This is a genomic window from Ensifer sesbaniae, from assembly GCF_013283665.1.
GTDB lineage: Bacteria > Pseudomonadota > Alphaproteobacteria > Rhizobiales > Rhizobiaceae > Ensifer > Ensifer sesbaniae.
The window spans coordinates 2,921,137-2,975,945 of sequence record NZ_JABEKU010000001.1 but is presented as its reverse complement, the minus strand read 5'-3'; the positions used below and the strand labels follow the sequence as shown (position 1 = coordinate 2,975,945).

Here is a 54,809-nt window from a genome sequence, read left to right as displayed (position 1 = left end):
TCGACTTGGCAGTTTCGGCCAGCTTGCGCATGCGCGGATCCGGCACTGCCACTTCGCCGGTGTTCGGCTCGATGGTGCAGAAGGGATAGTTGGCAGCTTGCGCGGCCGCCGTCTTGGTGAGCGCGTTGAAGAGGGTGGACTTGCCGACGTTCGGCAGTCCGACAATACCGCATTTGAAGCCCATGGGGTCTCGTCCGTATCTTAAGAATTCCGTTGGCGTGGCTATGCGGGAAGGGCGCCTCCTGGTCAAGGGCGCACGCCCCGTTCACGGTAAATAAGGGGATTGCGCCGTTGAACGCGCGACCTTTGGGCCGCATATGCGTCTTAGAATTCCACCGGCCCTGTCGAGGCAGCGAAAAAATTCCGGGGAGCCCGCATTGATCGACCAGAAGTTCATGTTCCCGCGCGTGCCGGTGGCCGTCGTCGATATCGGCGACACGCTGGAGGCCCTGTTGATCCGCTCCATGCTGGAGAGCCTTGGCGCCGTCGTCACGCTGCATCTGCCGGGAACGCCTGAAGATTTCCTGACCCTTATCGCTGGCGGTGAACTCGTCCACCAGCATCTGATCATCTGCGGCCACGGTGACGAAAACGGTTTCGTCTTCGGCGACTACATCGCGGATATCGATACCTCGATGCTGGTCGAGGGCAGCCTGCCGCCCTCGGTGGTCGCCGAGCATGCCAGGCTCGATGGCAAGATCGTTCTCAGCACCTGCTGCGAAACCGGCGGCAAGGCTTTCGCCGATGCCATGGTCGAGAAGGGAGGGGCAGCGCTCTATGTCGCTCCCGATGGCTCGCCCGAAGGGGCCGATGCGCCGCTCTTCGTCCATTGCTTCTATCATGCGCTTCTTGCGCGCAAGCAGACGCCAGAGGCGGCGCTGGAGCGAGCCCGCTCCTACGACGAGGCAGCGACGATGTTCGTCGGCCACCGGCCCGGCCACTGACAGGCCGTGACTGAAGCCCGGCTTTTGCTTGATCGGCGCGCCTGCCCATAGGATAGTGCGCGTCGTGCGGCGCGCGATCTTAGAGAGGCCGCCGTAACACAGAGATCTGCTGCACGGATCTGTCCTTGAATCCATTTCGATTTAAGGAACCATGCGGTAGCGGTCGTGCCGTTCTTTCTGTCATCAACGGGGTGGTTCCGATGAGTGACAACGAAGTTGCCAGAAAAGTCAAAGTGAAGGTGAAGCCGAAGCTCGAACGGCCGAAGCTTTACAAGGTCATGCTGCTCAATGACGATTACACGCCGCGCGAGTTCGTCGTCGGCGTGCTCAAGGCCGTGTTCCATATGAGCGAGGAGGCCGGTTATCGCGTGATGATGACGGCGCACAAGATGGGCACTTCGGTGGTCGTCGTCTGTGTGCGCGACATTGCGGAAACCAAGGCCAAGGCGGCGACCGACCTTGCCAAGGAAGCGGGTTTTCCTTTGCTCTTCACCACAGAGCCCGAGGAATAGCGGCCGGTGCTGCGGATGCCCGACTGCTGCCGGCTTGCCTTATGCCTTCTTGTGCAGACGAAGCGGCTTGGTCGCTTCTCGCTCGATCGTGCCCTTGGCTTCGAGGTCGAGTTGAGCCGCCTTCAGCCACCAGCCGGCCTTTGCACCCCCGGGGAAAAGGTCCTGCGGCAACAGCGGCAAGAGCCGATCCTTCGCTTCCGCGACGGTCAGCCCCGGCGCGGCCGGTGGCAGCACCGTGAGCAGGGCTTCCCGCATTGCCTCGTATTTTACCCGGTCGACGCGGTATTTGTGGCCGGGCGAGGCGATGTTTTCGATCTCGATCTTCTCAGTCCCGGATGCCATTGGCCTCGCCTTTCACATAGTCGATCGCCGGCGCCTTGAAGCCCATTGCTGCCCAGGCCTTCAGCAGCCGCCACATGAACCGGCCCGAATGGGTCTTGTAGCTCGGCAACGTGTCGGCGAATTCGATGCCCGCCTTGCGATCTTTCGTCATGGTTCGCATTTCCAGCGGCGGCTGGTCACCCGGGGCGAAACGCTGGTTGTAGACGCTCAGCCAGTGGCCGCCTTTGAATTCGAGGAACATGGCGGCGTTGCAGCAGCTCGCAATGACCCTGCGCGTCGGAGCCGCGGGCGTCAACCGATGCTCGCGCAAAAGCTCGCTGCCCCTGAGACAGCGGATCCTGTCCTTCCGGTAGAGCGCGAAGCGCGTCGAGCCATCGGCTTCCAGCACCGGCGACGCTTCGGGCAGGGCCTCGAAGCGCTCGCCGGCGGTGCGGCAACTGGTGCAGTAGCAGGCGGCGCCGACGATCGGCTCGCCGACGGCTTCAAAGGCAACCAGCCCGCAGCGGCAGGCGGCAATGCGATTTCTTGCTTGCGGCTTGACCATGGTTCTCCTCCGGTCCCATTTCGCTAACTAGACTGGACCGTCCAGTTTGATTTGTCAATCCGACTGGCCTATCCTGCGTGGCAAGTGATTTGGCGATGTAAGGCAGGGGGAAGGGCAGGTTTGAGCAACGGTGCAAAGACGCGCATGGAGCGCACCCGCAGGGCGATCGTGGCGGCGGCGAGCGATCTCTTCCTGAAGCGCGGCTTTCTCGGCACCAACATGGATGAGATCGCGGCGACCGCTGACGTGTCGAAGCAGACGGTCTATTCCCATTTCCAGAGCAAGGAGGCGCTGTTCCTGGAAGTCGTGCGCAGCATGACCGGTGGCGCAGGCGACGCGTTTCAGGAACAGGTCGCCGACCCTGACGGCGATGAGCCGATCGAGGAGTTCCTGCTCGACTATGCCACCCAGTTGCTGACGATCGTGATGACGCCGCGGCTGATGCAGGTGCGGCGCCTAGTGATCGCCGAGGTCGAGCGCTTTCCACAGCTCGGCGAAGCACTGCACGAGCGCGGGCCGATGCGTTCGATCAGGCGGCTTGCGGCCGCCTTCAAGCGCTATGGCGAAAAGGGCGACATCCGGGTGAAGGACGCTGAGGCCGCCGGCGGGTTCTTCAACTGGCTCGTCATGGGTGGACCGGTGAACGACGCCATGCTGCTCGGCGATGGCGCCATTCCAGCGCCCGAGGCTTTGAAAGCGCATGCGGAGGAGGCGGTGCGGATCTTCCTCGCAGCCCACAGGGCAGCCTAGATGAGGATGTCGGCCCCGCCGTGGTCGAACCGAACCAAGCCGTCTCGGTGGGGGCCGCGGAGGCGGATCCGCGCGGGATCATGCTTCCGGTGCAAGCGGGAAGAGGCGAGCTCAGTCGCCCTTCGAGCCGAACATCTTCTTCAGCATGTCGGCCATCGGGCCGGTCGCCGGCAGCTTCTTCGGCTGGGCTGAATTGCGGGCCTGATGGATGTGCGATTGCGCGCCCTGCTTCTTCGGGGTTTCGGGCTCGTCTGCCTCCGGCTTGCCGCCGGTCGCGAGCGCGATCTTGTTCAGAAGCTGGGAATCCTCGCCGCGCACCAGCATGTCGGCATTGTCGGCTATGGCGTCGAGCAGCGGCACCAGCCAGGCTTGGTCGGCCTTGGCGAAATCGCCGAGCACATGGGCGTGCACCAGGTCCTTGACTCCGGGATGGCCGATGCCGAGGCGCAGGCGACGATAGTCCTTGCCGCAATGAGCGTCGATCGACTTGATGCCGTTGTGGCCGCCATGGCCGCCGCCCACCTTGAGCCGCGCCTTGGCGGCGGGCAGGTCGAGCTCGTCATAGATGACGGTGATGTCCTTCGGCTGCAACTTGTAGAAGCGCATGGCCTCGCCGACCGCCTCGCCGGAGAGGTTCATGAAGGTCTGCGGTTTCATCAAGAGCACGCGCTCGCCGGCGATCTCGCCTTCGGCGATCTCGGCCTTGAACTTCTTCGACCAGGAGGAAAAGCCGTGCCGGCGGTGGATGACGTCGACCGCCATGAAGCCGATATTGTGCCGGTTGGCGGAGTATTTCGAACCTGGATTGCCAAGCCCTGCGATGATCAGCATCTCGTCACGCGTCGATGATTTCGGGGTGGGGCCATCCAAAATCATCGTGCCAGGGGGAAGTCAACGCTTATTTCTCGGCATGCAGGCTGGCATTCGGCGTCAGGCCGTAGTGCTTGAAGATCTCGTCCTGGGTGCCGTTGCCGACCAACCGATCGAGTTCGCGCTGCATCGCGGCGACGGTTACGCGCGATACGTCGCGGTTGCAGGCGATGCCATAGAGCTTGCCCTCGAGCACGAGCGCCGCTTCGACCGGTTTGCCCTCGGCGCGCATGATCTCGAAGGTCTTTTCCGACGTCATCAGCAGGTCGACGCGTCCGGCGATCAGCTTCTTCAGGCTGGAATCGAGGTTGGCGGCATAGTCGATCTTCGGAAAGCCGTGATCCCTGAGATAGGTTGCGGAGAAGTCTTCGCGCTGCGTGCCGACGATGTATTGACGCGCCGCTTCCAGCGAACTCGGCGCTATATCGGAGCCGGTATGGCGAACCATCACCATGTGATCGACGAGCAGCGGCTCGACCCATTGGAACCTCCTGTCGCGTTCGGCGTCGTGGCCGGTGGTGAAAACGCAATAGGCGGGATCGGTTTCGGCCAGCATGAAGGCTCGCGCCCAGGGCAGGACCTGGATCGTGTAAGGCTGTTTCAGCCGCTCCATGATCAGCTTGACCTGGTCGACGGCGGCGCCGCTCGGACCGTTCTCGGTCGAAAAATTGTAAGGCGGGTACTCCTCGGTGACGAACCTGATCGTCTGCGCCTGCGCGGTCGTGAAGAGACCGAGAAAAAATAATGGGATCAGCGCCTTCACGTGCCTTCCTCCTTTTGCCGCCTGTTGCGATGTCCGCGGAATATGTCCGCGTCCCGAACCTCCATCGGGATCGTGGCCGCTGGCGGCGAACATCATGCCCGCTTGCCTGCGGCCGTCGCCGCCTTTGCTTCCGAGTCGCTTTCCAGCATGTTCAACATGCTTTCGATCGGCATCGGCCGGCTGAAGAGATAGCCCTGGCCGCAATCGACACCCAGCTTGCGCAGGAGCTGCCATTGCTCCTTCGTCTCGATGCCCTCGGCGACGACGGTGCAACCCATCTGGTGCGAGATGGTGCGGATGCCCTTGATCAGCATGCGGCTCTTGCGCCGGATGTCGGCGGTGCCTGAGCTCAGAGAACGGGTGAAGGACTGGTCGACCTTGACGATATCGACCGGGAAACGGTTGAGGTAGCTCAGCGACGAATAGCCGGTGCCGAAATCGTCGAGCGCGATGCGGCAGCCGAATTCGTTGAGCTGCTTCAGCACCGCATGCACTTCCGGATTGTCGAGCATGAGCACGGCTTCGGTGATCTCGACGACGATCCGGCTCGGCGAAATATGGTGCTTCAGCAGCAGGGCGGCGAGCTTGTGCGGCAGCGTCAGCTCGAATTGCAACGGCGAGAAGTTGACGGCCAGATAGGTATCCTGCGTGCCGTCCAGCTCGGAGATCGCTGCCAAATTGCGGATTGCTTTCTCGAGGATGCGATCGCCGATGCGCGCGATCGTGCCGGTTTCCTCGGCGATGCCGATGATCTTGCCCGGCGGCATCAGGCCCTTTTCCGGGTGGTTGAGGCGCATCAGTGCCTCGAAGCCGGCGATCTGCCCGTCGGCAAGGCTGACGATCGGCTGCAGCCAGGCCTCGAAGTGGTCGTCCTTCAGCCCGGCTTCGATGCACTGTTCGATCTCATGGCGTTCGCGGGAGGCGTCGAGCATGCTGGAATCGAACAGCTTCAGGCCGTTCTTGCCATCGTGCTTGCGCGCATACATCGCCATGTCCGCCTTGAGCAGCAGGTCGGAAGCGTTTTCCGCATGGGCCGGGTAGACCGAGATGCCGACGCTGGCGCTGACGAGGAGTTCGTTGCCGGCAATCGGCATCGGCTCGCGGAGCGTCGAAACGATGCGCTCGCCGATCTCGCTCGCGAGCGTTGCGGCGTCCCTGTCGGAAATCAGGATGGCGAATTCGTCGCCGCCGAGACGGGCCATGATGTCGCCGGGGCGCAGCGCGTCATGGATGAGCTCGACCGTGTGCCGCAGCACGTCGTCGCCGGCTGCGTGACCGAAATTGTCGTTGATCCACTTGAAGCGGTCGAGATCGATGAACAGGCAGCCGAGTTGCATGGCGCAATCGTCGGCCTGGCGGATCGCGTCGTCGAGTGCTGCCTCGAACCCCTGGCGGTTGAGCAGGCCGGTGAGGTGATCGGTGATCGCCTGGGTGTGGTTGCGGCTTTCCGCCTGCTTCAGCGCGGTGACATCGGTCATGACCGAGAGCGACAGGCTGCCTTCTCCGGTCGCCTTCGTTTCCTGGATCAGTACCGTCATCAGCTCGTCGTTCGCCTTGCGGAACGGGACAGTGACCTCGCGGATCTCATGATCGCCGACCGCGATCGTCTTGGCGTGAGTGCGATAGGTCTCGTGCCAGTGCTGGTCGATGAAGTCGACGAAGTCGCGGCCGATGACGTCGTCGCGATCGTAACCGGTCGCCAGCAGCCAATAGTCGCTGACGGCGAGCAGGCGCCCGTCGACGTCGAGCGAAAACAGCATGGCCGGCGTCAGGTTGTAGATGTCGGTCACGCGTTCGTGTGCGTTTTTCAGTTCCGTCTCCTCGCGCTCGAGCCGGTCCTGCATCTCGTTGAAGTTGGCGGCAAGCGCGCCCATTTCGTCATCGGAGGTCCAGTCGACGCGGTGGCGTGATCCGAGCCGGCGCGTCGCCTCGATCGCTGCGGTCAGGCGCATCAGCGGGCGCATCACCGTGAAGCGATTGCCGACGAGTGCGGCGGCGAAGACGATCGCGACGGCGAAGAGCAGGATGGCGAGGATCGCCAGTTCATCCTTGCTGAACTGCGACAGAAGGCCGGGCGTCGGTACTCTCACTTCGATGCGGCCGACCTCCTTCATTCCATCCATGGACTGATAGGAAATGGGCAGGCCGAGGATCCGGTCCTTGGTGCCGGGCACGGCGCCGCCAAGCGGCATCTGGGCGAGGATCGAGCCGGTTTGGTCGCGCACGGTGACGGAGAGGATATCGGTGCCGTTTATCAGCGAGCGAGCAATGTGCTTGATGCCGTCGCTGTCGAAATCCCAGATCGGCTTGCCCAGCGCCTCGGCGCTTGCGGCCATCAATAGTTCTATGTTGTGAATCCGCTCGCGTGCAATGCGGTCGCCGGAAATGCTCAGGAAGAGAACGAGCAGCGGGGCAATGAAAACGAGCATTGCGCCACAGACAATCGCAATAAATCGGTTCTCCACGGAGTGCATCATCGGATGCACGCCTCAGAAGGTGCTGCCACGCATCTCATATTCGGATTCTCTTCAGTCTGAGCCCCAGTTTCCCCGCCAGAAGGACATCATCAAAACCTTAAATGTTGCTGAAATCGTTTCGTGATAAATGATGGGATGCGATGGCGGCGCCGTGTGGCGAGCGGCCTGTGAACCAAAGCAAAAAGCCCGCCCCAAACGAATGGGACGGGCTCTCGATGAAGTGCGGCGGGACTGGCCTTTCGCCAGTCACCCGGAAGCCGATCAGGCTTCTGCTTCGCCTTCGGCTTCTTCCTTCACGCCACCAGCCGGAGCAACAAGCGTTGCAACGGTGAAGTCGCGGTCGGCGATAACCGGGGTCGCGCCCTTCGGCAGCTTGATGTTGGAGATGTGAATGGCGTCGCCGACCTTGAGGCCGGAGAGATCGACGGTCAGGAATTCCGGAATGTCGTCAGCCGAAACGTTGAGCTCGACTTCGTGGCGAACGATGTTCAGAACGCCGCCAGCCTTCAGGCCCGGGGACTTTTCTTCGTTCACGAAGTGAACCGGAACTTCGACGGTAACCTGGCTGTCCTTGGAGACGCGCAGGAAGTCGACATGCATGGTGAAGTCGCGGACCGGATCCAGCTGGTAGTCCTTCGGCAGGACGCGGATCTTTTCACCGTTGACGTCGATCGTTGCGACGGTGGTCATGAAACCGCCGGCGTGGATCTTCATCGTCACTTCCTTGGTGGAGAGTGCGATGGAAAGGGGGGCCTGCTTGTCACCGTAGATGACAGCCGGAATAAGACCGTTGCGGCGAAGTTCACGGGAGGACCCCTTACCAACCCGTTCGCGCGTCTCGGCCTTGAGCTCGTAAGTTGCGTGGCTCATGGGTAGACCTTTCTATGTCTAAATCTGGAGAGCTCATCCGGCATGCCGGATGAACCGAAGCCGCATGGGCTTCATCCGCGTTGCCTCCAAGGGTGTCTACGCGGACGCGCGGTGCATAGACGAGATCGCCCGCAAATGCAAGCTTTGCCGCGGGGTCAAGCCTTTTTGCGGGTGAGGCGCGCCAGCGCCAGCATCAGCCCGCCGGCGATCAGCCCCCAGAAGGCGCCGGAAATGCCGCCGAAACTGACGCCGGAGGCGGTGACCAGGAAGGTGATGGCCGCCGCCTCGCGGGTCTTCGCCTCGGTGAAGGCGGCCATGGCGGAACTGGCGAAGGCCCCGACGAGGGCGAGGCCGGCGACCGCCTCGATCAGGATGGAGGGCGCCAGGCTGACGAAGGTGGTGACGACGCCGGCAAGCAGGCCGAAGAGAATGTAGAAGGCGCCGGCATTGATCGCCGACCAGTAGCGCCTGCCGCGATCGGGATGGGAATCGCTGCCGGCGCACATGGCAGCCGTGATCGCCGCAAGATTGACCGCATGACCGCCAAAGGGTGCGCTCAGCACGGAGAAGACACCGGTCGTCGCAAACAGCGGTCCGGGAGCCGGGTGATAGTCGTTGACCTTCAGCACCGCGATGCCGGGGATGTTCTGCGAGGCCATTGTGACGATGAAGAGCGGCAGGGCAATGCTGACCATGGCCGCGATGTTGAACTGTGGGGTCACGAATTCGACCGTCGGCACCAGCGCCGAAGACAGGGAGGATAGGGCTCCTTCTGGGATCTCGACGCCAAAGGCGATGACGAGCACGAAGGCGACGAGTGCGGCCGGAACGGCGTAGAGCTTGTTGACGCTGCCGACGACTGCCCAGGCAATCAGGATCGGCAAGCCGAGAAGCGGATTGAAGTCAATCGCCTTGACCGGCGCGAAGCAGAGGCTGAGCAGCACGCCGGCAAGCATGGCGTTGGCGAGCGGGGCAGGGATGGTGGAAACCAGGCGGCCGAGCGGCTTCCAGAGGCCAGCGATGATGACGAGCAATCCGCAGACGAGAAAAGCGCCGACGGCAGCATTGAAGCCGCCCTCGACGACACCGGCGCTCGCGAGCAGGGCGGCACCCGGCGTCGACCAGGCGATGCTGACCGGCAGCCGCGTGACGGCGCTGATGACGATCGCGCAGACGCCCATGGAGATCGACAGCGCCATCAGCCCGGAGGCGGCCTGTGCTTCGCTGGCGCCGACGCCGGTCAGCCCATGCAGCACGACGGCGAAGGAACTGGCGAAGCCGACGAAGGCGATCAGCAGGCCCATGAAAAGGCTCTGGAGCGAGAAGTCACGAAACATGGCGGCAACCGGCTGTTGTGGGTTCTAGTCGTAGCGATTTGATCCTTTCGCCTACCACATTCGGGCCGGCTGTCGATATCGGCGGCGTGATACACCGATCAATCTCGCTGACGGGTGCTCCAGTCCTCGAACCTTCGTCTGGCTGGACCTTTGCGGAGATCGTTGGCTATAGTGTTGCGCAGGCAGGTGCGCCGTTTGGGAGATCGGCGGCATCCGTCTTCGCCGGTCGACGCTTTCAGGGAGGAAGGCGATGCCTGTCGTCAGGGATCATTCGGAACTTGTCTATCGGGTCGCGCACCAGCCTTCGGCCGCGGCGAGTTCGCCGGTGGCCGCCTCCTGGCGCCGCTGCATGACCCTGCACAAGCTTGCACCGGAGGAAGCGCGTACGCCGCTTCGGCTGTTGGACAGCGAGTTTCTCTCGGTCCGCGAACGTTCGGGTGAATTGCTGGCCGAGGCCGGCATCGAGCTCGACCGGTTGTTTGCGACCGTCGGCAAGGCCGGCTGCTGCCTGCTCCTCACCGACAACGATGGCGTGGCGCTCGAACGACGCGGTGCGGTCGGCGACGACGCGGATTTTCGCGGCGTCGGGCTCTGGTCGGGAACCGTGTGGAGCGAGGCGAGCGTCGGCACCAACGGCATCGGCACGGCGATCGCCGACGAGCGCGCCGTCGTCATCCAGCGCGACCAGCATTTCCTCAGCCGCAATATCGGCTTGAGCTGCGCCACCGCGCCGATCCGCGACCACCGCGGCCGGCTGGCCGCGGCCATCGACATTTCCACCTGCCGCGACGATGCCTCCGAGATCACCATGTCGATCCTGTCGCAGGCGGTTCGCGATGCCGCCGCGCGCATCGAGGCTGGACTCTTCCGTCGTGCCTTTGCCGGTGCGCGCATCGTGCTGGTGCCGGTCGATCGCGCCGGGCCAGCGCTTCTCGCCGTCGGCCGCGATGACCTCGTGCTCGGCGCCACCCGTGCGGCGCGGCAATGGCTCGATCTCGACGACAAACGCATTGCCGCCGGGGTTCCAGCCTCCGACCTGCTGAGGGAGGACACATCGGGCGATGCCGCCGAACTTCCCGACGCGGAGCGCGCCGCCCTTCGCCGCGTGCTTTCGCGTGCCAACGGCAACGTTTCCATGGCGGCCGAGCTGCTCGGCATCAGCCGCGCCACGCTTTACCGCAAGATGAAGCGGCTATCGGTGAATTGATCTTCCTACGCTATCTGGAGGCTGCCCTTCATCCTAACCTTCTCCCCGCAGGCGGGGAGAAGGGACGAGCCCTATAGCGGTCGTTGTGCTCATGGTGGCCCGGGTGCTTGGGGAATGGGGAGCGCGCAAATTGTACCTTCTCCCCGTGATCACGGGGAGAAGGTACCGGCAGGGGGATGAGGGGCAGCTTCTGACCGTCGCCGTTTCCCTGCTTGCTGCATTGCAGCACGCTCGATGGAGCCAAGCTGTCTCAATTCTGAAACAGATCGTCTCGCCAGTGATTTCGCCGGCCTATCGAAGACGCGCGTTCGGTCTCACCTTCCTCTTACAGCTCTGTTGCTGGTTTCAGGGAGGAATGACCATGTTGCATCAGAAGATCGTCGAAAGCCCGTTCAAGCAGAAATACGGCAACTTCATCGGCGGCGAATGGCGCGAGCCGGTGGCCGGCCGCTACTTCGACAACACGACGCCGGTGACGGGCGGCGTGCTTTGCCAGGTGGCGCGCTCGGATGCCGCCGACATCGAGCTGGCGCTCGACGCCGCCCACGCGGTTCGCGAGAAATGGGGCCGGACCTCGGCTGCCGAGCGTTCCAACATCCTGATGAAGATCGCCGGCCGCATGGAGGACAATCTCGAACTCCTGGCGCGCGCCGAAACCTTCGACAACGGCAAGCCGATCCGCGAGACCATGGCAGCCGACATTCCGCTCGCCATCGACCACTTCCGCTATTTCGCCGCCTGCATCCGCGCCCAGGAAGGTTCGATCGGCGAGATCGACCACGATACGGTCGCCTATCACTTCCATGAGCCGCTCGGCGTCGTCGGCCAGATCATCCCCTGGAACTTCCCAATCCTGATGGCCGCGTGGAAGTTGGCACCGGCGCTCGCCGCCGGCAACTGCGTCGTGTTGAAGCCGGCCGAGCAGACGCCGGCCTCGATCCTCGTCTGGGCGGAGCTGATCGGCGATCTTCTGCCGGCGGGCGTGCTCAACATCGTCAACGGCTTCGGCCTCGAAGCCGGCAAGCCGCTCGCCACCAGCCCGCGCATCGCCAAGATCGCCTTTACCGGCGAGACGACGACCGGCCGGCTGATCATGCAATATGCCAGCCAGAACCTCATTCCGGTGACGCTGGAACTCGGCGGCAAGTCGCCGAACATCTTCTTCGCCGACGTGCTCGCCGAGGATGACGACTATTTCGACAAGGCGCTCGAAGGCTTTGCCATGTTCGCGCTGAACCAGGGCGAAGTCTGCACCTGCCCGAGCCGCGCGCTGGTGCAGGAGAGCATCTACGATCGCTTCATGGAACGGGCGGTGAAGCGCGTCGAGGCGATCCGCCAGGGCAACCCACTCGACAGCGCCACGATGATCGGCGCGCAGGCGTCGAGCGAACAGCTCGAAAAGATCCTCTCCTATATCGATATCGGCAAGCAGGAAGGTGCCGAAGTGCTGACCGGTGGCGGCCGCAACGTGCTCGAAGGCGAGCTGTCAGAAGGCTTCTACGTCAAGCCGACCGTCTTCCGCGGGCACAACAAGATGCGCATCTTCCAGGAGGAAATCTTCGGGCCGGTTGTCTCGGTCACCACCTTCAAGACCGAAGCCGAAGCGCTGGAGATCGCCAACGACACGCTCTACGGCCTCGGTGCCGGCGTCTGGAGCCGCGATGCCAACCGTTGCTACCGCTTCGGTCGCGAGATCCAGGCCGGTCGCGTCTGGACCAATTGCTACCACGCCTATCCGGCCCATGCGGCCTTCGGCGGCTACAAGCAGTCCGGCATCGGCCGCGAGACGCACAAGATGATGCTCGATCACTACCAGCAGACCAAGAACATGCTGGTAAGCTACAGCCCGAAGGCGCTCGGCTTCTTCTGATCGCAACCCGCCTTTCCCGCCGCCGGGGAAGGCAACGCGAGCGGGACGGAGGGTCGTCTCCACCCTTCCTCCAGCTCGAGCGGCGGCTGAGGTGTGCTCTCCACCCGCGCCTCAGCCGACCAATGCAGGATGCGTTCGATCAGGGAGGCTCGCCATGTCCATCGAAATGACGGGAACGACGGAGATCAACGAACCGCGCGTGCTTGCGACGGATGCGGCCCTCGATCTCATCGCCGAGATCCGGCGCGACCACCCCGATATCCTGTTTCACCAGTCCGGCGGTTGCTGCGACGGCTCGTCACCCATGTGTTATCCGGCCGATGATTACATCGTCGGCGACAATGACGTGAAGCTCGGCGAAATCGGCGGCGTACCCGTCTATATCAGCGCCAGCCAGTTCGAGGTCTGGAAGCACACGCAACTGATCATCGACGTGGTGCCGGGCAGGGGCGGCATGTTCTCGCTCGACAACGGACGGGAGAAGCGGTTCCTGACGCGGTCGCGGTTGTTCGGCGGTGGAGAAGCCTGCGCCGTCGTCTTTCGTGGGCGCTGAGATGATCTATCTCCGCTCCCGCGCGATCCTTGCCGCCAGATCGAGAAACGCCCGCAACTTGGGCTGGGTCTGGGCCTTCGCCGGGAAATAGATGAAGAGGCCGGGCGACGTCGGCAGATGGGCCTCGAGCACCCGTTCGAGGCGCCCGCTTGCGACGGCGTCGTGCACGGAAAGGTCCGGCAGGTAAGCGAGCCCGATGCCGGCTTCCGCCATCTCCACGAGCATCTGGGAGTCATTGACGGTCAGCCCGCCGGGTACGTCGACGGAGAAGTCGCGTCCTTCCCGCTCGAACTCCCAGCGGTAGATCGTGCCGGACGCCGGATAGCGATAGCGGATCGCCTCGTGGCGCGTCAGCTCTTCGGGCGTCTGCGGCCGGCCGCGCTTGATGAAGTACGACGGCGAGCCGACCACGGCCCAGGTGATGTCGGGCGTCAGCCGGACGGCAATCATATCTTTCTCGACCGCCTCGCCGATGCGGATACCGGCATCGAAGCCGCGCTCGGTGATGTCGACTGCAGCATCGTCGATCGCGATTTCCAAGGAGATATCGGGATGGGCCTGCCGGAAGCGCGGCAGCAGCGGTGTCAGCACCAATGGGATCGCCATGCGCGGCACGGTCAGCCGCAGGTTGCCCATGGGTCGGTCGCGAAAGTCGCCGAGCAGCTCATAGGCATCGGCAATCTCTAAAGCCGCAGGACGCACGCGCTTCAGAAATGCGCTGCCGGCCTCGGTCAAGGCGACGCGCCGCGTGGTGCGGACGAAGAGCTGCAGGCCGAGACGGGTTTCCAGCGCCCTGATCGTCTGACTGACGGCATTGGGCGTGACGCCGAGCATCGCCGCTGCCGCCGTGAAGCTGTTGTGCTCCGCGACCGCCAGAAACTCCCGCAATCCGTTGAAGGGGTCGTCCGCCATTAGCCGATTATGAAGATTTTCTTCCAGAGCTTTAAAGATAAAGCCTGTTTTTCGCAAAAATCAACTTTGACATGTTCTCTGCAACCTAAACCGGTCTCTGGAGAGGATGGAGAACGACATGCAATATACGACGCTTGGAAATACCGGTCTCGTGGTCTCGCGCCTTGCCTTCGGCGCCATGACCTTTACCGCCGGCGACCGCAGCCTCGGTGCCGTCTATAAGACCGATGCGGAAGCGGCCGATGCCCTGGTCGGGCAGGCGCTGGACGCGGGCATCAATTTCTTCGACACGGCCGACGCCTATGCCTCCGGGCAATCGGAGCGGATCCTCGGCGAGGCGCTCAAGTCCCGTCGCGACGAGGTGGTGATCGCCACGAAGGTCGGCTTCCGCAGCGGGGCGCCGCTCACCCAGGCGGGCCTCTCGCGCCGCCATATCCTCTGGTCGGTGGACCAGAGCCTCAAGCGCCTCGGCACCGACTGGGTCGATACCTACATCGTCCACAAGGAGGATCCGCACACGCCGCTCGAGGAGACGCTTTCCGCGCTCGACGCGGTCGTGCGTTCCGGCAAGGTGCGCTACATCGGTTTTTCCAACTGGTCGGCCTGGAAGGTGGCGGCGGCAATGGAGATTCAGAAGGCCAACGGGCTGGCGCCCTTCACCCATGGCCAGATGCATTATTCGCTGCTCGGCCGCGACGTGGAGCGCGACGTCATCCCGATGATGCAGCGTTACAGGCTGGGACTGACGGTCTGGAGCCCGCTCGCATCGGGCTTCCTCTCTGGCAAATACACCCGCGAGAATCTGGGCGATCCGGACAACCGCTATTCCGGTTTCGACATCCTGCCCTTCGACAAGGAACAGGGATTCAAGCTGGTGGAGCGCATGCGCGGGATTGCCGATCACCATGGGGCCAGCGTAGCGCAGGTGGCGATCGCCTGGCTGCTGGCGAAGAAGGCGGTGACGAGCGTGCTGCTCGGCGCCTCCAAGCCGCATCAGCTCGAGGACAATCTCGGCGCGGCGGATCTCGTCCTGACGCAGGCGGAAATCTCGGCGCTCGATGCCGAGACCGTGGCGTCGCCGGTTTATCCCAACTGGTTCATCGACAATCTCGTCGACCAGCCGGTGGCGCAGGCTCTCGGGAAATAGCGGCGTCTCCGCAACGAAAAACGCCGGCGCTCTGGCGCGCCGGCGTTCATGAATTGCCGAGTTGGAAACGCCTCAGTCGAAGAGGCTCGATACCGACTCTTCCTGGCTGGTGCGGCTGATGGCTTCGCCGAGCAGGCCCGCCGTCGTGATCACGCGGATATTGTGAGCGGACTGGACGGCCGTGGTCGGCTGGATCGAGTCGGTGATGACGAGTTCCTTCAGCATCGACGAACTGACGCGGGCAACCGCGCCGCCGGAGAGGACGCCGTGGGTGATGTAGGCGGTGACGCTGGTCGCGCCGTTCTTCAGCAGCGCTTCGGCCGCGTTGCAGAGCGTGCCGCCGGAATCGACGATGTCGTCGATCAGCAGGCAGTCCTTGCCCCTCACGTCGCCGATGACGTTCATGACTTCCGATTCACCCGGACGGTCGCGGCGCTTGTCGACGATTGCCAGCAGACAGTCGAGACGCTTGGCGAGCGCGCGGGCGCGAACGACGCCGCCGACGTCGGGCGAAACGACCATGACGTTCTTGAGGTCGTAGTTTTCCTTGACGTCACGCGCCAGGATCGGGATCGCATAGAGGTTATCGGTCGGGATATCGAAGAAGCCCTGGATCTGCCCGGCATGAAGATCGAGCGTCAGCACGCGGTCGGCGCCGGCTTCGGTGATCAGGTTGGCGACGAGCTTGGCGGAGATCGGCGTGCGCGGACCGGGTTTGCGGTCCTGGCGGGCATAGCCGAAATAGGGAAGCACTGCGGTGATGCGGCGGGCGGAGGAGCGGCGCACCGCGTCGATCATGATGAGCAGTTCCATCAGGTGATCGTTGGTGGGGAAGGAGGTCGACTGGATGATGAACACATCCTCGCCGCGCACGTTTTCGCCGATCTCGACGAAGATTTCCTGATCGGCGAAACGGCGTACTGTCGCCTTGCCGAGGGGCAGGTTGAGATAGTTGCAGATCGCTTCGGCCAGGAGCCGGTTCGAATTGCCTGCGAAAACCTTCATTGACGGACCGCCTTGAGCTGGCGCGGTCACCGCCCGGCACTTTTCCGGGAGCGGTGTGTTCCGCGCAGATTCCGAGAGCCATTCCAATCGCGGACATTCTTTGCGGATGGCCGCCGTTCAGAGCTGATCGGCCGCTTTTTAGCGAGACTGAACTTGAATGCAAGGGGAATGCTGCGCCGCGAAGGCCAATATTCTAAAAACTTTGTGTCAACCGGCCTGGGATTGCCGCCATTCGAGGTAGGCGTTGATGGTTTTTGTCGCGATCCCCTGCATGGTTGTCGCCGGTACTCCGCTCCACAGGTCGGCGCCGCCGCCGGGAACCGATTCCTGTCCCTGGATGCGGTGCAGGCGGTTGCCGCTGCCGTCGAGCACGTCCCAGACATAGACGACGGTGGTCTTGTCGCCGTCCTTCAGGGTCGAGAAGTAGCCCTTGAGGATATGTTCGCTGCTGGCGTCGGTCGAACTCTTGATCGTCAGGCCATGTGCGCGTGCCTCGGCGCCGAGCTGTTTGGAAAGCGGCGTGATAGCCTGAACCGGCGCGCCGATGATCGGCAGGAAACGGATCGATCCGCTGGCCGCCGCGCTTGCCTTCGGCAGCGAAGCGACGCTCGGCTGGTTCTGAATGGTCTCTGCCGCGGCTGCCGTCTGCTGCACCGGCGTCGGCTGCGCTTGAGCCAAGCTCTGCACCGGCGCGGAACCGGCAGCGAGCCTGTTTGCCTGGCCTTCGAGTGTGCCGGCCGGATCGGTATAGGTCGCGTCGCCGGTGGCGTAGGCCGTCGGCGTGCTTGATGGGGCCGGCTCCGTGGTGAAGGCCGTGGCCTGGCTGACGGGCGCCCGCTGCACCGGCGCGACGGCGGTCTGGTTCGACATGGAGTCGAGGTCGGATTGCGTCACCGGCGGCGAGCGGAAGGTCCCGCCACCGACGTCGACCTGCGGCGTCAGCATGTCGGTGCTGTTGCAGCCGGCCAAGGCGGTGAGAAGGCCGAGGCTGAAAAGGGGCGTCGAGAGCTTTCGCATGGTCAACCGTCCGTTTCTTCGCGGCAGTTTCCTGAAATGGTCTCCTGTCGTCTGCCAGTTCAAAGCAATTCTAGGCGGATTTCCCTAAGCAGAAATGAAGTCCAGGCCGTATCGCGACAAGGCGCGTGGCGTATCCGTGGTGGTGAGGTAGGTCTGGCCGAGGGTCATGGCGGTGCCGCTGTCGGAATCCATGATGATCATGTGCACGAACAGCGACATGTTCGGCTCGATCTCCTGCGGGTTGCCGACATGGAACATCTGGTGCTCCATCCAGGAGGGCGAGAAGCGGGCGCCGAGCGAATAGCCGCAGGCATTCAGCCGGTGGCGGGCAAGGCCGCGCTCGTCCATGATCTTGGCATGCATGTCGAAGACGGTGCCGAACGTGTTACCGGGACGAAGCACCATCTCGATCGCCTGGATGGTTTCGCGGCAGGCGCTGTAGAGTTCGCGGTGACGGTTGGTCGGCTCGCCGATGACGACGGTGCGCATCATCGCGGCATGATAGTGGGCGCTGACGCCGGCCCATTCGAGCGTGAGCTGGTCCTGGCTGTCGAGCACGCGACGCCCGGACTTGTAGCGGCAGAGCAGCGCGTCGGCGCCGGAGCCGATGATGAACTCGTTGGCCGGATAGTCACCGCCGCCCGCGAGGATCTTGCCCTGCATCGCCGCGAGGATGTCCGCCTCGTTGCCGCCGGCACGGATCAGCGGCAGCGCGGCATCGAGCGCATCATCGGCGAGGCTTGCCGCCTTCTCGACATAGGCGATCTCGGCGTCGCTCTTGATGAGGCGCAGACGGCTGACGAGGAGCGAGGCGTCGATCAGTTCGCCGAAGGTCTGGAGCTGGCGGTCGAGCAGGCGGGCGACGCGGCCGGTCATGCCGTGCGTGTCATATTCGACGCCGATGCGGCAGCCGAGCAGGTCGAGCTCACTCAAAAGGTTCTTGAGGTCCAGGGTCGGATCGGCATTTGCCCGGTCCACCCAGATCTCGATGCGCTCGATGTTGGAGGTGTGGCGTGCCTGGCGCAGGTCGGCCGAACGCGTCAGCAGGACCATCGAGCCGTCCTTCTTCACGACCAGCGTCTGGAAGAAGCAGTAGCCGAAGGTATCGTAGCCCGTCAGCCAGTACATGCTCTCCTGGGCGAAGAGCAGCATCGCATCGAGCTTCTCCTCGCGCATCTTCTCCGTCAGCCGCTCGAGACGGCTTGCATATTCTTCCTGGGCAAAATGAAGCGCCATGTCAGGTCCCCCGTATGCAAATGGCGGAAATCTGTCGGCCGTAGTCCGGCTCCTGCCTGTGGGTCGTCCGACGGTAGGAGAAAAAACGCTCCTCGTCGGCATAGGTGCAAATATCGAGATTTTCGGCGGTAACGCCCGCTTCGGTCAACCGGCGGATCGTGAGGCCTGGCAGATCGAACATTGCGTGGCCGTCGCGGTCGGACGGCCTGAAATAGGATGCGTAGCTCTCGTTCGACGAGACGAAGCGCTCGACGAATTCGGCGCCGACCTCGTAGTTGCGGCGGCTGATCGACGGGCCGAGGCAGGCGACGATGCGATCGCGCCGGGCGCCGAGCGTCACCATCGCGTCGATCGTGCTTTCGAGCACGCCGCCGAGCGCACCTTTCCAGCCGGCATGGGCCGCGCCGATGACATTGGCTTCAGCATCGGCAAAAAGAATGGGGCCGCAATCGGCGGTCAGAACGCCGAGCACGATGCCCGGTGTCGCCGTCACCAGCGCGTCGGCGTCGGGCCGCGCGCCGTCATAGCTTCCGTCAATGATGACGGCGTCTGGAGAATGGACCTGGTGCACGGTCGCCAGCCGCTCCAGCGGCGCGCCGAACCAGCGGGCGACGCGGCTGCGGTTCTCGTTGACGTGAGCTCTTTCGTCCTTCGAGCCGAGACCGACATTCAGGCCGCGATAAAGCCCTTCGGAAACGCCGCCCTGGCGGGTGAAATAACCGTGGGCGATTGCCGGCCCGACCTTCTCGCTAAACAGCGAGCTTTGCACGGGAGAAAGCGCGGCGTCATGCTGCATCGGTATATGTGCCTTTGCTTTATGAATAAATTCAATGGGTTTGGGGGCGCGCTCCGGCCCGGCGACTGGCGGCTGATTTGCCGGCGCGATGTTGACCCGCGATGGCTGGGCTGTCAATTCCCGAACGACGGGGGATGCCGACGGCCTACGATCTTGAAGTGCGGTTGGGGCCCAGCCACGGCGCGATACGCGTTGACGAGAGCGCCTTCCCAATGCCCGCGCCGGCGCGAGGCAAAGCGGACAACCAGGAAGTTTGGATATGGCTCCTGCCTGCAGGTTTTCGAGCGATGGCGCCTGCAATCTTTGCGTGGGACCCGTTATGGGAGTATTGTCTAATATAACGGAATAGCTGAGCTTCCGGGAGGAGAAGATGAAACGAAGAACCCAGATCGAGGGTCGAACGTCGCGTCGCAAGTTCCTGGGTGGAGCCGCAATGGCCGGGGTTGCAATGGTCGCCGCGCCGAAGGTTGTCAGGGCGCAGGGGCCGATCAGCATGCGTTGGCAAAGCACCTGGCCCTCCAAGGACATCTTTCACGAATTTGCGCTCGATTTCGCCAAGAAGGTCAATGATATGACCGGTGGCGACTTGAAGATAGAGGTGCTGCCCGCCGGCGCCGTGGTGCCGGCCTTCGGGCTGCTCGACGCCGTATCGCAAGGAACGCTCGACGGCGGCCACGGTGTCGTGGTCTACCATTACGGCAAGCAGGCGGCGTTGGCGCTATGGGGTTCCGGGCCGGGCTTCGCGATGGATGCCAACATGCTGCTCGCCTGGCACAAATACGGTGGCGGCAAAGAACTGCTGGCAAAGCTCTATGAATCGATTGGTGCCAACGTCGTCTCGTTGCTCTACGGGCCGATGCCGACGCAGCCGCTCGGCTGGTTCAAGAAGCCGGTCGCAAAGCCTGAGGATCTCCAGGGCCTGAAGTTCCGTACCGTGGGCATCTCGATCGACGTCTTTACCGGGCTCGGCGCGGCGGTCAATGCGCTGCCGGGCGGCGAAATCGTTGCGGCACTCGACCGCGGCCTGATCGACGCGGCCGAGTTCAACAACGCCTCGTCTGACCGGGTGCTCGGTTTCCCGGATGTATCCAAGATCTGCATGTTGCAGAGCTACCACCAGAATGCCGAGCAGTTCGAAGTTCTGTTCAACAAGCAGAGATACGATGGTTTGCCTGAGCAGATGAAGGCGGTTATCACCAACGCCGTCGAGGCGGCGTCCGCGGACATGTCCTGGAAGGCGATCGATCGCTATTCCAGGGACTATTTGGAGATGCAGACGGTCGACAAGGTCAAGTTCTACAAGACCCCGGAGGCTATTCTCAAGAAGCAGATGGAGGTCTACGACGAGGTGGTGAAGAAGAAGGCAGCGGAAAACCCGCTGTTCAAGGAGATCCTCGAATCTCAGATCGCCTTTGCTGAGCGGGCCACGCGCTGGGAACAGGACACCGTCGTTGGCCGGCGGCTGGCATTCGATCACTACTTCGGACAGGAGGGCGTGGCGAAAGATCTCTGAGGCACGGTCGCTTCGCGTCAATCAGTCGGGATTTCCGGCGGATGACGCCAGATCCCAATTCGCATTTCGGAGACAGTCGAAGGATCACGTTATTCGATAAATCAACGCGTTACAGCGAAGTCTGTGCGTTCTGAGGCGCGCCGTTGTAACGTCCCTCTTGCAGCGGGGGCATGCGTGAACGTTCAGCATTTTCTGCTCAGGGTCGATGCGATCAGCGTGTGGATCGGCAAAGCTGCAGCCTGGCTGATTATCGGGCTGATGACGCTGGTCTGCGTCGAGGTCGTCAAACGCTACGTCCTGAACATGCCGACGGCCTGGATATTCGACGCCAGCAACATGTTCTACGGCACTCTGTTCATGCTCGCCGGAGCATACGCCCTGGCGCAGAATGCCCATGTGCGCGGCGACTTCCTCTACAGTTCCATGCGGCCGCGCACGCAGGCCGCCCTTGATCTGGTCCTCTACATCCTCTTCTTCCTGCCCGGCGTCACCGCGCTCGTTTACGCCGGCTACGATTACGCAGCGCTTTCCTGGCGGATCGGCGAGCATTCCACCGTGACGGCCGAGGGGCCGCCGATCTATTATTTCAAGACCGTCATTCCGGTTGCAGGCGGTCTCGTCCTGCTTCAGGGACTGGCCGAGATCATGCGCTGCATCGTTTGCCTGCGGACCGGCGAATGGCCGAGCCGGCTTAGGGATGTGGAGGAGCTCGACGTCGTTGCCGAGCAACTCGAGCACAGCGAGCACGTGGACACGGAAACGCGCGAGGCGGCGATCGAACGTGCGCAGGAGATCGATAGGGCGGCGCGGCAACGGGGCTTGGGGGGAGGGAGCGAAACGTGAGCGATCCACTCCTCGGACTGACGATGCTGATGCTCATCGTGGTGGTCATCATGATGGGGTTTCCCACGGCGTTTACGCTCATGGGGCTCGGCATGCTCTTCGGCTTCTACGCCTTCTACAATCCGGCCGAGCACTGGATCGACAATCGCGTCTTCGACCTGATGGTGCAGCGCACCTATGGGGCGATGACCAATGACGTTCTGATCTCGATCCCGTTGTTCGTGCTCATGGGCTATGTGATGGAGCGCGGGGCACTGGTCGACAAGATGTTTTACAGCATCCAGCTCGCGTTCAAGCGGGTGCCGGCGTCGCTCGCGGTCGCTACTCTCATCGTCTGCACCTTCTGGGGTATCGCCAGCGGTCTTGTCGGTGCAGTCGTCGTGCTGATGGGGGTGATTGCGTTCAATCCGATGTTGCGCGCCGGCTACGACGTAAAGCTCGCCTCCGGCGTGATCACCGCAGGCGGCACACTCGGCATTCTCATCCCGCCCTCGGTGATGATCATCGTTTATGCGGCAGTTGCCGGACAATCCGTGGTGAAACTCTATGCCGCTGCCATGTTCCCCGGCTTTTTCCTCGCGCTGCTCTACCTCGCCTATATTCTCGGCTGGGCGCTCATCAGCCCGAAGATCGCTCCGCCGCTGCCCGCGGAACAGAACAAGGTGCCGGTCAGGGCATGGATGCGCGGCCTGCAGGCGGCGTATTCGCACAACATGCTGGCGGGGCTTTCCCGCGCTTTGGTCTCGCCGACAAGGGCGCTCGCGCTCGAAACCGAGGAGGGATCCCTCAGCTACTGGGCGCTCGTCAAGAATTTCGGCGCTGCCCTGGTACCGCTCACACTGACGGCTCTCTCCATGGCGCTCGTGTGGTGGTATGTCGTCATCCATCCGCAGGCATCGGCGGAAGAGGCGGCGCCGGAGGGTCTGGAACAGCTCGGCGCGCCGGCGGCGGATGCCGGGCCGGCCTTGATCAACGGGCCGACGACTGCCTTCTACGTGTCCTTCTGGCTGATTGCCGCAAGCGCTGCGGTCGTGCTCATCCGCTACTACCGCAACATGGACGCGGAACGGCTGCAGGTGGTGAAGCTCTTGATCTCTTCCGTCATGCCGCTCGGCATCCTCACCATCGTCGTGCTCGGCGTCATCCTGTTCGGGATCACCACGGCGACCGAATCTGCGGCCGTCGGTGCTGCGGGGGCTTTCCTGCTCGCCTTCCAGGCCCGCACGCTCAACTGGAAGCGCACCAAGGAGGCGGTGTTCCTGACGGCGAAGACCACGGCCATGGTGTGCTGGCTCTTCGTGGGCTCGGCCTTGTTTTCCGCCGTCTTCGCCATACTTGGCGGCCAGGCGCTGATCGAGCAATGGGTGCTGTCGCTCGATCTGACGCCGGTGCAGTTCATGGTGCTTTCGCAGGCGATCATCTTCCTGCTCGGCTGGCCACTCGAATGGACCGAGATCATCATCATCTTCGTGCCGATTTTTCTGCCGCTGCTCAAGCACTTCGACATCGATCCGGTGCTCTGGGGCGTTCTCGTCTTCGTCAACCTGCAGGCGGCATTCCTGTCGCCCCCGGTCGCAATGTCCGCCTTCTACCTGAAGGGGGTCTCGCCACCGCATGTGACGATCAACCAGATCTTCGCCGGCATGATGCCCTACATGCTGATCGTCGTGCTCTGCATGGTCATCATGTATCTCTGGCCCGGGATAACCCTCTGGCTGCCCAACTATCTCTACGGCAGCTGACGAGTCGACCGTTCATCGGACTGCTGCGTCAGGCCTTCGGTTTGCGGAAGGGTGACAGGGGCACCGGCGGGCTGCTGACGGCGAGAACCTTGAAGAGTTCGCCCATCTTGCCGGCACCGGCGCCGGCGAGCCTTTCCACGTCCTGGCGGATGCTCTCTTGCGTCGCAGCGTCCTTGTCGCGGCCAAGTGCCGCGGCACGATCGAGAAGACCGAGCCCCACGAGGAAATCGCCCTGGTGCGCAAGGCCGTTGATCTGCACGTCGTCGGTCTTGGCGCGGCGGGCCAGCTGCTCGAAATCGACATGGCTGGTGAGATCGGCCCGCCCCGGATTGGCGAGTGGCGGATCATACTCGTGATTGCGAACGGCCTGCAGCGTATCGCCATAGCCGGTGGCGAGATGGCCGTAATCGATGATCACGGCGGTGCCGCCGCTGATCTTCAGCCGCTCGCAAAGGGCGGACATGACGGCGTCGCGGGCAGGGGCGATCTCGAAGATCGTGCCTTCGGCGACCCCTTGTGCCGGCGTCGGCAGGAGGCTCGGATCGATGCCAGCGACGCCGGCGGCAAAGGTCAGTTCGTCGTTGGCGTCGAGGCCGACCATGCGCTCGCGGAACCCTTGTGCGGTGCGCACGAATTGCCGGATCGGGATGGCATCGAACAGCTCGTTGGCGGCGAGCAGCAGGAAGCCTTCGGGCAAAGTCTCGAAGCTTGCGTGCCATTCGACCTTGTTGCGGTGGGCGGCAAGGGTTTCGGACTGGATCTTGCGCAGGCGCTCGCTGGTTTCGACGAGATGCACGCCGGCCGATGCATAGAGCTCCGGTGCGATGCGACGCACGACGCGCAGCATGTCGGCCATCATCGTGCCGCGGCCGGGGCCGATCTCGGCGATGACGGCACCTTCGGGCTTGCCGTGCTGCTGCCAGGCGTGGACGAGGAAGATGCCGATCATCTCGCCGAAGAGCTGGCTGATTTCCGGCGCCGTGGTGAAATCGCCCTCCCTGCCGAAAGGCTCGTGCACCCGGTAATAGCCGTGCTCCGGATCCGCCAGGCAAAGCGAGAAATAATCGGTGACGCTGATCGGCCCGTGAGCCTTGATCAGCGCCTTGATCTTGTCCGCGAGTGGTGTCGTCATGCGTTCGCCCAGTTGACGGGTGCGGCAGGAAAGCCGCACGCACCGTTCCTCCTCTTTCCGCGCTTAGGCTGCGGCCGCGCGGCGCGCCCGGGCGATCGCCCAGATGCCGGCGAGTGCCATCGGCAGCGACAGCACCATGCCCATCGTCAGCCAGCCGCCGACAAGATAGCCGATCTGGGCGTCCGGTTCGCGGAAGAATTCGACGAAAATGCGGCTCGAGGCGTAGCCAAGCACGAAGATGCCGGTGACAAGGCCCGGCGATTTCAACGCCTGGCGGCGGTAGACGAACCAGGCGAGCACGCAGAGCAGCATGAGGCCTTCGAGCGCCGCTTCGTAAAGCTGGCTCGGGTGGCGGGCAAAGGGCCCGCCGGTCGGAAAGACGATTGCCCAGGGCATCGACGACAGCCGGCCCCAGAGCTCGCCGTTGATGAAGTTGGCAATGCGACCGAAGAACAGGCCGATCGGGACGACGGCAGCGACGATATCGAACAGGCTCCAGAGACCGATGCCGTTGCGCCGCGCGAAGATGATCATGGCGAGCGTGGTGCCGAGGAAACCGCCATGGAACGACATGCCGCCGTTCCAGATTTCGATGGCGCGGATCGGATTGCCGAGCACGGAGCCGAGATCGTAGAAGAGGATGTAGCCGATGCGGCCGCCGAGAACGATGCCGCCGGCGGCCCAGAGCAGGAAGTCGTCGAGTTGCTGCAGCGTGATGGCGGGGGTCTCGTTGCGCCAGAGCGCAGTATTCATCGCGAGGCGGCGCGCATAGAACCAGCCGATCAGGATGCCCGCGACATAGGCGAGCCCGTACCAATGGACGGCGAGAGGCCCGATCTGGAAGATGACGGGGTCGATTTCGGGGAAGGGCAGGATGGCGAGGCGGGCCGCTAAAGTTTCCAAGATATGCTCTCGTATCTATTTTCTCGGGCAGGGGCCGATTGTTTGGCGGAACATGGCGAGCGATTTCCGCCGGGTCAAGGCGCCTGTGCGCGCGCCTTGGACACGGCGGCGTGATGGCATGTGATTTTCCTTGCATCCGCTCGCCGCTGACCCTACCTGAAATGCATGACCGCATCGCAATGCGAGGCGATGGCTGAAATGGAGATCGCGACGATGAGCACAGGCGCCAACCGCATTCTGGATGACTTTGCCAAGATAATGACCGATGCCGCAGGTGCCGCCCAGGGCGTGCGCCGCGAAGTCGAGACCGCCTTCCGCGCACAGGCCGAACGGGCGCTGAACTCGCTCGACGTGGTCAAGCGCGAGGAGTTCGAGATGGTCAAGGAAATGGCGATCAAGGCGCGCGAGGAAAACGATGCGCTGCTCGCCCGCATCGAGGCTTTGGAAGCGCGTCTCGCCGAGACCGGCAAGTAACGCGATTCCGCCGAAATAACGGTATTTCAGCGTTTTTACTTCGCCCGCGAACTGGTTTCGCGGGCGTTTTGCTGTCGTTTGTCCTGGATCGTCTGAAACGCCGTTGAGGCTGGTTAATAAAACCTGAAAAGTTTTCCACCTGTGGACACTGCCAAAAAACCCTTATGGCAGAGTCGGTTAAGCTCTCGCGCTTCATCCAAATGACAACGTGGACGCGATTCATCCCGGCTATTTTTCGGCCCGGGGGCTGGCAGCCAGACTCCGCCATTATACACTGATTTTAAATGATGATTCGAAACGAACCACGCAAGCTCCGGGCAGGGTAAGTCAGCCAGGATGGATGTGAGTTCAGCAATCATAGTGTGTTTGTAATCGGTGTCGGGTTTGCAGCGTTGCGTCTTGTGAGCGTGATGATGCACGTCTGCGCCACACCTATACAGGGTGATGCATGAGCCTTTTGGAAATGGAAGTCGAGCGCCAATCCAACCCGGTCGATATGATCGAGTTCGTGGCTGCAAACAACGACTGGTCGTTCGAGCGATCCGGCGAAGACGAAATCGCCATGACGGTCGAAGGCAAGTGGGCGGACTACCACGTTTCCTTCTCCTGGATGGAGGAATTCGAGGCTCTGCATCTCGCCTGCGCCTTCGACATCAAGGTTCCGGAAAGCCGGGTCAACGAAGTCATCCGCCTGCTCTCCCATATCAACGGACAGGTGCTGATGGGCCACTTCGACCTGTGGCGTCAGGAGGAAGTGGTGATCTTCCGCCAGTCGCTGCTGCTTGCCGGCGGCGCCGAGCCCACCAACCAGCAGGTCGAAGTTCTGCTTTCGAGCGCACTCGACGCTTGCGAATCCTATTATCAGGCGTTTCAATTCGTCGTCTGGTCCGGCATGGACGCGCAGCGCGCCGTCGATGCGGTCCTGTTCGAAACGGTTGGAGAAGCCTGATCATGACGAATGCCGCTTCCGGTCCCATCGTCCTCGTCGGCGCCGGCAATATGGGCGGCGCCATGCTTTCCGGCTGGCTGAAGAGTGGCGTCAAAGGCGCCGACGTGCTTGTCGTCGATCCCGGCCCGCCGCCGGCCATGGCCAAGCTCATCGCCGACAATGGCATAACACATGCGACGTCGGCGCCATCCGGCGTCCAGGCGGGCGTGATCTTCCTGGCGGTCAAGCCGCAGGTGATGGAAACCGTGCTGCCGCCGCTGAAGCCGCTCGTCGGGCCGGATACGGTCATCGTCTCGGTCGCGGCCGGCAAGACGCTCGCCTTCATCGAAACACACCTCGCCGCTGCCGCCACGGTTCGCGCCATGCCGAACACGCCGGCGATGATCGGCCGCGGCGTTACCGGCGCATTTGCCAATGCGCGCGTCAGCGAAGCGCAGCGCGCCCAGGTTCACGATCTCTTGAAGGTGAGCGGTCCCGTCGAGTGGGTCAGGACCGAAGCCGAGATCGACGCGGTGACGGCCGTTTCAGGCAGCGGCCCGGCCTATGTCTTCTACCTCGTCGAGTGCATGGCGGAGGCGGGCCGCAAGGCCGGCCTCGAGGCGGACCTCGCCATGCGGCTTGCGCGGGAAACCGTCGCGGGCGCTGGCGAGCTCCTGCACCAGTCCCCCGACGAAGCGGCACGGCTGCGCCAGAACGTGACCTCGCCCGGCGGCACGACGGCGGCGGCACTCTCCGTGCTGATGGCCGCCGATGGCATGCAGCCGCTTTTCGACAAGGCGATCGCGGCTGCGCGCAAACGGGCCGAGGAATTGGCAGGCTGAGCGAGCGAAGCCGCCGCGTCTTGACGGCACCGGTGTCGTGATTTCCGCTAAGGCGTGCACGTGCGGGACGCGCTTGCGCAAGCACCACGCTCCCGGTGTGTCTGCCGCTCGAACAGGATCCTCCAGATCGCGCCGATTGCCCGGCGGCACGCGTCGCCGATCGCGGCGCTGCGCTGACGTCGCGCCCACGCATGAAGCTGGTAGCTCGTCGGTACATCGTTCCGCTGCTTGCCCATTTCCTTCACCCTTCAGCGTCTCGTCTGCGTTCAGGTTCCAAGTTACAGCCTATCGCTGGACGCGATAATCCATGATAAATTCCCTTTAGCTGTGACGAAATGGAATAGATACAATGGATCGGCAGGAAGCCATGGCGGTGTTTCTCGCCGTCGTCGAGGAGGGCGATTTCTCGGCGGCTGCGCGCCGGCTGCACATGACGCCGTCGGCGGTCAGCAAGATCATCGGCCGGCTCGAGGCGCGCCTCGGCGTGCGCCTGCTGCAGCGATCGACGCGCAGCATCAGCCTGACGAGCGAAGGCAGTGCCTATGCGGAGTCGGCCCGTCGCATCCTCGGCGACATCGAAGATGCGGAGTTCGCGATCCAGCCGGGTGCCGAGCCGCGCGGCCGTCTGCGGGTCAGCCTGCCGAGTGCCTTTGGCCATCGCCTGATCGTGCCGATGCTGCCTGATTTCATCGAGCGGTACCCCGAGATCGATCTCGAGCTCGATTTCAGCGATGCGATCGTCGATCTCATGAACGGCGATGCCGATGTCGCAATACGGGTTGCGGCGCAAAGCGACAGTACATTGGTGACCCGGCGCCTGGCATCCAACCGCCGTGTCATCTGCGCGGCGCCGGGTTATCTCGAGAGGCATGGCGTTCCCAAAACCCCCGACGAGTTGCAACGGCACGTCTGCCTTGCCATTACCGCCCACGGTCGCCTCAATGTCTGGGAGTTCCACGATGGCAGCAGTCGGCATGCGATCCGTGTTCGTGGTTCTGTCGAGGCCAACAGCACGGAAGCGCTGAGGCGGCTTGCGCTCGCGGGCATCGGGATCGTGCGGCTCTCGGAAATTCTCGTCGGCGATGACATCAGGGCGGGCTTGCTGGTGCCGCTTCTGACCGATTGCAACCACGCCGAGGCGGAACCGATCACCGTGGTCTATCCGCACCGGCGCTTCCTGCCGCCGCGGGTGCGCGTCTTTGTCGATTTCCTGGCCGAGCAGTTCTCGCGCCGCCCTTGGCAAGAGGCAAGATTTCACGGGGGATCCGCCGAAATCGGCCTGCTTCCGGAATCTCCCCCGATACTTTAAGCCCGACGGAACAGAACTTTTCACAAAGGAATTGTTATGGCTGAAACCATTGAATTTGCTGATTTCGAACGCGTCGATATTCGTGTGGGCACGATCGTCGAGGCCGAGCCGTTTCCGGAAGCACGCAAGCCGGCCTTCAAGCTGAAGATCGATTTCGGGCCGGAGATCGGCATAAAAAGATCATCGGCCCAAATCACGGTGCATTATCGTCCGGAAGAACTCGTCGGGCGGCAGGTGCTGGGCGTGGTCAATTTTCCGCCGCGCCAGATCGGTCCCGTGCGCTCCGAAGTGCTGACGCTGGGCTTTGAAGACGAAGCCGGCGCGATCGTGCTGGCTGCCGCCGAACGGCCGATCCCCAACGGCAAAAAACTGATGTGATCCCCATGAACATCGCATTCGAAGCTATTCCGGAGCGCGTCAAGGTTTCTTGCCTCTGGCGCGCAGCCGATGCCGCGCGCGATTGGCGCGCGAGCCACGTGCTTTCGCTGCTCGATCCGGAGCTGCCGGATGCCAATGTGCCTGTCATCGCCGATGCGAGCCACCGGGTCGTGCGCATGCGCGACCAGGAAAACCCGACCGTCACCCGCCATTTTCCGGATCTGGTGCTGGAAGTATTCGAGGCGATGCGCGCCGCCGCCGAGGATGCGTCGAGCCGCATTCTTGTGCATTGCCACGCCGGCGTCAGCCGTTCCACGGCCTTCGCCTATGGGCTGATTGCCCATCAACTCGGCGCGGGTCGCGAGGATGAAGCCTTCCGGGCGCTGCTGACGATCACCCGCAAACCCTGGCCGAACCGACGGATCATCGAGATCCTCGACGAAGCCCTCGGCCGCGAGGGCCGGCTTCTGGCGCCGCTCGATGTCATGCGCGCCCGCCACCCGCGCCGCATCGACGCCTGGCGCCGCTTCAACGAACGCCGCGGCCTGACGTCGATCTACAAGCGGTAGTTCTCACGCGTCTGACAGCAGCGCGGCGGCATAGCGTTTGGGCCATCGGTTGCAGCGGGGGAGGTGACGCGACAGGCTGCCGAGCGAAAGCCGCCTCACGGCGGTCAAGCCGGTACGCGCACCGTTGCCCTGAGGCCGCCGAGCGGGCTGTCGCCCAGCGTGACGTTGCCGCCGTGGCTGCGGGCGATGTCGCGGGCGATCGCAAGGCCAAGGCCGGTGCCGGAACTGTCGAGATTGCGTGCCTCGTCTAGGCGGAAGAAGGGTTTGAACACGTCTTCGCGCGATCGCTCGGGAATGCCTGGACCGTCGTCGTCGACGGTGATCGTGACCCATTTGGCGCTGTGGCGGGCGTCGACGTTGACGGTGTTGGCGTAGCGATAGGCGTTCGAGGCGAGATTGGCGACGAGGCGGGTGAAGGCGTTCGGCCGGACACGAACCTCATCCTCGCCCTCGATCGAGGTGGTCAGCGTCTTGCCGAGCAATTCGGCTTCCGCGGCAAGCCGCGTCATCAGCTCGCTGAGCTTCAACTGGCCGACGTCCTCCTCCGCTTCGCCACGGGCGAAGGCGAGGTAGCCTTCAAGCATGTTCTGCATGTCCTCGACATCCTGGTTGAGGCTTTCGAGATCCGGATTGTTGCCGGCCAGGGCCAATTGCAGCTTGAAGCGGGTGAGGATGGTTCTGAGGTCGTGACTGACGCCGGTCAGCATCGCGGTGCGCTGTTCGATCTGGCGTTCGATGCGCTCGCGCATCAGGATGAAGGCAAGGCCGGCGCGGCGGATCTCATCGGCGCCGCGCGGCGCGAAGTCGTCGATCTTCTGGCCCTTGCCGAAGCTTTCGGCGGCCTTGGCCAACGCCAGGATGGGCCGGATCTGACCACGCAGGAACAGGATCGCGATCGCCAGCAGCACCAGCGATGCCGCCACCATCCACACGAGGAAGATGTGGGTGTTCGAGGCATAGGCCTGGTTGCGCCGGGCGTAGACACGCAGAATGCGGCCGTCGTCGAGCTTGATGCGGATCTCGACGAGCTTGGAGTTGCCGACCGTATCGATCCAGAAGGGGCGGCGGACCTGGTTGGAGATTTCTTCGCCGAGGATCTGATCGAGGATTTCGAAGAAGGGGCTTGGCCGTGGCGGAGGCAGTTCGCCAGGCGGATCGACGGAAATGCTGAGATCGAGTTGCTCGCGGGCGATGCGGATGATCTCGGCAATGTTGCGATCATCGGGGAAGGTATCGATGAGATCGACGATCGCGGCGATGTCGCCGGTCACGGCGGCAGACAGGCGCTGTGTCACCAGTTGCCAGTGGCGCTCCATGAAGATGAAGGCGACGACAGACTGCAGGAGCACCATCGGGATGATGACGATGAGCAGGGAACGGGCATAGAGGCCCATCGGCAGGCGGCGGCGCAGCCAGCGCGTGAAGCGCCGCCAGGCATTATCGCTGGAACCCGCCGCCCCGCGCTCTATACCGTCAAAGCTTGCCATGGGACGCTGCGCTCATCGGAAGGGCTGCCATCTCAGTCCACGCTCAGCCGGTAGCCGATGCCGCGCACCGTCTGCAGCCAGACCGGATTGGACGGATCGTCCTCGATCTTGCGCCGGAGGCGGTTGATCTGCACGTCGATCGTGCGCTCGCCGACCTCGGCATCGTCGCCGATCAGTTCGTGGCGCGGGATGGTCTCTCCGGCGCGCTGCGAGAAGAGCGTCATGATCTCCTGTTCGCGATCGGTGAGGCGGATGTGGTCGGCGCCGCGTCGGAGTTCCTTGCGCACCACCGAAAAAGTGTAGGGGCCGAAGATCACCTGGTCGACCTTGGGCGCTTGGGCCGGCTGGTTGCGGCGCAGGATGTTGTTGATGCGCAGCACCAGTTCGCGCGGTTCGAAGGGCTTCGACAGATAGTCGTCGGCCCCGGCTTCGAGACCTTCGATGCGGGAATTGGATTCCGCCAGGGCCGTCAGCATCAGGATCGGCACGGACTTGATCTGCCGGAGGCTATGGGTCAGCGAGATGCCGCTCTCGCCCGGCATCATCACGTCGACGATCAGAAGATCGAAGTCGAGGCCGACGAGCTTGCGCCGCGCCTCGTCCGCATCGGACGCGGTCGTCACCCGGAATCCCTGTTCGACCAGGTAGCGGTTGAGGAGATCGCGGATGCGCCGGTCGTCGTCAACGACCAGAAGGTGAGCCGCATCGTCCGAGACAGTCGCTTTTGTCGTCATTCCACGCTTCCCAAATTCCAGGCTCCCGCGCCGTCTGCCGGCGGCGAGCCTCGTGTCAGTCTGCGGCGTTCTTCATCCCGGCGAGAAAGCGCTTGACCGTTTCCCGCGCGCCCGGACCCGATCTTGCCAATGCATCCGCTATGCGGCGGGACTGTGGCTCGGCCAGAGCACGCGCCAGCGCCTGGCCTTCCTCGGTTGTATAGAGCATGCGCTGGCGGCGGTCTTCAGGCCCGGTTTCCTGGCGGATGTAGCCTGAGTCGATCAATTGCTTGAGGACGCGGGCGAGGCTCTGCTTGGTGATCTTCAACGTGTCGAGAAGGTCGGCGACGGTCATGCCGGGCTCACGGTCGACAAAGTGCACGACCCGGTGATGCGCCCGCCCGAAGCCGCTCTTTTCAAGGATCGCATCCGGGTCGGAGGTGAAGTCGCGATAGGCAAAGAAGAGCAACTCGATGATCTCGAAATCGATCGTGTCATCATCGGCGGCGGTATCGCTGAGATACCGGGTGTTCTCTTTGGATTGGCCGGCCACGCGGTCATTTCCTTTCAGCCAGATTGCAACTTGCGAAACATTCGGAAAAATATGTCAGCTTTATTGACATATTTTTACCGCGTCGTTAGCGTCCTCGCTCGGTAAGCGAGACATTTGGCGTTGGCAACACCTTGAAAGGATAAGCCCCGCCGTTCCGATCGCAAATCCAAAATCACGAAATTGAATTTTCCCTCAGTCAGTTTGCCGATAGACTGAAAGCAGGACGATAATCAACAGAGAATGGCGCATATGCGCCGGAGGATGACACTATGGCAGCGGTTCCATTTGATCAGTTGGACGGAGAGATCTGGTTCAACGGCGAATTCGTCGCATGGAAGGACGCCAAGATCCACGTGCTGACCCACGGCCTGCACTATGCCAGCGCCGTTTTCGAGGGCGAGCGCGCCTATGGCGGACGCATCTTCAAGCTGACGGAACACAACCAGCGCCTTCACAAGTCGGCCGATATCCTCGGCTTCAAGATTCCCTATTCGGTGGAAGAACTGGATGAGGCGAGCGTGGAGCTCCTGAAGCGTCAGGGCTTCTCCGAAGCCTATGTGCGGCCGATTGCCTGGCGCGGCAGCGAGAGCATGGGCGTTTCGGCGCAGAACAACCGCATCAATGTCGCCATCGCCATCTGGCAATGGGGCAGCTATTTCGATCCAGCGGAGAAGCTGAAAGGCATCCGGCTCGACATCGCCGAGTATCGCCGCCCTGATCCGCGGACCGCGCCCGCGAAGTCCAAGGCCGCCGGCCTCTACATGATCTGCACCATCTCCAAGCATGCGGCGGAGGCCAAGGGTTATGCGGATGCGATGATGCTCGACTATCGCGGCCGGGTGGCCGAAGCGACGGGTGCCAACATCTTCTTCGTCAAGGACGGCGTCATCCATACGCCGGTACCGGATTGCTTCCTCGACGGCATCACCCGCCGCACGGTCATCGAGCTCGCCAAGCGCCGCGGCTATGAGGTTGTCGAGCGGGCGATCATGCCGGAGGAACTGTCCGGTTTCACCGAGTGTTTCCTGACCGGTTCCGCCGCCGAAGTTACGCCGGTTTCCGAAATCGGCCCCTATCGCTTCACGCCGGCGACGATCTCCGAGACGCTGATGAACGACTACATGAAGGAGGTCTACCCGGTCGCTGCGGCCGCCGAGTAACACGGCCCCTACAGCGCCCGCGCGTCTTTCAAGACGCGCATTGGCCGCGGTCGCACTTTGAATGGCTGCGTGTATTGTCCTTAAACCGGCCAGGTAAAAGGACATGCGCAGCAGAAGCCGCGATCTGATGCACAAAAGGCGGCCCCGGGCCGCCTTTTGTCTTGCTACGGATGATCGGGTCAGGCGGTTTTGCCGAGGAACTGTCCGACAATGCCGCTCAGCACGCCGCCGCCGACCAGGCCGCCGATGACCTGCATGGCAAGGCCGGTCGCGGCGGCTTCGCCGCCGAGCATCTGAATGAGGAACCCTCCGCCCAGGCCGCCGATCGCGCCGACGATTGTCCGTGCGACGATACCGAATGCCTGCTGCTTCAACACTGCGCTGGCTGCGTTGCCGCCGGCCGCCCCCGCGATCAATTGGGTAATGATAGGCATTAATGCTTCCATTGATCCCTCCGTGTCGTGGCTCGTCGTAGACGGGCCACCAAAAGCCGATGATCCGGCACCGATAGGTTGAAGCCGAATCTGGATTATTGTCAATTTGACCGAAATCGCCGCCGGACGGCCGGAACCTTACCTATTGAAATGGTTTGATTTCAGGCGGAAGCAGCGTTTCGCAGTGACACGAAGGAAAGCACGTTCCGGTATCGGGAACGATCGGATCTCGGTCTGCGCTGAACGAAATGCGTGATTCGTGCGCGGGTCGAACGATGGGAGAAGAGGCGGAAAACGGGTTATTCTCCGGCGACCGCTTGATCGCCGGAGTAGCGGGGTCCGTTATCGATAGACGTAGACGATGCGCCGCGTCGCCGGCTCGACCAGCACGGGCTGGCCGTTGATGCTGACATAGTCGTAGTTATAGTCTGGCACGCGGCGGACCGCGACGGTCTGCGGCAGCTCGGCACCGACCACGACTTCGCCATCGAGATAGACGGTTTCGCCAGGGTTCGACGCGATGTAGGTGCGCACGGTGGCCGGCGGCACGATCGGATCGATCTCTTCGACCGGGCCGATCAACGCATCGCCGCTGCTGACGATCACCGGATCTCTCGGCTGCGCCTCATAGGTGACGACGGGAATTGCGAGGTCGGCGCGACGTTCCTGCACCACGACGGTCGAACCGCCGAAGTCAGTCGTCAAATATCGCGCATAGACCCAGCCGCGTACGCCATTGATATCGATGCGGCACCATTTGCTGCCTTCGATGCAGCCGTCGATGACCGCCGTGCTACCGCGGGTCGCCAGGCCGACCGTCGGATATTGAGGGCCCGGACCCGTGCGGATGTTGAGATCCGTGACTGTGGTGGCGGTCATGGCTGCGAAAGCGGCCGGTATGCCGACCGTCAGCACCAAACCCGCGGCCGCAGCGGCTCGCAACAGGGGGCGGGTAAGCTTCACCATCATCTTTCTCCTCTTCTTGATGAGGGCGAAACGCCCGCGTGCGCGCGGATGTTCCCCCGGGAACGTCACGAAATGTGACGCCGTGACATTCTCTCACGGCTGCCGCGGCCCGAGCGCCTGAAGAACCGGCAGCAGGAGAGGGGCGAAAATGCAGGATATTCAACAGGATCATAACAACGTCACGGCCCGCGGCCTGAAGCCTGTCGTGCGCATCGTCGTTGCCGCGGAGCTGGTAATTTCGGCGCTGCTGATGACGACCGTGCAATGGCCGGCGCCGCAAGCCACCACCAGCCAAGTCGCCATTCTGCGCTGATTGGCGCTGTCACCGGCGCCAATTGCCGTTATAGGAAGAACAACAGATCCTATAGAGGCAGACGCGCATGTTACAGGCGGGCATCATTCCAGTTACCCATTTCGAGCAGAATTGCACGGTGCTGTTCGACAGCGAAACCAAGGAGGGCGTGGTCGTCGATCCAGGTGGCGATGTCGATATCATCCTGCAGACGGTTCGCGAGAACGGCATTACGCTGAAGGCGATCTGGATCACCCATGGCCACATCGACCACGCCGGCGGGGCCAAGGAATTGAAGGATGCGCTCGGGCTCGAAATCATCGGCCCGCACAAGGACGACCTGCCGTTGCTCGAACGGCTCGAGAGCCAGGCCGAGCGTTTTGGACTGGCGATGAAGGTCCAGAACGTCATTCCGGATCGCTGGCTCGAAGAGGGCGATACCGTTTCCTTCGGCGATCATGTCTTCGAGGTCCTGCATTGCCCCGGCCACGCACCCGGCCATGTCGTCTACTACAACCGGGCACAGAATTTCGTCCATGTCGGCGACGTTCTGTTCCATGGCTCGATCGGACGCACCGACCTGCCGGGCGGCAATCACCAGCAATTGCTCGATTCCATCCGTAACAAGATCCTGCCGCTCGGCGACAATGTCGGCTTCATCTGCGGCCATGGCCCCGGAGGCCAGATCGGCGAGGAACGCCGCACCAACCCCTATCTGCGCGGGCTCTGACAGCGCGTTTGCGTTTACATGGCATGAAAAAAGCACATGCCTCGGGCGAGGCATGTGCTTTTCAAGTTCTACTGCATGTCTCCTTAAATCGAACTCGATTTAAGGACGAAGACATGCAGCAAATCAAAGTCCTACAGAGACCTTTGCGCGTCTCATAAGACGCGCGGCGCTGTAGGCTGACCTCACTCAGCGGCAGAGATGGCTGCGGCCGTCATAGCCGATGAACGTGCCGCTGTCCGGATCGAACGAGCGGTAGCGCTGCGAGCAATAGCGGTACCATGCCGGCGTCCAGGGCTCGACGCCATAGGTCTCGACGGCGACCGGACGATAAACCTCACGATAGACCGGGCGGGCGCGGTAGACCGGCCGCGGCTCGTAATATTCGGGTTCCGGATCGATATAGACGCGGTCGCCGTAACCGCCGTAGGAGCGCGGCTGCGAGGCGATCGCGCCGCCGATCAGCGTGCCGGCGACGAGGCCCGCTGCGCCTGCCGCCCACGCATCGCTGTTGTCGTGATGCCGGTGGGTTGCTTGGGCAACACCGAAGGTCGGGATGACCATGGCGGCGGCGGCGACCGAGAGAACGGCTGCTTTGATGAACTTGTTCATGGGCTTCAAATCCTATCGCATGGACCGGATCAATCCGGATTTCATGATGAGGGGGAGGTTAATGCCGCTACCATGAACCGAGCCTGAACAAAAAAAACCCGGCAAGTCTGCCGGGCCTCAACTGTGAATCTGTCAGCAGATGTCGGCGTCAGCCGGCGATCTGCAGGTTGACCGCCTTCGGGCCCTTGCCGCGGCGATCCGGTTCGGTGTCGAAGCTCACCTTCTGGTTTTCCGTCAGACCGTTCAGGCCGGAAGCCTGGACTGCGGAAATGTGTACGAAGATATCTGCACCACCGTTGTCAGGCTTGATGAAACCAAAGCCCTTGTCGGTGTTGAAGAATTTTACAGTGCCAGTTTCGGCCATGCGTCAGGTCCTTTTCTCTCCACCCGCTTGACGGACGGGCGGCATTGCAGTTTGCCCGATTGGGCGTTGGCAGGCAGTTCTCGACGTCTGAGGAAAGGGTCCTGTTACCGCAGCCAGCCATTGGAGAAGTTGCATTTTCATGCGTCTCCCCGGTCTGGCCGCCCGGAGTTTTGCGTCTCCGGCCCGCTTTTATTTCAAGATCTTCCCGTGTTCGCAGATTGCCCGAACAGAGTAAGAGTGATGGGTTTATTTTGAATTGGCAAGCAAAACTTTTCAGGCGTGGTATTGCGTCTTGTCATTGCTCAAGATTCGGTCATTTCCGCAGTTGTTGCCCCTCCTTCAAGATATATCGCAAGCTGTTGAAATCACAGCTTTTTGAAAATGTGTGCCGCAAAATTGAGTGGGTTTTTGCTGATTTTGGATGCAGCCGCAAGGAGGCTCATTGAACGCCGGCTCAGGCCGGTATTCGCAACTCTCTGATATATTTGATGCTTCTCGCGTCGTACGGCATTTACGCAAGAATCTTGCAGAAAATCTATAGGTGTTGAGTTGGGCCGGTCGATTGCGACGTGCCTCGCGCTCCGCCGAAGCAACGACCTGATGGTCCGGTACCAATAGTAAGTAAAGCATCGCCCCGACGTTGGGCCGGCCGCTGATATAGTTCATGGCGCAGTGTCGGTTGCGGCCACAATGTGCGGTTTCAGGCGGCGGCTTCCGCGCGGCGATTTCTGGTCAGTTCGGGTATGATCTCGACCGCAAGCATTGCTGCGAAGATGATGGCGCAGCCGGCATAGCCGATCGGGGTGATGACTTCGCCGAGCAGGAGAACGCCGAACAGGGCGGCAAAAAGCGCCTCGCTCGAAAGGAAGATGGCCGCCTGCGGTGCCGTGGTGTAGCGCTGGCCCACCACCTGCAGGATGAAGGCGAGGCCGCTGGAGAATATGCCGGCATAGAGGATTTCGAAGAGCGCGCCTTCCACAGCCGCAAGGCTCAGCGGCCCCGTCTTCATCGCGAAGAGGAAACCGAGCACCGCGCAGACAGCGAACTGCGTCATCGAGAGCAACATCGGCCGGCCGCTGCTGGGCGCGAAGAGGCCGACGAGCAGCAACTGCACCGCCCAGCAAAGGGCGCACAGGATCGTCAGGTAGTCGCCGCCGGTCAATGCCGACAGGGTGCCGCCGCTCAAAAGGAAGATGCCGAGGAGAGCCATCAGCGCGCCTGGCCAGATGACCCAATGCGGCTTGCGGCGGAGGAAGACGACCGTCAGCACGGGGACGAAGACGACATAGAGCCCGGTCAGGAAGCCGGAATTGGTGACGCTGGTGTCGAGAAGGCCGAACTGCTGGGTCGTTGCGCCGGCAAAAAGCGCGAGGCCGATGAAGATGAAATTGCGCACGGTCTTCAGCCGCAGCGGCTCGGCCGCGCGCCTCGTTTCGATGACGGCGAAGGGCATCGCAACCACTGTCGCGATCGCAAAACGAAGCGTGATGAACCACAGCGGGCTGATCGCATCCATGGCCGTCGACTGCGCGACGAAGCCGGCGCCCCAGATCGCACCTGATATCAACAGCAGCAGATTGGCCTGAATGCGGGGCATGTCGTTCTCTCCTCGGACAGGCCGCCGTCTAGCAGTTGCGTTCTGGGCGGGCAAGGCTCATCGTCGACGTTCATGGCGCGCTCGGAGATGGCGATGATTGACAGCGGATATTCCGGCACCCCGCTTGCCCGCAAGCTCGGCTTGAAAACAGGGCAGGCGGCGCTGCTCCTTGGTGTTCCGCTCGGGCTCGGCGAAATCACGGACTTTTCCGGCTTTTCGACCCGCGAAAGCTCGATCAGTGGGGCTGCCGGGTGCAGCTACGACTATATCCATGTGTTCGAGACGCAGAGGTCCCGATTGGATGACCTGGCTCCGGAGGTTGCGGCCCGGCTGAGGCCTGACGGCATGCTCTGGATTTCCTGGCCGAAGAAGGCGGCGAAGGTGCCGACGACCTTGACGGAGGATGTGCTGCGCGACGTCTTCCTGCCACTCGGTCTCGTCGACGTGAAGATCTGCGCGGTCGATGCCGTCTGGTCCGGGCTGAAGTTCATGTTCCGCAGGGAGTTTCGCGACCGGCTGTCGTGACGCGGGAGCGAAGGCCCGAATTTCTATTGCGTCGCGCCCTTGGAGACCCGCAGAACGGCGCCGTCCTCCTCGTCGGTCACCATCAGCAATGCACCGTCCGGCGCGACGACGACGTCGCGGATGCGGCCGAACTCTCCGTCGAACAACCGCTCTTCGGAGCCGATGGCGCCGCTGTCGTCACGCTCCAGGCGGGCGAGAAGCTGGTACTTCAGCGCGGCGACCAAGAGGTCACCATCCCACTCAGGAAACATCTTGCCGCGATAGGCGGCAAGCGCGCCGGGGGCGATCGAGGGATCCCAATAGAAGAGCGGCTGATCGAGGCCTTCCTTCGCGGTGCCTTCGCCAATCTCGGCGCCGGAATAGTCCTTGCCGTAGGTGATGATTGGCCAGCCGTAGTTGTGGCCGGCCTGCGGATTGTTGATCTCGTCGCCGCCGCGCGCGCCGTGCTCGACGGTCAGCAGCGTGCCGTCCTTCGGGTCGAAGGCGATGCCCTGGGGATTGCGGTGGCCCTTCGACCAGATCTCCGCCAGCCCCCCGGTGCCGCCGCGATAGGGGTTCGATCCGGGAATGCTGCCGTCGGCATTGATGTGCAGGATGGCGCCGGCATGATCGCGCGGGTCCTGGGCGCGATCGCCTTCACCGCGGTCGCCGATGCCGAAGAACAGGCTGCCGTCGGCTGCGATTGCGATACGGGAACCGAAATGCTGTCCCTTGCGGGTGAATTTCTTCATCCGGAAGAGTTCCTTGACGTCGGCAAGACCGCTCTCGTCATCGGCCAGTTTTGCCCGCACGACGGCGGTGCCATAGCCGCCTTTGCCGTTGGCGGCCAAGGTCAGATAGAGCGTCCTGTTCTTTGCGAAACCGGGGTCGAGGGCGATGTCGAGCAGGCCGCCCTGGCCACGCTCGGCGACCTCGGGCACGCCCTTCAGGGGTTTCGACAGCTTGCCGTCGCGCAGGATCCTCAGCCGGCCGGGACGCTCGCTGACGATCAGGCCGCCGCCGGGAAGCGCTTCGACGGCCCAGGGGTGTTCGAGGCCGGTCGCCAGGGTTTCGACCCGCAGGGTGCCGTGCTGGCTCGGGAATTCACGCGCCTCCTGGGAGCGGGCGCCGGAAGGCGCGACAATCGTGGCGAGAGCGGCGAGCACCGCGAGCGCCGGGATGCGCCGCCGCTTGCCCAAGTGTTTCGACGCCGCTCGCCGCATTCCGCTTCTCCGGCCGATTCGTTCAACAGGCAAGCTGGGGCGGGAGGCGAAGCGGTTCAAGTCACATCCGATCAAAAGCGGTTTATTTCGAGATCGAGCCCGTCGTCAGCGGCACAGGCCGTTGTTCGCCGATGAGGGCGGCATTGACGATGTAGCGCATCGGCCCCTGTTCGACCGCATCGAAGGGCCAGCAGGTGGCGAGCGCCAGATGGTGGCCGCTGGCCGATGCGTTGATGCCGCTTTCGTCCCAGCGGGCGACGCGGCTCTCGCCGGCCCGGAACAGGAAGCGCCGGCCATCCTTGCGTGTCAGCACCAGGAGATCGCCGGGGTTGACGTCCTTCAGCCATCGGAAATGCGTGTCGCGGTGGGCGGCGATGACGGAGGTGCCTTCGTCGCCGGGCAGTGGCGTCGTCGTCAGCCAGGCGGGGCCGAAGGCGAGCGCCTCGCCGCTGGCGCCTTCGAGCACGATCGCCGAGCGGTTGAGTCGTGGCGCGGTGATTTCAGCCGTCGTCTGGAAGTCGGCCCAAGGCCAGGGCTTGCCATCCGGGTTGCCGTGCAGTTGCGCCTCGAAGGAGCGCTTAAGAAGCACCTGGGAGACTTCGGCCTTGGCCTTCATGTAGAGGCCCTTGCCGATCAGCATCACGCCGGCAAGGGCAATGAGGGCGATCACCGCGAGCACGATCGTTTCGACCGCCGAGAGGCGGGCGAGAAAGCCCGGGCGAGGTTCGGGCTTTTGGTTGTCAGCGGCCACGACGGCGCACTCCCGCAAGCACGACGGCGGCAATCGGCGCGCGCCAGAAGATGAACGCCGTGCCGGCGAGGAGGGCGAAAGCCAACAGCATCAGGCCGATCAGGATCTGCTTGTCCGCTTCCGTTGCCGTCTGCGGCAGGTTTACCTGATTGTTGGCCTCGGCGATCAGGCCCGCTGCACGCGCCGTCGGTGCCGCCAGCATGCGGTCTGCCGTCGCCGTGGCAACCTTGGTCCGGCTTTCGGCCGCGGCATCGCGTTCGTCGATCTTGCCGGGGGTACTCCCAGCAGGCTCCTCACCAAAGACCTTGCCGAAGTCCCAGCCGGCCGGAAGGTTGAGAGGCAGCTTCGTTTCGGCCTGCGGCTCGCCGGTCGGGCGCGACGGCGTCGCATCGACCGCGACGAGGCTGGTGACGCGCGAAACGAGGTGGTGGGCGAGTGCTACGGTCTCGATCCGCCTGTCGAGCGTGGCGGGGCCGGCAATCGAAGCGGCGCTTGCCTCGAGATCATCGATCTTGCGACGCGCCCAGAGCTTGGCGATGCCCTGACCGGTCGAGGCCTTGGCGATGTCCATCTCGACCCGCCAGGGCTGGTAGCCGGCCTTGCCGAGGATCTGCAGCTTGCCCTTAGGCGCGGCGCCGTCGAGTTCGGCCGTCAGCACCACCGGCTCGCCGCGGTAGAGATCGGGCATCGGGTTCGGCGTGATGTCGCTTGCCGATGCGCCCTCGAAGCTGGCGGAAATGTCGGTCATGGCAGGGTTTTCGAGCTTGGTGAAGAGCTCGGCCATGCGCTCGGCCACCTGGCTCTCCGAGCCGATCAGCGTGAAGCTGCCGCGGCCGTATTCGGCGGCCTTGGTCATGAAATGGCTGTTCGGGGCCGAGCCGATGCCGACGGTAAAGACACGGGCGTCGCCGCGGTTCTTCTGGATCTCGTCGAAGAGCTGCGTCTCGTTGCCGATCGCGCCGTCGGTCAGGAAGACGACCTGGCGAAGGGCGCCGGCCTGGACCGGACCCTGGCTGCGCAGCGCCGCTTCGAGTGCCGGCAGCATTTCCGTCCCTCCGTCGGCGGTCAGGCCTCGGACATAGGCGATCGCATCCTCGCGCTTGTCCGGCGTCGCCTCGACGAGGTCAGGGAAATGCACGGTCATCGTGTCGTCGAAGCGAATGACGTTGAAGCGGTCCTCGGGCTTCAGCCTGGAGATTGCCAGTGCCAGGCTCTCCTTGGCCTGCTCCATCGAGGGGCCGGCCATAGAGCCGGAGTTGTCGATGACGAAAACGATCTCGCGCTTGACCGGCTTGGCGCCGGCGTCGGCTGCGGCGGCCGGCGGCGTCACGAAGGAGAGCAGATAGGTCTTGTCACCCACCGTCTCGCGGAAGAGGCCGGCATAGGGGCTCTTGCCCTCGATCGCCTTCCAGGTGAGCTCGAAGTCGCGGTCGGCTGGAACACTGTCGCCCTTCAACGTCACGCGGCGGCTGAGATCGTCGAGGTTGGCGATATCGGTCTCGTGGTAGGCGGACTTCACCTCGCCGAGCGGAAAGCCCGCCTTGAGATTGACTGTCAGCGTGACGGGGTTGACCTTGGCGTTTTCCTTGGGGTCGAGAACCGGGGCCTCGATCTTTTCGCGATCGGGGACCGGGTCGCTGACGGCATAACCGGTACGGCTGTCGAGATCGACGGTCTGAACGATCGGCTGCGGGTTGTAGCGCGGTGCCACGACCATCGGGAAGCGGAGGGAATAAAGCCCGTTCGATTGGCGGACCGCGCTCTGATACTCGATCTGCACGATGACCGTTTCACCGGGGCCGATATTAGCGACCTGGTTGGTGAAGATGTTCGGGCGCTGTTGTTCCAGTAGTGCCGCCTTCTTGCCCTCGGCCTTGGCCTGCTCGTAGATTTCCTTGGCGGCCTCACGCGGCTTTATCTGGCCCTCGATGAAGCGGTCGCCGATCTGCATCTTCAGCGTATCGACGGCCGAGTCCTCGGGAAGCGGGAAGACATAGGTGCCTTCGACCCAGCCCTTGCTGGGGTTCTCGAAGCGTTGGGTCACGCGGGTGCGCATGATCGGGCCGTTGACGTCGATGGTCACGTCCGTCGCCAACCGCGGCGCCTCGACGAAATAACCGGGTTCCTTCGACGGGAAGAGCAGGGCGCCGGTGCCCAAATCGTTGGGGTGAACATAGCCTGCCATCTGCTGGGGTTTGGCGTCTGGCGTTTGCGCGGCAGCCTGGGTCATCAGGCCGATGAGCATCAGGATGCAGGCGGCGAGCGCTGCGATCGCCAGATACATGCCCCAGCGCGCTTCATTCCGTCCGGTGTTCAATGAGGCGATTTCGTCGTCGAGAAACATTGCACAACCCCCGTAATGCGAATGTGTTCGGATGATCGAAGAAGAGGCCCGGAAACCGGCTGTTGCGGGACGGAATTGCGGCGTTCCGCGACAGTTGTGATGGCTAAATTATGGCATTTGAAAAATTGCGGGATTGCGCTGATTCTTTTGAATAAATCGCGATCACCAACCGTTTCGGACTGATACGTTTCGTGGTCGTTCAAACGGTCGCCATAATTCCGTTTTTCGCTGCCGTCGGCGCACGCCCGGGCATCGTTCGCGGCCTAGGCGCGCGATCGATGGTGCTGATGGCACTCATGAAACTTTGTCATGGTGACGCTTTTTGCCCGCGTTTCCGGCGTTTTTGCCGTTCCGGCGCTTGCAAGACCGGGCGTCTTTCGACATAGACCTAACCGCTATGGAGCCTGGCTTTTTACGTTCCGTAGCGATCACCTCGTCTCGAAACGATCAGGACCTTCACCCATGGCCTTCCTTGCCGATGCCCTTTCCCGTGTAAAGCCTTCCGCCACCATCGCCGTTTCGCAGAAAGCCCGTGAGCTGAAAGCGAAAGGCCGCGATGTGATCGGCCTTGGCGCCGGGGAGCCGGACTTCGATACGCCCGACAATATCAAGAAGGCCGCGATCGACGCGATCAACCGCGGCGAGACGAAGTACACGCCGGTCTCCGGCATTCCGGAACTGCGCGAAGCGATCGCCAGGAAGTTCAAGCGCGAGAACAACCTCGACTACACGGCTGCCCAGACGATCGTCGGCACCGGCGGAAAGCAGATTCTTTTCAACGCCTTCATGGCGACGCTGAACGCGGGCGATGAAGTCGTCATCCCCGCGCCCTACTGGGTTTCCTACCCGGAAATGGTGGCGCTCTGCGGCGGCACGCCGGTCTTCGTCTCGACCAAGCAGGAAAACAACTTCAAGCTCAAGGCCGAGGATCTGGAAAAGGCGATCACGCCGAAGACCAAGTGGTTCGTCTTCAACTCGCCGTCCAACCCGTCGGGCGCTGCCTACAGCCATGCGGAACTCAAGGCGCTGACCGACGTGCTGATGAAGCATCCGCATGTCTGGGTGCTGACCGACGACATGTACGAGCACCTGACCTATGGCGACTTCAAGTTCGCGACCCCGGTCGAAGTCGAGCCCGGCCTTTACGACCGTACGCTGACGATGAACGGCGTCTCCAAGGCCTATGCCATGACCGGCTGGCGCATCGGCTATGCCGCCGGCCCGCTGCAGCTCATCAAGGCGATGGACATGATCCAGGGCCAGCAGACCTCGGGCGCCACCTCGATCGCGCAATGGGCCGCCGTCGAGGCGCTGAACGGCACGCAGGACTTCATCCCCCAGAACAAGAAGGTCTTCGAAGGCCGCCGCGATCTCGTGGTGTCGATGCTGAACCAGGCCAAGGGCATTTCCTGCCCGACGCCGGAAGGCGCCTTCTACGTCTACCCGTCCTGCGCCGGCCTCATCGGCAAGACCGCGCCGTCGGGCAAGGTCATCGAGACGGACGAAGACTTCGTCTCCGAACTGCTGGAAGCCGAAGGCGTCGCCGTCGTGCATGGTTCGGCCTTCGGTCTCGGCCCGAACTTCCGCATCTCCTACGCAACCTCGGAAGCCCAGCTCGAAGAGGCTTGCCGCCGCATCCAGCGCTTCTGCGCAGCCTGCAAATAAGTCGCAATTACGCAGCGATCGACAGAGGGCCTGCCGTCTCCGGCGGGCCCTTTCTCGTTGGTGCTTTGGTTCAAGACGCGCGCAATCCGATTCAAGTCGGCCGGCTAAATCGCTGAAAACAGATTCATTTCTTGGTGGATCTTCTGTTGAAGATATTCCGGCCGACCTAACGATCGCGGCAGGATCTGTGGACGACGTTGCAGATCTGGCGCCGTCGTGGATATATCGTCCACGCCTATGGACAGGAGGCGAGCCAGGATGCGCAATCTCAACGATTTCATCGTTTTCGCCCATGTCGTCGACCACAAAGGCTTCGCGCCGGCGGCGCGCGTGCTCAACGTGCCGAAGTCGACGCTCAGCAAGCGCGTCGCGGAACTCGAAAAGACGCTCGGCGTACGGCTCATCAACCGCACGTCCAGGCGTTTCACCGTGACTGAGATCGGCGAGGATTTCTATCGGCACGCTGCGGCGATGCTGATCGAAGCGGAAGCGGCGGAGGCGGTGGTCAAGGGACGGCTTGCGGAGCCGAGCGGCACGGTGCGTATCACCGCCTCGGTGCCGACGGCACAGATCACGCTGGCGGAGCTCCTACCACAACTCGCGCTGGCCTATCCCAAGATGCGGGTGGTGCTGCACGCGACCGACCGCTTCGTCGATCTCGTCCAGGAGGGGTTCGATATCGCGGTGCGCGACCATTTCGCGCCTTTGCCCGACTCCGGTCTCGTCCAGCGACGGGTGGCAATGGATGTCATCTGGCTGGTCGCCGCGCCCGATTATCTCGCCCGTCGGGGCATGCCTGCCGATCCCGACGATCTCAAGGCCCATGACGGCTTGCTCACGTCGCTCGCAAACGACGGCTGGACGCTTCGGCGGGAGGACGGCACCGCCGTCTCGGTGAAGCCCGAACAACGCTTCGTCGCGGACGAATCCCGCGTGCTGCTCGAGGCGACGCTCTCAGGCCTCGGCATCACGGCGCTGCCACGCAAGCTCTGCCGTGCCGAGATCGGCGACGGCAGCCTCGTGCGGGTGCTGCCCGATTGGCAGGCCGGGACGGTGACGACGACATTGCTGATGCCGCATCGGCGCGGCCAGCTGCCCTCGGTCAGGGCCGTTGTCGATTTCATCGCCGACCGGCTCGGCGAATGATCGCCCGGGCGGGCAGCAACTGACGGAGCCGTTACGCCGTGGGTTTCGTCGTCAACATGCTCCGCCGGTCGGCCATTCGAGACCACCAGTCCGCCAGATTGGGATAGTCCTTGATGAGCGTCTGGCCGTCCGGGGTCAGGAGGAAATAGGCGAACACCGAAGCCGTGTGCAGATCGGCCAAGGTCAGCCGATCGCCCGTAAGCCAAGGTGCGTCTCGTATGAGGTCGCTCAGCGCCTTGAGCAGGGTGGCGGCCTTCGGGAGGTTTTCTGCAATGCGCGCTTCGTCGGTCAGGCCGCCTTCAGCGGGTTTCGATATCCGCTCAACATAGATGCCCCACACCATGACCGGGTAGCCATAGGCGTCCATCATGCTGATGATCTGGTTGCCGCGAGCCCTTTGCCGCAAATCCGTAGCCTGAAGCGCCGGCCCCTCGAAGGCCTCATCGACGTAGCGAATGATCGCGCCCGTCTCATAGAGACTGAAGCCGTCATGTTCGAAGGCGGGAATGCGGCCGAACGGCTGCCGTTCAAGATAGTCGCGTGGAGGACCGCCCTCGGCAAAGACGTCGATGGGCACCAGCCGATAGGCGACGCCCTTTTCCTCGAGCGTCAGGCGAACGGTTCTGACATAGACGCTGTAGTCGGCGCCGAACACAACGGGATTGGCCATGACCTGCTCCCTTCCAGCAATGGTTCTGCGGTACGTGCAGATATGTCGGACATAAAAAACCCCTCCCGGCAAGTGCCAAGAGGGGCTTGATTCTGTGGCGGCAGGGACGCGGCCCTACCGCTTTTGTTGGTTTCTTCAGCGCTCGGCGAGTGCCGGTTCGCCCTTCTTCTCGCGTACGAGGTTCATGAAGCGGCGGAAGAGGTAGTGGCTGTCCTGCGGACCGGGCGAGGCTTCCGGGTGATGCTGGACGGAGAAGACCGGCTTGCCCGCGACGCGCAGGCCGCAATTGGTGCCGTCGAAGAGCGAAATGTGAGTCTCTTCAACGCCATCCGGCAGAGACTTCGAATCCACCGCAAAGCCGTGGTTCATCGAGACGATCTCGACCTTGCCGGTGGTGTGATCCTTGACCGGGTGGTTGGCGCCGTGGTGGCCCTGGTGCATCTTTTCGGTCTTGCCGCCGAGGGCGAGTGCCAGCATCTGGTGTCCGAGGCAGATGCCGAAGACCGGGACATCGGTCTTCAGGAGGTCCTTGATGACGGGCACGGCATATTCCCCGGTTGCTGCCGGGTCGCCCGGGCCGTTGGAGAGGAAGATGCCGTCGGGCTTCTGCGCCAGCACTTCGTCGGCGCTGGCCGAGGCCGGCATGACGGTGACGCGGGCGTTGAGGCCGGCAAAGAGGCGCAGGATGTTGCGCTTCACGCCGTAGTCGAGCGCGACGATGTGGTAGGCCGCATCGGTTTCGCCGAGCGTCGAATAGCCTTCGTTCCAGACCCAGGGCTTCTCGTCCCAGCGCGAGGACTGACCCGAGGTCGCGACCTTGGCGAGGTCGAGGCCTTCGAGGCCGCTCCAGGCCTTGGCTTCGGCCTTCAGCGTTTCGATGTCGAAGACGCCTGCGGGGTCGTGGGCGATGACGGCGTTCGGCATGCCGTTCTCGCGGATCCAGGCGGTGAGCGCGCGGGTGTCGATGCCGCAGAGGCCGATAATGCCGCGCGCCTTCAGCCAGGCGTCGAGGTGCTTGGCGGCGCGGTAGTTGGACGGTTCGGTGATGTCGGCCTTGAAGATGACGCCGACCGCGCCGTGGCGGGCTGCCGGCGTCAGGTCTTCGATATCCTCGTCATTGGCGCCGATGTTGCCGATATGCGGGAAGGTGAAGGTGACGATCTGGCCGAGATAGGAGGGGTCCGTCAGGATTTCCTGGTAGCCGGTGAGTGCCGTGTTGAAGCAGACTTCCGCCTGCACCTTGCCGGTGGCGCCGATGCCCTTGCCTTCGATCACGGTGCCGTCGGCCAGAACGAGCAGCGCAGTTGGTTTTTCAGTGGTCCATGCGGGTGTCGCGGTCATCGTTCCTATCCCGTTGCGGCGTGAAGCGCGGGGCTTGAAAGCCCGGCAGTCGATCGCCATTTTCATGTGCTCAGGCATGGACGCGCGGAAACCCCGCGGAAAGTGCTCTCATGCCGATGTCGTGCAGGTGCGGGAAAATACCCAAAGCTACCATCCGGGTCAACCGGCCGCTGTGAATTGTCAGGAAATAAAATTCCTTATAATTCAATCGGTTGCGTATTCCGTTTGATTGCGCCTGTCACACTGGTTTAAGACGACGACAACAATGATGGTTTCGAACCGGTTCCGGGCAGAGCACCGCGGGCCGGTTTCGACATGGAGTATGGACATGCGCGACCAGTTCGCTGACGCACTGAAGGAAGCCCTGAAAGCCAAGGACGCACGGCGTACCTCGACCGTGCGGCTGATCCAGGCGGCGATCAAGGATCGGGACATCGCCAATCGCGGCCAGGGCAAGGACCCTGTCGGCAATGACGAAATCCTGCAGATCCTCGCCAAGATGATCAAGCAGCGCGAGGAATCGGCCCGCATCTACGACGAAGGCGGCCGGCCGGAGCTTGCCGAGCAGGAGCGCCAGGAAATCGGCATCATCAACCAGTTCCTTCCGGCCCAGTTGCCGGAAGAAAAGGTTCGCGAGCTCTGCGCCGCCGTCATCCAGGAAACCGGCGCGCAGGGCCTGCGCGATATGGGCAAGTGCATGAACGTGCTCAAGGAGCGCTATCCCGGCCAGATGGACTTCGCCAAGGCTTCCGGCCTGGTGAAGGAACTGCTGAAGTAATCCTACGGCGCCGCGCGTCTTATCAGACGCGCAAAGGTCGCTGGAGCACTTTGAATGGCTGCATGTCTTTGTCCTTTAACCGGCTACGATTAAAGGAGACATGCAGCAGGCCCGTCTCGAAAGGGGCGGGCACGCTTTCTCGCCGTCGTCGGCGATCGCTTGATCTGTGAATTGCGTGAAAGGCGGGTGGAAGCGATGGCTTCCTCGCGTCATGCTGCTTATATGGGCGATCGCGCGTGGGCGAGCGTAGGATGCCTTGTCTGCGACCCGTCCGCTTCCGCAAATCCATCGCGATGAACCTGGATCGCACCAGGCTCGCTGCGATCCAGAGGTATTGATGCGCTTTTCACAGTCCTTCCTTGACGAGATACGCGATCGCGTGCCGATTTCGGACGTGATCGCCAAGCGCGTCAGCTGGGACCGGCGCAAGACCAATGTTTCGCGTGGGGACTATTGGGCCTGCTGCCCTTTTCACGGGGAGAAGTCGCCGAGCTTCCACTGCGAGGACCGCAAGGGCCGCTACCATTGTTTCGGCTGCGGCGTTTCCGGTGATCATTTTCGCTTCCTCACCGATCTCGAAGGCTTGAGCTTCCCGGAAGCCGTGCAGCAGATCGCCGACATGGCGGGCGTTGCGATGCCGCAACCCGACCCGCAGGCCGAGCGGCGGGAGAAGGAGCGCACCAGCCTTCTCGACGTCATGGAACTGGCGACGCAGTTTTTCGAGGACCAACTCCAGACCGCCAACGGCGCCAAGGCGCGCGCCTATCTGCGCGAGCGCGGGTTGACGGGCCGCACGATCGAGACCTTCCGTCTCGGCTACGCGCCCGACAGCCGCAATGCGCTCAAGGAATTTCTGGCCGGCAAGGGCGTCGGCAAGGAGCAGATCGAGGCTTGCGGCCTCGTGGTGCATGGGCTCGACGTGCCTGTTTCCTACGATCGTTTCCGCGACCGCATCATGTTTCCGATCCTGTCGTCCCGCGAGAAGGTCATCGCCTTCGGCGGCCGCGCCATGTCGCCGGATGCGCCGGCGAAATACCTGAACTCGAACGAGACCGAGCTCTTCCACAAGGGCAATGTGCTCTACAATTTCGCCCGCGCCCGCCGCGCGGCGCAAGGCGCTTCGCGCCTGGGGGATGCCGGGCCTGACGATGCCGCCGGAACGATCATCGCCGTCGAAGGCTACATGGACGTGATCGCGCTGCATCAGGCGGGCGTCGAGAACGCGGTCGCGCCGCTCGGCACGGCCTTGACCGAAAACCAGCTCGACCTGCTCTGGAAGATGACGTCGCAGCCGGTGCTCTGCTTTGACGGCGATGGCGCCGGCATCCGCGCCGCCAACCGCGGCGTCGACCTGGCGCTGCCGCATCTGAAGCCCGGCCGCTCGGTGCGCTTCGCCATGCTGCCTGACGGTAAGGACCCGGACGATCTGGTGCGTCACGAGGGCCGCGCGCCCTTCGACAAGGTGCTCGCCAATGCACGGTCGCTTGCCGACATGGTCTGGCACCGCGAGATCCAGGGCGGATCTTTCGACACGCCGGAAAAACGCGCCGAGCTCGAAGCGCGATTGAAGCAGGTGACTGCCGTCATCGCCGACGAAAGTGTGCGCCGCCACTATGGCCAGGACATGCGGGACCGTCTGAACGCCTTCCTGCAATCGTCAGGACCGGGGCGGGGCGAGCGGCGTCCCTTCGAGCGTGGCGGCCGGCAAGGCGGCGGGCCGCGCGGCGCCGGCGGGCCAAGAGGGCCGAATGCGGCCGGACCCACGGCGATTTCCGATCGGCTGGCGCGGTCCTCGCTCGTCAGCGGGCAGCAGATTGCGCCGCTGCTGCGCGAAAGCGTGCTGGCACTCACCATCGTCAACCACCCGCAACTGCTGTTCGACGAGTATGACGAGATCTCGACGATCGAGTTCGACCACCGCGATCTGCAGCGCTGCTGGGCGGCGGTGCTGAATGCCGCCGCCGCGCACGGGCCGCGCCTGACGCGCGAAGGCCTGATCGAGCAATTGGAGGCGGAAGGCTTTGGTCCGCTGATCGGCGCGATCGACCAGCAGATCCGCTATGCGCGGCTCTGGACCGCAACGACGGCGGCCGCACCCGAGGACGCCCGCGAAGGCTATCTGCAGGCCCTGGCGCTGCACCAGCGGTCCAAGGCGCTGCACTGGCAGCGACGTGAACTCGAGCGCGAGCTTGCGCACGCGACGGAGGAGGGCGACCTCGAGGCGGTGCCGCAACTGCTGCGCACGCTTCAGGAAGTGCAGCTCGAAGTGACGCGGCTCGAGAACCAGGAAGCGATCATCGAGGGTTTCGGGGTGCTTTCCGGCCGCGTGAAGGGGCCGGCGGCGCGTTAACCCAAAAACCTGCGCCGCCCCGCCAAAACCCGGTCCGATCTTAACGGAATGCCGACTATTCGCGCCAATGTTCGGCCACCCAGGGAGCGGGGTGGATATAGTGGCGCAGGTAGCGGAACGGGTTCTTCTCACGGCGGTCGCCGTTGAACAGGCGGCGAATATGTCCAAGCGGCGTGTCGACGCGGCCGCGGTAGCCATATTGCCCATCGATCGCATGTTGCGGCAGCAGGCTGCGCGGGAAAAGCACCACGCGCGCATCGGCAGGCAGGCGCGGTGCGAAGAAATAGTTGAGCGGGAAGGTCCAATGGCAGTCCTGCCTAAAATGCAGGACCCAGCGCCTTGGGAAGAGCTTCACGCCTCCGGGCGCATTGCGCGTGACGAAACGCTGCTCGAAGCGGTATTCGTCGGCAATCGCCTGCGGATTGGCGCCAAATTTCTGCTGCAGCGGCACGAGCTTTCCCACCGGGAAGCGGAACAGCGAGGTCTGCCCGAGGCGCTCGAAGGGTGTCGTCTGGTTTCTGGCGAGAATCACGTCATCGGGTTCGCCGAGCTCGAAGAAGGAATCGAGCGATCCGACGATGACGAGGTCGAGGTCGAGAAAGAGAACCGGGCCCTTGAGATTGCCGAGCTTCGGTCCCCAAAGCCGCGACTTCTGCCAGATGCCCGGCGTGTTCGTGGGCATGTCCGCGATGTTGAGCGGCGGCAGGTCTTCGCAGAGAATTTCCGGGCGCAGCCCTTCGAAACTGTCGGTGAAACAGGTGAAGGTGAAGGGCGGGGTGATGTTGCGCGCCACCATGGCATAAAGCCGGTTGATGAACGGAGCGCCGTACTTCGTACCCCAGTTGATGCAGATGATCTGCTTGACGCCGCCGCTCGCCGCTAAAATGTTCGCCATGATGACTTCCTGATTTTTGCGAGCCACTAAAGTACCGGTGCGTCGTCAAGGTCAAGCTGCCAAAGGCTCAATCCCCGACCTTGGAATGCCTGCTGATAGCGCGGGATTATCGCAGCGTTCTCTTCATTTGCCCTGACGGCTATGGCATTGCGGTCGCATCCTGCGATGATTGCAGGCAGTGATTCCCATGAAGGAGACGTGATGGAGTTTGTCGAAAGGGCGAAGCGCGCCGCAAGCGCTGCCAGCCATCTCTTCGACGACGCCGGCCCGGCGCCGCTCGATGTGCTGAAGCGCGTCTATGGCTATTCCGCCTTTCGCGGCAAACAGCAGGAAGTGGTCGAGCATGTGACCGGCGGCGGCGATGCCGTCGTTCTCTTTCCGACCGGAGCCGGAAAATCGCTCTGCTTCCAGATCCCGGCGCTCTGCCGTCCGGGGCTCGGCATCGTCGTCTCGCCTTTGATTGCGCTGATGCGCGATCAGGTGGAGGCGCTGAGGCAGCTCGGCGTCAATGCCGCGGCCCTCAATTCGTCGCTGACCCGTGAGGAAGCGATCGCCGTGCGGCGGCAGATCTACGACGGCACGCTCGACCTTCTTTATGTGACGCCGGAGCGGATCGTCACCGACGGCTTCGCCGATCTCCTCGGCGATGCCCGCCTCGCGCTGTTCGCCATCGACGAGGCCCATTGCGTTTCGCAATGGGGCCATGATTTTCGCCCGGAGTACCGCGCGCTCGGGTTGCTGGCGGAGCGTTATCCCGGCGTGCCGCGCATCGCCTTGACGGCGACTGCCGATCCGCACACGCGCGACGACATCGTCGAACGGCTGGCGCTGACCAACGCCAAGGTCTTCACCACCAGCTTCGACCGGCCGAACATCGCCTATGAAATCGTCGAGCGCGACCAGCCGCGCCAGCAATTGCTGCGCTTCCTTTCGCGCTTCAAGGGTTCGTCCGGCATCGTCTACTGCCTGTCGCGGGCGAAGGTCGAGGATACGGCCGAGTGGCTGAACGCCCAGGGCATCCGGGCGCTGCCCTATCATGCCGGTATGGACCGGACGCTTAGGGACAAGCATCAGGACGCGTTTTTGAAAGAGGAGAGCCTCTGCCTCGTCGCGACCGTCGCCTTCGGCATGGGCATCGACAAGCCCGACGTGCGCTATGTCGCCCATCTCGATCTGCCGGGATCGGTGGAGGCCTATTACCAGGAGACCGGGCGCGCCGGGCGCGACGGCCAGCCGTCGGAGGTCTGGATGGCCTATGGCATGGCCGACGTGCTGCAACGTCGCCGCATGATCGACGAGGGCGGGGCGGCCGACGACATCAAGCGCATCGAGCGCAGCAAGCTCAATGCACTGCTCGCGATCTGCGAGACCGCCGGCTGCCGCCGCCAGGCGATCCTCGCACATTTCGGCGAAGCCCATCCCGGGCGCTGCGGCCATTGCGACACCTGCCTGAAACCGGTCGAGACCTGGGACGGAACGGAAGCCGCGATCAAGGCGCTGGCGGCCGTCTATCGCACCGGCGAGCGCTTCGGCACCGGCCATGTGATCGATGTGCTGATTGGGACGGTCAACGAGAAGACCGAGCGCTTCGGCCATGTCGATATGCCGGTCTTCGGCGCCGGCAAGGATCTTCCGGCCCGCACCTGGCAATCGGTCTTCCGGCAGTTGCTGGCGACCGGGCTGATCAGCGTCGATCACACGGCCTTCGGCGCGATGAAGCTGGAACCGGAGGCGCGCGCCGTCTTCAAGCGCGAACGCCAGGTGTTTTTCCGCAAGGACCGTCCGACCTCCGGCAAGGCCGCGCGGGGTGCAAAGTCGGGCTCGCAGCGCGAGCGCGCCGACCTTGCCGGCTCCGATCTCGAACTCTTCGAACTGCTGCGCGCCGAGCGCTTCTCGATCGCCAAGGACCTGAACGTCCCACCCTATGTCGTCTTCCCCGACGCGACCTTGATCGCGCTCGCCAAGGAACGTCCGCGCGACTTCGACGCGTTGCTCGACATCCCCGGCATCGGCGAAAGCAAGCGCGAACGCTACGGCGAAGCGTTCCTGGCGGTGATCGACGGGTATTTGGAGGGGTGAGGGGGCAGGCGGGCCGCACAAGATTCTTCCGCGCCGCGTCGGCGGCGCGAGGGAAGCAGGCAACGGCTGCCGCGGCCCGAAAGAAAGCGTCGCTTGCCTCAATGCTTGCGACACAATATGTCCGCCTCGCCATGCTGCCGTGAAACGCCCTGTCGTTTTCGCGCTCGATCCCGGAGAGCGTGGGATTTTGCTGCAAGTCACAAGCTGTCATGGTACTCGTCAGGCACGCGATGTTATTTTACAGCGAGAGCGGCCATGACTTCAGCCTTTCTGTCTCATCTTCGTTCCGAACTCGAGGGCCTGAAGACGGCCGGGCTTTACAAGTCCGAGCGTGTCATCACGTCGAAGCAGGCGGGCGAAATCGAGGTCGCCT

General features: G+C 63.1%; 54 protein-coding genes (1 of these 54 running past the window's edge). 25 read left to right on the top strand and 29 right to left on the bottom strand.

Annotation, left to right across the window (positions count from 1 at the left end; translation table 11 throughout):
• Nucleotides 1-184: the 5' portion of a redox-regulated ATPase YchF gene (gene ychF / locus BHMPCIPO_RS14510; protein WP_173517399.1), read on the bottom strand. It extends 920 nt beyond the left edge of the window; the window shows 184 of its 1,104 coding nt (coding positions 1-184); it begins with the start codon at nucleotides 182-184; its stop codon lies beyond the left edge, outside the window.
• A 193-nt stretch (nucleotides 185-377) separates the two neighbouring features.
• Between ychF and BHMPCIPO_RS14505 the strand changes: the two genes are divergently transcribed.
• Both BHMPCIPO_RS14505 and clpS read left to right on the top strand, forming a co-directional pair.
• Nucleotides 378-944, top strand: coding sequence for a hypothetical protein (locus BHMPCIPO_RS14505; protein ID WP_173517398.1), 567 nt, complete (start codon nucleotides 378-380; stop codon nucleotides 942-944).
• Nucleotides 945-1,144: 200 nt separating this feature from the next.
• Complete coding sequence (clpS, locus tag BHMPCIPO_RS14500; RefSeq protein ID WP_057253114.1) at nucleotides 1,145-1,456, top strand: ATP-dependent Clp protease adapter ClpS; 312 nt, start codon at nucleotides 1,145-1,147, stop codon at nucleotides 1,454-1,456.
• Between the two features lie 39 nt (nucleotides 1,457-1,495).
• Here the strand turns inward: clpS and BHMPCIPO_RS14495 are convergent, their stop codons facing one another.
• Together BHMPCIPO_RS14495 and BHMPCIPO_RS14490 are read right to left on the bottom strand one after the other, a co-directional pair.
• Entirely contained in the window at nucleotides 1,496-1,798 is a 303-nt protein-coding gene (locus BHMPCIPO_RS14495; protein ID WP_173517397.1) for a DUF6958 family protein, read from the bottom strand.
• Entirely contained in the window at nucleotides 1,782-2,342 is a 561-nt protein-coding gene (locus BHMPCIPO_RS14490) for a GFA family protein (RefSeq protein WP_246304324.1), read from the bottom strand. The genes BHMPCIPO_RS14495 and BHMPCIPO_RS14490 overlap by 17 nt, the downstream gene beginning before the upstream one ends.
• Nucleotides 2,343-2,462: 120 nt before the next feature.
• Here BHMPCIPO_RS14490 and BHMPCIPO_RS14485 point away from each other — a divergent pair, with 120 nt between their 5' ends.
• A complete protein-coding gene (locus BHMPCIPO_RS14485; protein ID WP_246304323.1) occupies nucleotides 2,463-3,092 on the top strand; it encodes a TetR/AcrR family transcriptional regulator in 630 nt (209 codons plus the stop codon).
• 111 nt (nucleotides 3,093-3,203) lie between these two features.
• On the opposite strand, the gene pth is transcribed toward BHMPCIPO_RS14485, so the two are convergent.
• The 5 genes from pth to BHMPCIPO_RS14460 all read right to left on the bottom strand — a co-directional run bounded on the left by pth (nucleotide 3,204) and on the right by BHMPCIPO_RS14460 (nucleotide 9,409).
• On the bottom strand, nucleotides 3,204-3,923 hold the full coding sequence (gene pth / locus BHMPCIPO_RS14480) for an aminoacyl-tRNA hydrolase (RefSeq protein WP_173517396.1): 720 nt from the start codon (nucleotides 3,921-3,923) through the stop codon (nucleotides 3,204-3,206).
• Between the two features lie 67 nt (nucleotides 3,924-3,990).
• A complete protein-coding gene (locus BHMPCIPO_RS14475; RefSeq protein ID WP_173517395.1) occupies nucleotides 3,991-4,725 on the bottom strand; it encodes a substrate-binding periplasmic protein in 735 nt (244 codons plus the stop codon).
• 92 nt (nucleotides 4,726-4,817) lie between these two features.
• Nucleotides 4,818-7,202, bottom strand: a complete 2,385-nt coding sequence (locus BHMPCIPO_RS14470; protein WP_173517394.1) for a putative bifunctional diguanylate cyclase/phosphodiesterase — start codon at nucleotides 7,200-7,202, stop codon at nucleotides 4,818-4,820.
• 261 nt (nucleotides 7,203-7,463) lie between these two features.
• Nucleotides 7,464-8,072, bottom strand: a complete 609-nt coding sequence (locus tag BHMPCIPO_RS14465; protein WP_173517393.1) for a 50S ribosomal protein L25/general stress protein Ctc — start codon at nucleotides 8,070-8,072, stop codon at nucleotides 7,464-7,466.
• 155 nt (nucleotides 8,073-8,227) lie between these two features.
• Nucleotides 8,228-9,409, bottom strand: coding sequence for a benzoate/H(+) symporter BenE family transporter (locus BHMPCIPO_RS14460; protein ID WP_173517392.1), 1,182 nt, complete (start codon nucleotides 9,407-9,409; stop codon nucleotides 8,228-8,230).
• Between the two features lie 250 nt (nucleotides 9,410-9,659).
• Between BHMPCIPO_RS14460 and BHMPCIPO_RS14455 the strand changes: the two genes are divergently transcribed.
• The 3 genes from BHMPCIPO_RS14455 (at nucleotide 9,660) to BHMPCIPO_RS14445 (ending at nucleotide 13,039) form a co-directional block, all read left to right on the top strand.
• Nucleotides 9,660-10,616, top strand: coding sequence for a helix-turn-helix domain-containing protein (locus BHMPCIPO_RS14455; protein WP_173517391.1), 957 nt, complete (start codon nucleotides 9,660-9,662; stop codon nucleotides 10,614-10,616).
• Between the two features lie 361 nt (nucleotides 10,617-10,977).
• Complete coding sequence (adh, locus tag BHMPCIPO_RS14450; protein WP_173517390.1) at nucleotides 10,978-12,486, top strand: aldehyde dehydrogenase; 1,509 nt, start codon at nucleotides 10,978-10,980, stop codon at nucleotides 12,484-12,486.
• A gap of 154 nt (nucleotides 12,487-12,640) precedes the next feature.
• Nucleotides 12,641-13,039 carry a DUF779 domain-containing protein gene (locus BHMPCIPO_RS14445; protein ID WP_246304322.1) on the top strand — a complete coding sequence of 133 codons (399 nt, stop codon included), beginning with the start codon at nucleotides 12,641-12,643 and terminating at the stop codon, nucleotides 13,037-13,039.
• Between the two features lie 6 nt (nucleotides 13,040-13,045).
• Here the strand turns inward: BHMPCIPO_RS14445 and BHMPCIPO_RS14440 are convergent, their stop codons facing one another.
• Nucleotides 13,046-13,951, bottom strand: coding sequence for a LysR family transcriptional regulator (locus tag BHMPCIPO_RS14440; RefSeq protein WP_173517389.1), 906 nt, complete (start codon nucleotides 13,949-13,951; stop codon nucleotides 13,046-13,048).
• A 118-nt stretch (nucleotides 13,952-14,069) separates the two neighbouring features.
• On the opposite strand from BHMPCIPO_RS14440, the gene BHMPCIPO_RS14435 reads away from it, so the two are divergent.
• Nucleotides 14,070-15,098, top strand: a complete 1,029-nt coding sequence (locus BHMPCIPO_RS14435; RefSeq protein WP_173517388.1) for an aldo/keto reductase — start codon at nucleotides 14,070-14,072, stop codon at nucleotides 15,096-15,098.
• Between the two features lie 72 nt (nucleotides 15,099-15,170).
• On the opposite strand, the gene BHMPCIPO_RS14430 is transcribed toward BHMPCIPO_RS14435, so the two are convergent.
• From BHMPCIPO_RS14430 to pgeF, 4 genes are all read right to left on the bottom strand, one after another.
• Nucleotides 15,171-16,103 carry a ribose-phosphate pyrophosphokinase gene (locus tag BHMPCIPO_RS14430; protein WP_173517387.1) on the bottom strand — a complete coding sequence of 311 codons (933 nt, stop codon included), beginning with the start codon at nucleotides 16,101-16,103 and terminating at the stop codon, nucleotides 15,171-15,173.
• A gap of 207 nt (nucleotides 16,104-16,310) precedes the next feature.
• A complete protein-coding gene (locus tag BHMPCIPO_RS14425; protein WP_173517386.1) occupies nucleotides 16,311-17,120 on the bottom strand; it encodes a hypothetical protein in 810 nt (269 codons plus the stop codon).
• A gap of 84 nt (nucleotides 17,121-17,204) precedes the next feature.
• Entirely contained in the window at nucleotides 17,205-18,356 is a 1,152-nt protein-coding gene (locus BHMPCIPO_RS14420; protein WP_173517385.1) for a M24 family metallopeptidase, read from the bottom strand.
• 1 nt (nucleotide 18,357) lies between these two features.
• Nucleotides 18,358-19,152 carry a peptidoglycan editing factor PgeF gene (pgeF, locus tag BHMPCIPO_RS14415; protein WP_173517384.1) on the bottom strand — a complete coding sequence of 265 codons (795 nt, stop codon included), beginning with the start codon at nucleotides 19,150-19,152 and terminating at the stop codon, nucleotides 18,358-18,360.
• Between the two features lie 370 nt (nucleotides 19,153-19,522).
• Between pgeF and BHMPCIPO_RS14410 the strand changes: the two genes are divergently transcribed.
• The 3 genes from BHMPCIPO_RS14410 (at nucleotide 19,523) to BHMPCIPO_RS14400 (ending at nucleotide 23,250) form a co-directional block, all read left to right on the top strand.
• On the top strand, nucleotides 19,523-20,665 hold the full coding sequence (locus BHMPCIPO_RS14410) for a TRAP transporter substrate-binding protein (protein WP_173517383.1): 1,143 nt from the start codon (nucleotides 19,523-19,525) through the stop codon (nucleotides 20,663-20,665).
• Between the two features lie 174 nt (nucleotides 20,666-20,839).
• A complete protein-coding gene (locus BHMPCIPO_RS14405) occupies nucleotides 20,840-21,508 on the top strand; it encodes a TRAP transporter small permease subunit (protein WP_173517382.1) in 669 nt (222 codons plus the stop codon).
• Nucleotides 21,505-23,250: a TRAP transporter large permease gene (locus tag BHMPCIPO_RS14400; RefSeq protein WP_173517381.1), complete on the top strand. Its 1,746-nt coding sequence runs from the start codon at nucleotides 21,505-21,507 to the stop codon at nucleotides 23,248-23,250. Before BHMPCIPO_RS14405 ends, BHMPCIPO_RS14400 begins: the two co-directional genes overlap by 4 nt.
• Before the next feature lie 28 nt (nucleotides 23,251-23,278).
• On the opposite strand, the gene BHMPCIPO_RS14395 is transcribed toward BHMPCIPO_RS14400, so the two are convergent.
• Together BHMPCIPO_RS14395 and lgt are read right to left on the bottom strand one after the other, a co-directional pair.
• Nucleotides 23,279-24,382 (bottom strand): class I SAM-dependent methyltransferase, encoded by a 1,104-nt coding sequence (locus BHMPCIPO_RS14395; protein WP_173517380.1) that lies wholly within the window; start codon nucleotides 24,380-24,382, stop codon nucleotides 23,279-23,281.
• 63 nt (nucleotides 24,383-24,445) lie between these two features.
• A complete protein-coding gene (gene lgt / locus BHMPCIPO_RS14390; RefSeq protein WP_173517379.1) occupies nucleotides 24,446-25,285 on the bottom strand; it encodes a prolipoprotein diacylglyceryl transferase in 840 nt (279 codons plus the stop codon).
• 213 nt (nucleotides 25,286-25,498) lie between these two features.
• Here lgt and BHMPCIPO_RS14385 point away from each other — a divergent pair, with 213 nt between their 5' ends.
• From BHMPCIPO_RS14385 to BHMPCIPO_RS14360, 6 genes are all read left to right on the top strand, one after another.
• Complete coding sequence (locus tag BHMPCIPO_RS14385; RefSeq protein ID WP_173518179.1) at nucleotides 25,499-25,759, top strand: accessory factor UbiK family protein; 261 nt, start codon at nucleotides 25,499-25,501, stop codon at nucleotides 25,757-25,759.
• Nucleotides 25,760-26,207: 448 nt separating this feature from the next.
• Complete coding sequence (locus tag BHMPCIPO_RS14380; protein WP_043618087.1) at nucleotides 26,208-26,708, top strand: type III secretion system chaperone family protein; 501 nt, start codon at nucleotides 26,208-26,210, stop codon at nucleotides 26,706-26,708.
• A gap of 2 nt (nucleotides 26,709-26,710) precedes the next feature.
• Complete coding sequence (gene proC, locus BHMPCIPO_RS14375; RefSeq protein WP_173517378.1) at nucleotides 26,711-27,529, top strand: pyrroline-5-carboxylate reductase; 819 nt, start codon at nucleotides 26,711-26,713, stop codon at nucleotides 27,527-27,529.
• Between the two features lie 349 nt (nucleotides 27,530-27,878).
• Entirely contained in the window at nucleotides 27,879-28,838 is a 960-nt protein-coding gene (locus tag BHMPCIPO_RS14370) for a LysR family transcriptional regulator (RefSeq protein WP_173517377.1), read from the top strand.
• A gap of 36 nt (nucleotides 28,839-28,874) precedes the next feature.
• A complete protein-coding gene (locus tag BHMPCIPO_RS14365; RefSeq protein WP_173517376.1) occupies nucleotides 28,875-29,216 on the top strand; it encodes a tRNA-binding protein in 342 nt (113 codons plus the stop codon).
• Between the two features lie 5 nt (nucleotides 29,217-29,221).
• Nucleotides 29,222-29,785, top strand: coding sequence for a protein-tyrosine phosphatase family protein (locus BHMPCIPO_RS14360; RefSeq protein WP_173517375.1), 564 nt, complete (start codon nucleotides 29,222-29,224; stop codon nucleotides 29,783-29,785).
• A gap of 104 nt (nucleotides 29,786-29,889) precedes the next feature.
• Here the strand turns inward: BHMPCIPO_RS14360 and BHMPCIPO_RS14355 are convergent, their stop codons facing one another.
• From BHMPCIPO_RS14355 to BHMPCIPO_RS14345, 3 genes are read right to left on the bottom strand one after another with little or no spacing between them, the layout of a single operon-like run.
• Entirely contained in the window at nucleotides 29,890-31,272 is a 1,383-nt protein-coding gene (locus tag BHMPCIPO_RS14355) for an ATP-binding protein (protein ID WP_173517374.1), read from the bottom strand.
• Between the two features lie 32 nt (nucleotides 31,273-31,304).
• Nucleotides 31,305-32,006: a response regulator gene (locus BHMPCIPO_RS14350; protein WP_173517373.1), complete on the bottom strand. Its 702-nt coding sequence runs from the start codon at nucleotides 32,004-32,006 to the stop codon at nucleotides 31,305-31,307.
• Nucleotides 32,007-32,061: 55 nt separating this feature from the next.
• The gene (locus BHMPCIPO_RS14345; protein WP_173517372.1) at nucleotides 32,062-32,538 is read right to left on the bottom strand and encodes a MarR family winged helix-turn-helix transcriptional regulator; all 477 of its coding nucleotides are present in this window, start codon (nucleotides 32,536-32,538) and stop codon (nucleotides 32,062-32,064) included.
• Nucleotides 32,539-32,807: 269 nt separating this feature from the next.
• Here BHMPCIPO_RS14345 and BHMPCIPO_RS14340 point away from each other — a divergent pair, with 269 nt between their 5' ends.
• Entirely contained in the window at nucleotides 32,808-33,698 is an 891-nt protein-coding gene (locus tag BHMPCIPO_RS14340; RefSeq protein ID WP_173517371.1) for a branched-chain amino acid aminotransferase, read from the top strand.
• Nucleotides 33,699-33,877: 179 nt separating this feature from the next.
• Here the strand turns inward: BHMPCIPO_RS14340 and BHMPCIPO_RS14335 are convergent, their stop codons facing one another.
• Together BHMPCIPO_RS14335 and BHMPCIPO_RS14330 are read right to left on the bottom strand one after the other, a co-directional pair.
• Entirely contained in the window at nucleotides 33,878-34,144 is a 267-nt protein-coding gene (locus tag BHMPCIPO_RS14335) for a hypothetical protein (RefSeq protein ID WP_173517370.1), read from the bottom strand.
• 330 nt (nucleotides 34,145-34,474) lie between these two features.
• Complete coding sequence (locus BHMPCIPO_RS14330; RefSeq protein ID WP_173517369.1) at nucleotides 34,475-35,098, bottom strand: DUF1236 domain-containing protein; 624 nt, start codon at nucleotides 35,096-35,098, stop codon at nucleotides 34,475-34,477.
• Between the two features lie 148 nt (nucleotides 35,099-35,246).
• On the opposite strand from BHMPCIPO_RS14330, the gene BHMPCIPO_RS14325 reads away from it, so the two are divergent.
• Complete coding sequence (locus BHMPCIPO_RS14325) at nucleotides 35,247-35,411, top strand: hypothetical protein (protein ID WP_173517368.1); 165 nt, start codon at nucleotides 35,247-35,249, stop codon at nucleotides 35,409-35,411.
• 67 nt (nucleotides 35,412-35,478) lie between these two features.
• Entirely contained in the window at nucleotides 35,479-36,120 is a 642-nt protein-coding gene (locus tag BHMPCIPO_RS14320) for an MBL fold metallo-hydrolase (protein ID WP_173517367.1), read from the top strand.
• A 186-nt stretch (nucleotides 36,121-36,306) separates the two neighbouring features.
• Here the strand turns inward: BHMPCIPO_RS14320 and BHMPCIPO_RS14315 are convergent, their stop codons facing one another.
• The 3 genes from BHMPCIPO_RS14315 to BHMPCIPO_RS14305 form a co-directional block, all read right to left on the bottom strand.
• Entirely contained in the window at nucleotides 36,307-36,729 is a 423-nt protein-coding gene (locus BHMPCIPO_RS14315; RefSeq protein WP_173517366.1) for a BA14K family protein, read from the bottom strand.
• A gap of 148 nt (nucleotides 36,730-36,877) precedes the next feature.
• Nucleotides 36,878-37,093 (bottom strand): cold-shock protein, encoded by a 216-nt coding sequence (locus tag BHMPCIPO_RS14310; protein ID WP_057253168.1) that lies wholly within the window; start codon nucleotides 37,091-37,093, stop codon nucleotides 36,878-36,880.
• Between the two features lie 700 nt (nucleotides 37,094-37,793).
• Nucleotides 37,794-38,690 (bottom strand): DMT family transporter, encoded by an 897-nt coding sequence (locus BHMPCIPO_RS14305; RefSeq protein ID WP_173517365.1) that lies wholly within the window; start codon nucleotides 38,688-38,690, stop codon nucleotides 37,794-37,796.
• A 93-nt stretch (nucleotides 38,691-38,783) separates the two neighbouring features.
• Between BHMPCIPO_RS14305 and BHMPCIPO_RS14300 the strand changes: the two genes are divergently transcribed.
• Nucleotides 38,784-39,215: a hypothetical protein gene (locus BHMPCIPO_RS14300; RefSeq protein ID WP_173517364.1), complete on the top strand. Its 432-nt coding sequence runs from the start codon at nucleotides 38,784-38,786 to the stop codon at nucleotides 39,213-39,215.
• Nucleotides 39,216-39,238: 23 nt separating this feature from the next.
• Here BHMPCIPO_RS14300 and BHMPCIPO_RS14295 read toward each other — a convergent pair whose 3' ends face one another.
• The 3 genes from BHMPCIPO_RS14295 to BHMPCIPO_RS14285 form a co-directional block, all read right to left on the bottom strand.
• A complete protein-coding gene (locus BHMPCIPO_RS14295; protein ID WP_173517363.1) occupies nucleotides 39,239-40,417 on the bottom strand; it encodes a PQQ-dependent sugar dehydrogenase in 1,179 nt (392 codons plus the stop codon).
• 82 nt (nucleotides 40,418-40,499) lie between these two features.
• A complete protein-coding gene (locus BHMPCIPO_RS14290) occupies nucleotides 40,500-41,186 on the bottom strand; it encodes a class GN sortase (RefSeq protein WP_376741641.1) in 687 nt (228 codons plus the stop codon).
• On the bottom strand, nucleotides 41,158-43,512 hold the full coding sequence (locus tag BHMPCIPO_RS14285; RefSeq protein ID WP_173517362.1) for a marine proteobacterial sortase target protein: 2,355 nt from the start codon (nucleotides 43,510-43,512) through the stop codon (nucleotides 41,158-41,160). The genes BHMPCIPO_RS14290 and BHMPCIPO_RS14285 overlap by 29 nt, the downstream gene beginning before the upstream one ends.
• A gap of 462 nt (nucleotides 43,513-43,974) precedes the next feature.
• On the opposite strand from BHMPCIPO_RS14285, the gene BHMPCIPO_RS14280 reads away from it, so the two are divergent.
• Together BHMPCIPO_RS14280 and BHMPCIPO_RS14275 are read left to right on the top strand one after the other, a co-directional pair.
• Nucleotides 43,975-45,177 (top strand): pyridoxal phosphate-dependent aminotransferase, encoded by a 1,203-nt coding sequence (locus tag BHMPCIPO_RS14280; protein ID WP_173517361.1) that lies wholly within the window; start codon nucleotides 43,975-43,977, stop codon nucleotides 45,175-45,177.
• Nucleotides 45,178-45,435: 258 nt separating this feature from the next.
• The gene (locus tag BHMPCIPO_RS14275) at nucleotides 45,436-46,323 is read left to right on the top strand and encodes a LysR substrate-binding domain-containing protein (RefSeq protein ID WP_173517360.1); all 888 of its coding nucleotides are present in this window, start codon (nucleotides 45,436-45,438) and stop codon (nucleotides 46,321-46,323) included.
• A 31-nt stretch (nucleotides 46,324-46,354) separates the two neighbouring features.
• On the opposite strand, the gene BHMPCIPO_RS14270 is transcribed toward BHMPCIPO_RS14275, so the two are convergent.
• Together BHMPCIPO_RS14270 and carA are read right to left on the bottom strand one after the other, a co-directional pair.
• Complete coding sequence (locus BHMPCIPO_RS14270; protein ID WP_173517359.1) at nucleotides 46,355-46,993, bottom strand: glutathione S-transferase family protein; 639 nt, start codon at nucleotides 46,991-46,993, stop codon at nucleotides 46,355-46,357.
• Between the two features lie 135 nt (nucleotides 46,994-47,128).
• Nucleotides 47,129-48,334, bottom strand: coding sequence for a glutamine-hydrolyzing carbamoyl-phosphate synthase small subunit (carA, locus tag BHMPCIPO_RS14265; RefSeq protein ID WP_173517358.1), 1,206 nt, complete (start codon nucleotides 48,332-48,334; stop codon nucleotides 47,129-47,131).
• Nucleotides 48,335-48,662: 328 nt separating this feature from the next.
• On the opposite strand from carA, the gene BHMPCIPO_RS14260 reads away from it, so the two are divergent.
• Together BHMPCIPO_RS14260 and dnaG are read left to right on the top strand one after the other, a co-directional pair.
• Complete coding sequence (locus BHMPCIPO_RS14260) at nucleotides 48,663-49,112, top strand: GatB/YqeY domain-containing protein (protein ID WP_173517357.1); 450 nt, start codon at nucleotides 48,663-48,665, stop codon at nucleotides 49,110-49,112.
• Between the two features lie 337 nt (nucleotides 49,113-49,449).
• Nucleotides 49,450-51,462: a DNA primase gene (gene dnaG, locus BHMPCIPO_RS14255; protein ID WP_173517356.1), complete on the top strand. Its 2,013-nt coding sequence runs from the start codon at nucleotides 49,450-49,452 to the stop codon at nucleotides 51,460-51,462.
• A 55-nt stretch (nucleotides 51,463-51,517) separates the two neighbouring features.
• Here the strand turns inward: dnaG and BHMPCIPO_RS14250 are convergent, their stop codons facing one another.
• On the bottom strand, nucleotides 51,518-52,357 hold the full coding sequence (locus BHMPCIPO_RS14250; protein WP_210266455.1) for a glycosyl transferase: 840 nt from the start codon (nucleotides 52,355-52,357) through the stop codon (nucleotides 51,518-51,520).
• Between the two features lie 201 nt (nucleotides 52,358-52,558).
• Here BHMPCIPO_RS14250 and recQ point away from each other — a divergent pair, with 201 nt between their 5' ends.
• Nucleotides 52,559-54,436: a DNA helicase RecQ gene (gene recQ, locus BHMPCIPO_RS14245; protein WP_173517355.1), complete on the top strand. Its 1,878-nt coding sequence runs from the start codon at nucleotides 52,559-52,561 to the stop codon at nucleotides 54,434-54,436.
• The last annotated feature ends 373 nt before the right edge of the window (nucleotides 54,437-54,809 follow it).

Coding starts and splice junctions, on each gene's coding strand:
- clpS (WP_057253114.1), top strand. CDS start 1,145: ATGAGTGACAACGAAGTTGCCAGAAAAGTCAAAGTGAAGGTGAAGCCG.
- BHMPCIPO_RS14495 (WP_173517397.1), bottom strand. CDS start 1,798: ATGGCATCCGGGACTGAGAAGATCGAGATCGAAAACATCGCCTCGCCC.
- BHMPCIPO_RS14490 (WP_246304324.1), bottom strand. CDS start 2,342: ATGGTCAAGCCGCAAGCAAGAAATCGCATTGCCGCCTGCCGCTGCGGG.
- pth (WP_173517396.1), bottom strand. CDS start 3,923: ATGCTGATCATCGCAGGGCTTGGCAATCCAGGTTCGAAATACTCCGCC.
- BHMPCIPO_RS14470 (WP_173517394.1), bottom strand. CDS start 7,202: ATGATGCACTCCGTGGAGAACCGATTTATTGCGATTGTCTGTGGCGCA.
- BHMPCIPO_RS14465 (WP_173517393.1), bottom strand. CDS start 8,072: ATGAGCCACGCAACTTACGAGCTCAAGGCCGAGACGCGCGAACGGGTT.
- BHMPCIPO_RS14460 (WP_173517392.1), bottom strand. CDS start 9,409: ATGTTTCGTGACTTCTCGCTCCAGAGCCTTTTCATGGGCCTGCTGATC.
- BHMPCIPO_RS14455 (WP_173517391.1), top strand. CDS start 9,660: ATGCCTGTCGTCAGGGATCATTCGGAACTTGTCTATCGGGTCGCGCAC.
- adh (WP_173517390.1), top strand. CDS start 10,978: ATGTTGCATCAGAAGATCGTCGAAAGCCCGTTCAAGCAGAAATACGGC.
- BHMPCIPO_RS14445 (WP_246304322.1), top strand. CDS start 12,641: ATGTCCATCGAAATGACGGGAACGACGGAGATCAACGAACCGCGCGTG.
- BHMPCIPO_RS14440 (WP_173517389.1), bottom strand. CDS start 13,951: ATGGCGGACGACCCCTTCAACGGATTGCGGGAGTTTCTGGCGGTCGCG.
- BHMPCIPO_RS14435 (WP_173517388.1), top strand. CDS start 14,070: ATGCAATATACGACGCTTGGAAATACCGGTCTCGTGGTCTCGCGCCTT.
- BHMPCIPO_RS14430 (WP_173517387.1), bottom strand. CDS start 16,103: ATGAAGGTTTTCGCAGGCAATTCGAACCGGCTCCTGGCCGAAGCGATC.
- BHMPCIPO_RS14425 (WP_173517386.1), bottom strand. CDS start 17,120: ATGCGAAAGCTCTCGACGCCCCTTTTCAGCCTCGGCCTTCTCACCGCC.
- BHMPCIPO_RS14420 (WP_173517385.1), bottom strand. CDS start 18,356: ATGGCGCTTCATTTTGCCCAGGAAGAATATGCAAGCCGTCTCGAGCGG.
- pgeF (WP_173517384.1), bottom strand. CDS start 19,152: ATGCAGCATGACGCCGCGCTTTCTCCCGTGCAAAGCTCGCTGTTTAGC.
- BHMPCIPO_RS14410 (WP_173517383.1), top strand. CDS start 19,523: ATGAAACGAAGAACCCAGATCGAGGGTCGAACGTCGCGTCGCAAGTTC.
- BHMPCIPO_RS14395 (WP_173517380.1), bottom strand. CDS start 24,382: ATGACGACACCACTCGCGGACAAGATCAAGGCGCTGATCAAGGCTCAC.
- BHMPCIPO_RS14385 (WP_173518179.1), top strand. CDS start 25,499: ATGAGCACAGGCGCCAACCGCATTCTGGATGACTTTGCCAAGATAATG.
- BHMPCIPO_RS14380 (WP_043618087.1), top strand. CDS start 26,208: ATGAGCCTTTTGGAAATGGAAGTCGAGCGCCAATCCAACCCGGTCGAT.
- proC (WP_173517378.1), top strand. CDS start 26,711: ATGACGAATGCCGCTTCCGGTCCCATCGTCCTCGTCGGCGCCGGCAAT.
- BHMPCIPO_RS14370 (WP_173517377.1), top strand. CDS start 27,879: ATGGATCGGCAGGAAGCCATGGCGGTGTTTCTCGCCGTCGTCGAGGAG.
- BHMPCIPO_RS14365 (WP_173517376.1), top strand. CDS start 28,875: ATGGCTGAAACCATTGAATTTGCTGATTTCGAACGCGTCGATATTCGT.
- BHMPCIPO_RS14360 (WP_173517375.1), top strand. CDS start 29,222: ATGAACATCGCATTCGAAGCTATTCCGGAGCGCGTCAAGGTTTCTTGC.
- BHMPCIPO_RS14355 (WP_173517374.1), bottom strand. CDS start 31,272: ATGGCAAGCTTTGACGGTATAGAGCGCGGGGCGGCGGGTTCCAGCGAT.
- BHMPCIPO_RS14350 (WP_173517373.1), bottom strand. CDS start 32,006: ATGACGACAAAAGCGACTGTCTCGGACGATGCGGCTCACCTTCTGGTC.
- BHMPCIPO_RS14340 (WP_173517371.1), top strand. CDS start 32,808: ATGGCAGCGGTTCCATTTGATCAGTTGGACGGAGAGATCTGGTTCAAC.
- BHMPCIPO_RS14335 (WP_173517370.1), bottom strand. CDS start 34,144: ATGGAAGCATTAATGCCTATCATTACCCAATTGATCGCGGGGGCGGCC.
- BHMPCIPO_RS14330 (WP_173517369.1), bottom strand. CDS start 35,098: ATGGTGAAGCTTACCCGCCCCCTGTTGCGAGCCGCTGCGGCCGCGGGT.
- BHMPCIPO_RS14325 (WP_173517368.1), top strand. CDS start 35,247: ATGCAGGATATTCAACAGGATCATAACAACGTCACGGCCCGCGGCCTG.
- BHMPCIPO_RS14320 (WP_173517367.1), top strand. CDS start 35,479: ATGTTACAGGCGGGCATCATTCCAGTTACCCATTTCGAGCAGAATTGC.
- BHMPCIPO_RS14315 (WP_173517366.1), bottom strand. CDS start 36,729: ATGAACAAGTTCATCAAAGCAGCCGTTCTCTCGGTCGCCGCCGCCGCC.
- BHMPCIPO_RS14310 (WP_057253168.1), bottom strand. CDS start 37,093: ATGGCCGAAACTGGCACTGTAAAATTCTTCAACACCGACAAGGGCTTT.
- BHMPCIPO_RS14305 (WP_173517365.1), bottom strand. CDS start 38,690: ATGCCCCGCATTCAGGCCAATCTGCTGCTGTTGATATCAGGTGCGATC.
- BHMPCIPO_RS14300 (WP_173517364.1), top strand. CDS start 38,784: ATGATTGACAGCGGATATTCCGGCACCCCGCTTGCCCGCAAGCTCGGC.
- BHMPCIPO_RS14295 (WP_173517363.1), bottom strand. CDS start 40,417: ATGCGGCGAGCGGCGTCGAAACACTTGGGCAAGCGGCGGCGCATCCCG.
- BHMPCIPO_RS14285 (WP_173517362.1), bottom strand. CDS start 43,512: ATGTTTCTCGACGACGAAATCGCCTCATTGAACACCGGACGGAATGAA.
- BHMPCIPO_RS14280 (WP_173517361.1), top strand. CDS start 43,975: ATGGCCTTCCTTGCCGATGCCCTTTCCCGTGTAAAGCCTTCCGCCACC.
- BHMPCIPO_RS14275 (WP_173517360.1), top strand. CDS start 45,436: ATGCGCAATCTCAACGATTTCATCGTTTTCGCCCATGTCGTCGACCAC.
- BHMPCIPO_RS14270 (WP_173517359.1), bottom strand. CDS start 46,993: ATGGCCAATCCCGTTGTGTTCGGCGCCGACTACAGCGTCTATGTCAGA.
- carA (WP_173517358.1), bottom strand. CDS start 48,334: ATGACCGCGACACCCGCATGGACCACTGAAAAACCAACTGCGCTGCTC.
- BHMPCIPO_RS14260 (WP_173517357.1), top strand. CDS start 48,663: ATGCGCGACCAGTTCGCTGACGCACTGAAGGAAGCCCTGAAAGCCAAG.
- dnaG (WP_173517356.1), top strand. CDS start 49,450: ATGCGCTTTTCACAGTCCTTCCTTGACGAGATACGCGATCGCGTGCCG.
- BHMPCIPO_RS14250 (WP_210266455.1), bottom strand. CDS start 52,357: ATGGCGAACATTTTAGCGGCGAGCGGCGGCGTCAAGCAGATCATCTGC.
- recQ (WP_173517355.1), top strand. CDS start 52,559: ATGGAGTTTGTCGAAAGGGCGAAGCGCGCCGCAAGCGCTGCCAGCCAT.